The sequence below is a fragment of the Okibacterium fritillariae genome (assembly GCF_052783725.1).
This window is the reverse complement of record NZ_CP199917.1, coordinates 1,877,461-1,935,131: the sequence shown is the minus strand read 5'-3', so window position 1 is coordinate 1,935,131 and position 57,671 is coordinate 1,877,461. Positions and strand designations below refer to the sequence as shown.

Below are 57,671 nucleotides of genomic sequence, written 5' to 3'. Positions count from 1 at the left end.
GACGGGGCGCACGCCCGACGAACTGAGCCAGGATCTCGACGGCGAGACCGCAGCACTCAAAGCCGCGGAAGCCGCCCGGGCAGAGGCGGCGAAACTCGACCGAGACATCGAACGCCTCGACACGGAGTACACCGACGCGGCAGCCGCCTCCGAACAACTGCACCTCGAGCGGGCTGTCGTCGCCGACACGCTGGCCGGCCTGAAGAGCCGCCTCGCCGAGGCACGTGACCGCGTCACCAGCCAACGCGGCAGCTTCGACACGGTGGCCGAGCGCGCCGAGAGCATCCGGCAGACCGTCTCCGTCGCCGCACGCTTTCTCACTACCGCCGAAAGCGCCGAGGGCGCAGAACAGGCACTCGAACAGGCCCGCGCCGCCGTGGCACGGGCCCTCGCCGACAGTGACTTCTCCTCACTCGACGAGCTGCGGGCCGCGCACCTCGAGCCGGGGGAGCAGGCCGCGCACGCGGCGACGGTGCGCCAGCACGACGCCGGCCTCGCCGCCGCCGAAGCGACCCTCGCCGAACCCGAGCTGCAGGGGGTGCCCGCGGAGCCGGTCGATGTCGGCGTCGTCAGCGAGGAACGGGACCGGGCGCGCGAACGCGTGGCTCACGCATCCGATGTGCACGCCGCGATGCGGGAAAGGCAGCGCACGCTCGACGCCATCGTCGCCGAAGCGACCGCCACGCTGCACACCGGGGGCGAGCAGCTCGCCGCCTACAACACCATCAGGGGCCTGGCCAACGCCGTCGAGGGCAAAGAGCCGAACGACAAGCGCATGCACCTCGAGGCGTATGTGCTCGCCGCCGAACTCGAAGAGATCATCGCCGCCGCCAATGCGCGGCTGCACACCATGACGAGCGGGCGGTTCCGGCTGGAACACGACGACTCGCGCGCCTACCGCGGCGCATCGTCCGGGCTCGGGCTCGCCATCCGCGACGAATACACGGGACGGGCGCGGGCCACGGCATCGCTGTCGGGCGGCGAGACGTTCCTCGCCTCACTCGCCCTCGCACTCGGGCTCGCCGAGATCGTGACCAGCCGCGCGGGCGGCATCACCCTCGAAACGCTCTTCGTCGACGAAGGGTTCGGCTCACTCGACCGCGAAACGCTCGACATCACGCTGTCCACCCTCGACAGCCTGCGCACGGGTGGGCGCACCGTCGGCCTCATCTCCCACGTCGACGCCATGAAAGAACAAATCCCCTCGCGCCTGCGCATCACCTCCGGGCCCACGGGCGCCAGCACCGTGCGGCAAGACGCCGTCATCAGCCCCCTCGACAGTGTGGCCGGCCCGACACCCGCCGAGCGCAAGACAGCCGGGGCCTGACCCGCCACGAAACGCAAGAACCGCAGAGGCCGGGGCCCCTGCGGTTCTCGAAAAATGCGGAAGAGACTTAGTCGGACTTGCTCTTCGACGCGGCCTTCGACTTCTTCTCGGTGCGCTTCTCTTTCAGAGTCTTCGCGGCGGCCGTCTTGGCGCCGGTCTTCTTGGGGGACTTGTCGGCCATGGTGGACCTCTCCGTAGCGGAGCCAGAAAGGCTCGTCCCGCCAAGAATACGCGTAAACGCGCCCCTAGGCTGGATCCTGGGCCGGAATGTGCTCGATATCCTCCACACGCGCCCGCGGCATCAACACACCCGCCACGACCGTCGCCACGGCACACACCAGCACCGCGACGAACACGGCACCCGACGCCGACTCCACAACCGACGGCACGTTATCCCCGTTCGGCGTGGCCGCGAAGATCGCGTTCGCGATGGCACCGAAGATCGCCACACCCACGGCACTGCCGATCGAACGGGCGAACATGTTCGTTCCCGTCACCACACCGCGCTCGTTCCACGGCACGCTCGACTGCGCGGCGATCAACGACGGCGTCGCGACGAGCCCGAGACCCAAACCGACGACGAAGCATCCGATCGCCGTGAGGATGAGGTTCGGCGCGCCCGCGAAAGCGACGAGCACCGCGGCTCCCGCGACCGCGAAGACCATGCCGATGAGCACCGTGCGCCGGAACCCGATGCGCAGATACAGCCGACCCGACAGCGACGCCGAGATAGGCCATCCGATCGTCAGGGCGGCGAGCGCCAGCCCCGAGACGAGCGGCGAGACGCCGATCGACCCCTCGAGGTAAGTCGGCACATAGGAGGTGAGGCCGATGAGGATCGCGCCCACCCCGAGCGACACGAACGTGGTCGTCAGCAGCAGACGGCGCGAGAACACCCACAGGGGCAGGATCGGCTCGGCCGCGCGACGCTCGACCAGCACGAAGGCCACCAGCAACACGGCGCCGAGACCGAAAGCGGCGAGGCTCTGCGGCGAGTTCCAGGCCCACGCCTGACCGCCCTCGAGCACCGCGAGGATCACGGCGCTGAGGCCGAACGTCAACAGCACGGCGCCGGCGTAGTCGACGCGGTGGCGACGGCGCTCGATGTTCTCGTGGAAGTGACGCCACAGCATCCACCCGGCGATCAGGCACAGCGGCACGTTGACGAAGAAGATCCAGCGCCACGACACGAACTCGCTGAAAACGCCGCCGAGCGTGGGGCCGACCACCGACGAGATCGCCCAGACGCTGGCGAGGTAACCTTGCGTCTTCGCGCGCTCGGCAACCGTGTAGATGTCGCCCGCGATGGTGATGGCCATGGGCTGCACGGCCCCGGCGCCGAGGCCCTGCACGGCGCGGAAGGCGATGAGGGCGGGCATGCTCCAGGCGAAACCGCACAGGATCGAGCCGAGCAGGAAGAGGCCGACGCCGATGAGGATGAGGGGTTTGCGGCCCACGGTGTCGGCGAGCTTCGCGTAGAGCGGCACGCTGACCGCCTGTGCCAAGAGGTAGATCGAGAACAGCCACGGGAAGAGCGCGAAGCCCCCGAGGTCACCGACGATGGACGGCACCGCGGTCGCGAGGATGGTCGAGTCGATCGCGACGAGACCCGTGCTCAGCATGAGGGCGATGAGGATGGGGCCACGCTCAGACCGGAAGCCCACGCCCGAACGATCAACGGTGTGCGTCATGAAACTCCTCGGGTAGTGGACCGGCGACAACCTTTCTCGCAACATGCCGGGGCATGCGGTTCATTCCCGTTCGGGGAAAACCCGTGCGCTCGAAGCACCGTCACGAGAAGTTAATCCGGATGTCGGCGGAATAGAGCACACTGGAGAGAACGTTGACCATCCCTGACCGGTGTCCCACTGCCCCAGGCGGCGGAACGACGTTCGATTCTCCGCGAAGCTGCGCCCACGCCGGCTTCCCGAGCCGCGTGACGCGGCCCACCCCTCACCGTGAACACTCCGTGACACGCCGTTGACAGGAAAACACACATGACCGAACGCACACTCTCGTCCGAGAGCGGCGCGACGCCCGAAAACGGCCCCGCCTCGAGCGCCCCTGATCTCACCGCCGGCCAGGCCGGTTCGGCACCGGCCCCCGCCGGCCCCACCGACGCCGCCCGCGCCTCGGCCTCCCGCTCGTCGAACACCGACGATGCCGCCACCCAGGCCCGCAACCGCGTGGTCATCGGCGTGCTCATCGTCTCGGCCTTCGTCGTCATCCTGAACGAGACCATCATGGGCGTCGCGCTGCCGACGCTCGACCGCGACCTCGGCATCCCCGTCTCGACCGGCCAGTGGCTCACGACCGGGTTCATGCTCACCATGGCCGTCGTCATCCCGATCACCGGCTTCCTGCTGCAGCGCTTCAACACGCGGCCCGTCTTCATCGCCGCCATGACGCTCTTCAGCATCGGCACGCTCATCGCCGCCATGGCCCCCGGCTTCGAGATCTTGCTCGCCGGCCGCATCGTGCAGGCCACGGGCACGGCGATCATGATGCCGCTGCTCATGACCACCGTCATGACCATCGTGCCGCCCGCGTCGCGCGGCCGCATGATGGGCAACATCTCGATCGTCATCTCGGTGGCCCCCGCCGTCGGTCCCACGATCTCGGGCATCATCCTCAACACGCTCAGCTGGCGGTGGATGTTCATCATCGTGCTGCCCATCGCCGTCGCCGCCCTCATCATCGGTTCGCTGCTCATCAAGAACGTGACCACCCCGCGCAAGATGCCCCTCGACGTGCTCTCGGTCGTCCTGTCGGCCTTCGCGTTCGGTGGGCTCGTCTACGGCCTCAACGCCCTCGGCGAGGGTGCCAACGCCGAGGCCGCAGAGGGCGGTTCCGCCAGCGCCATGCCGTCGTGGCTGCCGCTCGTCGTCGGCATCGTGGCGCTCGGCCTCTTCATCTGGCGCCAGATCGCGCTGCAGAAGAAGGATGACGCGCTGCTCGACCTGCGCACGTTCCGCTCGAAGAACTTCACCATCTCGATCATCCTCATGGCCGTCAGCATGATGGCGATGTTCGGCAGCATCATCGTGCTGCCCATCTACCTGCAGAGCGTTCTGCAGCTCGAGCCGCTCGAGACCGGTCTGCTGCTCCTGCCCGGTGGCCTCGTGATGGGTATCGCGAGCCCGTTCGTCGGTCGCCTGTACGACAAGTTCGGCCCGACGCCGCTCATCGTGCCGGCTTCGGCGCTCGTCAGCCTCGTGTTCTGGGGGCTCAGCATGGCCACCGAGAGCACGCCGTTCTTCCTCATCCTGAGCGCGCACATCGCGTTGAGCATCGGCCTGGCATTCCTCTTCACACCGCTGCTCACGTCGGCGCTCGGCTCGGTGCGTCCGCAGCTCTACTCGCACGCCAGCGCGATCGTCGGCACGGTGCAGCAGCTCGCCGGTGGCGCCGGAACGGTGCTCTTCATCGGCATGATGACGGCGCAGACCATCGCGCTGTCGACCGCCGGGGCCTCCGAGGTCGTCGCCGGGGCCGGCGGAGCGCGTGCCGCGTTCCTCACGGGCGCGATCATCTCGCTGTTCGCCGTCGCCGCCGCGTTCTTCGTGCGCAAGCCCGCCGACGTGATCGGTGACGACAAGCCGGTCATGCACTAAGCGACCAGTCACGAGAAGGGGGTCATCGCCAGAACGGCGGTGGCCCCCTTCTCGTTGCGCGGACGTGAGCCAGAGCGCCTCAGGGCCAGAGCCGCTCCGTGTGGAACGCGTGGGCGCCGGTTGTGCCGGCCGTCTCGCTCGCCGAACGATAGCGCAGGCGCAGGTGCGAGCGGTCCCGCGACGCCTGCCAGAATTCGATCGTCTCGGGCACGACCTTGTAGATCGTCCAGGTGGGCGAGACCAGGTCGGGGTCTTCCTCGATGCGCTGCCGCACCTCGTCGAGGGCGCGGCGCGGCTCGTCGGGGTCGTCGATCACGTCGCTCTGGCGCCCGAGGAATGATTCGGCGCGGCCGCCCGTGCCCCGCGACAGGAAGCTCTGCGCGTTCTCCTCGGCCGAACCCTCGACAATCGGCCCCCGCACGCGCACCTGCCGTCCGCGGGCCGGCCAGTAGAACGTGAGCGCGGCGCGGCCGGCGGCGGCCAGCTGCTGACCCTTGGGGCTCGACGAGCTCGTTCCGAACGACCATCCCTCGGGTGTGGCGTCGCGCAGGATGAGGACGCGAGCGTCGGGGGAGCCCTCGGCATCCACGGTCGACAGCGTCATGGCGTTGGGGTCGGCGACACCGGCGTCCACGGCATCCGCGAGCCACTCGGCGAAGAGCGCGAGGGGATCGGCGGGCGCGGCATCGGGATCGAAGGGGGGCGGCGTCGCGCCGAAAACGGTCGCGCGGCCGAGAATCGAGCGGATGTCGGAGCTGTCCGAAGTCGTCATGACCTCACCCTGCCACACCTGCTCGGCGGACCCCAGGACTGGCGGATCAGAACGACGAGATGCCCTTGCCCACCATCACAACGCCGATGACGAGCAGCAGCACGGCCATGACGGTCGAGTTGTTGTGCACGAGCCAGGCGCGCAGTTTCTCGAGCGGGCCGGCCATGCGGCTGGAGGCGACCAGGTAGCCGATGACCGGCACCGCGACCGTGCAGGCCGCGATCACGGTGAAGATGATGATCGCGACGGTCGTGTCTCCCGCGCCGAGGGTTGCGCCGCCGATGGTGACACCCGCCCCCACGCTCATGAGCAGGTTCTTGGGGTTGAGCGCCGAGAGCGCGAAGCCGAGCAGCAGCCCGCGCACGGGCGTCATCGAGTCGATGGCGGACATCCACTTCGGAAGGGGAGGCTCGCCGTCACCCGTCGGCCGCGAGCGCCATTGTTTGAGTGCGAGCAGCAGGAGCAGCAGGCCGAGGACGATCTTGATCACGCCGGCGATCGGCTTCGAGGCATCGTCGTCGCTCTCGGGCAGGAGCGAGGAGAGCAACGTGAACGCGATGACGGCGATGACGACGCCGAGAACCCAGCCGAGGAAAAAGCCGACGCTCGTGGTGCGCGCCTTCGGCGACAGCAACATGAGGATCGCGGCGATGATCGGCACCGGGCTGATGGCGATGCCGAGCGCCAGTGGCAGTATCTCGCCGATGACAGATGCCATGGATATCCCCTCGGGGCCGGGTTGGACCTGACGTGTTGTGCACCAGTATGTCGCTGTGCGAGCGCGCGCACTAGATCGAATCTCGGTCGGCCGGGTGCAGGCCCGGAACGCCGCGGATGGGACGGGAAACGAGGATGCTGCCCGACGGCGTGTCGGGCAGCATCCTCGGTCGGTGTCGCTGTGAGCGACGGTTAGGAGATCACCTTCCAGGGACCCCATTCCTCGGTGCCGGGGATGTTGTTCTGCGTCCACCACTTGGCCTCGTAGCGCACACCCTTGTAGGTGACGCGGTTGCCGGCGACGTAGACCTTCGCGGCATCCCACGCGTCGGTTGCGGGCGGCGTCGTCGGGGTGGGGGTCGGCGTGGGCGTCGCGGTCGGCGGGACCGTGGGGCTCGGCGTCGGCGTGGGAGTCGGCGTCGGCGTCACCGGGGGATTCGTCGGTGTCGTGCCTCCGACGGGCCCGGCGACCGCCTGGCGCAGCGCGGTCGTGAGCGTCTGGATGAGCGTGCCGTCGCGGTTGCCCGACAACTCCCACCACATGCCGCCGCCGAGCTTGTTCTTGACGATGTAGTCGGCCTTGAGCTTCACGGTCTGCGGGTTGTCGTAGCTCCACCACTGGTTGCCGTCGGATCGCCACGCGGCGCCGATGGTGGCGTCGTAGTGGTCGGTGCCGAGGTTCTTCAGCTTGTCGTAGTCCTCGTTGCCGGCCTCGTAGGTTCCGGGGGCCGCACCCGTCGCGGGGCTCCACGGCTTGCCCGAGGGCACGCCCTGCCAGCCGCGGCCGTAGGTGGCGAGGCCGAGACCCAGCTGAGCGGGTTTGATGCCCTTCGACGTGTAGGCCTTCACGGCCTTGTCCACGCTGTAGCGCTGCGCGGCCGGTCGAGGGTCGGCGGGGTCGTCGTAGAGGTTGCCCTGGTGGCCCGTGAGTGTCGGGTCCCAGGCGCCCCACAGGTCATAGCCCTGGATGTTGCCGTAGTCGAGGTAGGTGAAGTTCTCGGGGTTGTTCCATCCGCCCGCCGTGATGTCGGCCGGATTGGCGGGCAGGAAGGCGCTCAACGTGTAGTGCTTGCCGGTGGTCGAGCCGTAGGCATCCAGCTGGGTGCGGAATTCTTTCAGCAGCAACCGGAAGTTGTTGGCGTCGTTGACGGTGTCGACACCGTTGCCCTCGAGGCCGCTGTACGTTCCCGGCCACTCCCAGTCGATGTCGATGCCGTCGAAGACGCCCGCCGCAGCCCCCGGGCCTCCGCGCCCGTCGATGAGCGGCAGGTTGCCCTTGATGTAGAGGTCGATGCACGAGGACACGAGCTTCTGCCTGGACGCCTGCGTGGCGGCGGCGCGCGAGAAGTTCTTCGACCAGGTCCACCCGCCGAGCGAGATGATGGGTTTGAGCCCCGGGTTCTTGGCCTTCAGCTGTTTGAGCTGGTTGAACGAACCGGCGAGCGGCTGGTCCCACGTGTCGGCCACGCCGGCCACCGAGTTCTGTGCCGTGTAACCCATGCCGAAGTCGGCGTAGGCGTCGCCCGCGCCATCCGAACCGTTGGGGCCGGTGCCCTGCGCCTTATTGGCGATGAAGCAGGTGAGGTTGTTGACGTCGATGTTGCCGAACGAGTAGTTGATCGCGGTGAGGTTGCCGGCGGCGCCCGAGTCTTGCAGCGCCTTGAGCTTGAAGTCGCGGCCGTACACGCCCCACTGGGCGAAATAGCCGACGTTGCGGTATCCGTTGATGGTGCCGTTCGTGGTGGCGGCTTCGGCGGCGGGCGGTGCCGGCAGCGCGAACAGCGTCGAGGTGACGAGGAGGCCGGAGGCGAGCGCCCCCACCGCCCCGAGCACGCGTTTCAGGGTGGAACGTCGAGGTGTCATCGGTAAACCCTTTTCAGGTTGCGGGATGAGGGGTGGATGCGCTGGGGTTCGGCCGCGCATCCGCCCGGGTTGAGATGACGATAGGTGGGCGCGGGCACGGGGCACATGAGGGATTCCCGCACACTCGTCACTAACCGAGATCGAGCGGATGCCTCAGCTACGGGTTTCTACGTAGCCGCCCCGGTGCACGAGCAAACTGAGCTGGGTGCGCGAGTGCACGTCGAGTTTCTGGAAGACGCGGCCGAGGTGTACCTCGACCGTGCGTACCGAGAGGTGCATGCGCCCGGCGATCTCGCGGTTGCTGGCGCCGCCGACGACGAGCCGGGCCACCTCGGCCTCGCGCGCCGTGAGGGCGGCGAGCCAGGCGGGTTCGTCGTCCGGGAAGAGGCGCTGCACGGGGGCGAGCGGGTGCGCGGTCTCGTCGAGTTCCTCGAGCGCCCGAGCGCTCTCAGACTCCCCGCCCCTTTTAGGCGCCCGGCCCCTCTCAGGCGCCCCGCCCCTTTCAGTCGCCCGGTCGCCGGTATGGAACTCCCGAGTCACGGGTGAAGCGTCGGCCTCGCGCACGAACGTGCCGCCGAAGGGCAGGTGGAGCGGGAGTCGCGACAGAAGGGGGTCACCCGGGTCGGAGACCGGACCGCGACGCCGCGGAATGCTCGGGCCGGGTGCATCGACGGTGTTCCCGATGCCGGTGTTTTCGGGGCCGGTGTGCCCGATGCCCGCTTGCCCGATGCCCGCCTGGCCGATGACGGCCCGCTCGGTGCCGGCCTGCCCGGTCCCGGCCTGCTCGACGATCCAGTGGGCGACCCGCAGGTGCGCCTCGACGAGCGGGGTGGCGCTGCCGCGGGTGCCCCCGTCCCGGCCCGCTTCTCGGTCGAGCGGTGACAGAGACAGGATGCTGTCGGCGAGCGCGTGCGACGCATCCCGAGCGCCCGCGGCACCCCGATTCAGCAGCGCCGCGAACGCGTCGACCAGCGAGATGCCCGCCGCGACCGTCGGGTCTGCCGACCCCGTCGCGGATGCGGACCAGGCAGCCTCGTCCGCGGCGACCACACCGCACGCAGCCAGCCAGACGCAGACGCCCGCGACAATGTCGTTGGCCGGGGCGGCGCTCGCCGCATCCACTGCGCTCATGTCGTCGGCCAGCTCGCGGGCGCGCTCGCCGAAGGCCCGGGCCGCCGCCGCATCCCCGCGTTCGGCGTGCAGGGCGGCAGCCGTGGCGAGTCCGAGCACGATGCCGCGGCCAAAACCCGGCGTGCGTCCACGATCAGCGTCGGCCCTCCAGCGCGCCTCGAGGCGGTCGAGGTCGGCGTGCGGCACGTGTCCATCGGCCGCGGCGACCGAGAAGACGAAGGCGGCGAGCGCGGATGCCTCGAGCATGACGTCGCCCGACCGCAGAACCGCGCCCAGCCACTCGCGCGCCTCGCGGGCGTGCCCCGAGTGCAGAGCGGAGAGCCCGGCCCGCAGCTGCGCGACGGTGCGCAGGCGTCCGGGTTCGGATTGGCTGGCGGCCTCGCGGGCGACGCGGTAGGCGAAGACGCTGTCGCCGCGGCGCAGGGCCTGGCGGCTGAGGCCCAGCAGGCGGGGGACGACGTCGGGCAGCCCGCCGAGGGCGGCGAGGGAGCGATGCCAGGCGGCCTCGTGCGGGGAGGAGCCGGCGAGCGCCGCCGAGAGTCGCGTGTGGGCGTCGGTGCGTTCTGCGACGGTCGCGGTGGCGTGGACCACGATCCGCACTCGAGGATCGCTCAGACGGTAGCGGCGGGAGACGAACGAGATCAGGCCGTCGAGGGTTCCGTCGACGAGTTCGTCGAGCGTCAGTCCGCTGGCCGCGGCGAGCACGCCTGTCCGGTCCACGATCGCGACGCCGGCGATGAGCAGGGCCCGGCGGTGGGCGGGCGGGAGGTTGTCGAGACGGGGCGCCAGGCGGTCGATCAGGGTGTGTGCCGCGGGCAGGGGGTCGGGGAGGGGCGCGTGGCCGGCGCGTTGCGCGGGTGTGAGAAGTGGCCAGATTGCGTCGCCGTCATCCGAGGCATCGTCACCGAGCGCATATCGCACACAGGACCGCACCCAGGCCGTTTCGGCATCGCTCGCCATCTGAGCCCCGATCGTGTCGTGAACCCGGTGCCCGCCACCGTTCCCGGTATGTTACCCATCCTTACAAACCCGTGTCACCCATTCGGGGGAAGCGTGTTGCAAACGAAACATCCGGCGCGTTCGACGTCACGAGCCCGCACAGCGATGGCGTGAGCGCCGGCGCCGGCTACGGCTACGGCTACGGCTACGACTACGGCAACGGTGGCGGCGAGGGCACCGGCGACTGCCCTCGGGGTGCGGCGATCAGCGCGCGGTCACCTCGGCGCTGAAATCCCGCTCGACAGTGCGCACCTCGACCTCGCTGAGCACCCCGTCCTCGACGGTCACAATCATCAGGGTGCACCGCGGCTGCCGACGACGATCGGTGGGCGACCCGGGGTTCAACAGCCGCATGCCGCGCGGCGACACGGAGTCCCAGGGGATATGGCTGTGCCCGAAGATGAGCACATCGACATCGGGGAACGCGACATCCGCTCGCTTCTCGCGCCCCGTCGCCGCCCCCGTCTCGTGGATGACCGCGAATTGAAGCTCGTCGAGCTCGAAGCGCGCCACCTCGGGCAACCGTTCGCGCAGCTCGCCGTGGTCGTTGTTGCCATACACGCCGACAAAGCGCGGCGAGAGGTGTTCGAGCACGTCGAGGGTTGCGACATCCACCCAGTCGCCGGCGTGCACGACGAGGTCGACCTCGGCGATCGCCTCGACGACGGCGCGCGGCAACCGCGGGGCCCGGGCCGGAATATGCGTGTCGCTGATGAGCAGGAGCGTGTGGCGCGTCATCCCTTGCGCCCCTGCGTGGCGATGCCCTCGACGAAGTAGCGCTGCCCGAACGAGAAGATGATGAGCATCGGCAGAGTGATGAGCAGAGCCGCAACCATCACGTATTGGTAGTCGCCCTGGCCGCCGTTCGTCGGCGAGTACTTGGTCATGGCATAGGCGAGCCCGAGGGGTGCCGTGAACTGCTCGACCGAGCCCGCGTTGAGGTAGATGAGCGCGGCCTGCAGATTGTTCCACGACGCCTGGAACTCGAAGATGAACACGATGATGAACGACGGGATGCTGAGGGGCATGGCGATGCGTGTGAACAGCTGCCAATTCGACGCCCCGTCGAGCCGGGCGGCCTCGAACAGCTCACGCGGCAGGCCCAAGTAGAACTGCCGCTGCAGGAAGATGTAGAACGCCGACCCGAACAGGTTCATGCCGAAGAGCGGCACCCACGTGCCGATGAGGCCGAGCTCCTTCCAGATGAGGTACTGGGGGATCATCGTGACGGCGCCCGGCAGCATCATGGTGGCGAGCACCAGGCCGAAGAGCAGGCCGCGGCCCGGAAAGCGGAAATAGGCGAAACCGAACGCCACGACCGAGCTCGAGAGGGCGACCAGGCCCGCGGCGAGCAGCGCGATGATGAGCGAGTTGCCGAGCCAGTTGAGCAGCGGCAGCTGGTTCCACACCTCGGCGTAGTTGTCGAACGTGAGGGTTTTGGGAATGAGCGCGTTGTCGAAGACCTCGCCGCGCGGCTTGAGGCTGGCTGCCAGAAGCCACACGAACGGGTAGAGGAACAGCAGCGCGAAGATGACGAGCACGGCTCCGAGCAGCAGGCGGCCGACGAGGGTCTGCGGGCCGCTGCGGCGAGGGCCGGTCAGGCGAGGGCGGCGACGATGACGGTCGTTTCGGGATGTCTCGGGCCCGGCGTTCTGGGCGAGTGCGGGATCGGCGAGCGCACCGGCGGCGAGCTTGGCGGCATCCGAACTGGGCTGGGTGACGCTCATCAGCGGTCATCTCCCTCGTAATAGACGAATCGGTTGCCGAATTTCACCTGCACGAGCGTGATGAGCAGGATGATGACGAACAGCAGCCAGGCCATGGCGGCGGCGAACCCGAAGTTGAACTGACGGAACGCCTGCTGGAACAGATAGACGGCGTAGAAGAGCGACGATTCGGGCGACGAGCTCGACTGGTCGCGCCAGAACAGCAGATACGCCTGGTCGAAGACCTGGAACGCGGCAATCGTCAGCACGATCACGTTGAAGAAGATGGCGCCCGAGATCATGGGCACCGTGATGCGGAAGAACGTGCGGATGGGGCCGGCGCCGTCGAGCGAGGCCACCTCATAGAGTTCGCGCGGCACGTTCTTCAGCGCCGCGAGGAAGATGACCATGGTTCCGGCCACGCCCCACAGCGTCATGATCACGATCGACGGCTTGACCCAGGCGGGGTCGATGAGCCACTGCGGCCCCTCGATGCCGAAGATGCCGAGGAACTGGTTGATCGCTCCCGTGTTGCCGTTCAGCAGGAGGAGGAACACGGCGGCCGTCGCCACGGTGGGCGTCATCTTGGGCAGGTAGTAGAGGGTGCGGAAGAACCCCGCGCCCCGGCCGACCTTGTCGAGCAGCAGGGCGAGCACGAGCGCGAAGGCGATCTCGAGCGGAACCGCCATGACGGCGTAGAAGAGCGTGTTGGCGAGCGAGACACCCACCTTGGGGTCGGAGAAGAGGGCCTGGTAGTTCGCGAAGCCCACGGGCGTGGAGGTGTTGGCCGCCAGGTTGTAGCGGCTGAACGAGATGACCAGGCTGTAGGCCATGGCGCCGACCGTGAAGATGAGGAAGCCGATCACCCAGGGGGCGATGAACAGGTAACCCGAGAGGGCTTCGCGCCGGTCGTAGCGATCGCGATGTGGTTTCGGTTTCTTGGCCGTGCGGCGTCCGCCGGGGCGACCGGGGGTGCTCGGCGAGGTGCTCTCACCATCCGGGCCGGTCGGATCGTCGCCGGTCGGGTTGGTCTTCGGTGTGACGACCGTCATGGGTTCTCCTGGGTGTGCTGTGGCGGCGCACGGGCGCCAATGCCGTTCCACCGAATGTAGAAGCGCTTCATCTCCCCGACAAGGGAGTGATTCTCGCGGGAAGACGATCTACACTGTTGCTCCCCAACGGGGGACACGCCCGCTCCCGAACGGGTGACACGGCCGCACGACCGCTCATATTCCGGACACGTCGCCTTCACCTTTCGGTCGTCTATGCGCAACCTGTGAGCCCGAGAGTGCGAACACGGGCCGAAGCGCAGCCGCTCCGGCCGGTCATCCACCGCGCGCCCGACGCCCGGATTCTCGTTCGTTCCCACTCGCCCCGGGGGAGTCATGGCGCCAGGCGCTCGCATCGTATTCACGTCGTTCGCCGCACGCACGGACCCCATGCTCGCTGCCTGGTCGAGGTTCCAATCAGAACTCGACGGCGTGGATGCTCGGGCCCCGCGTTCCGGCGACGCCCCCGAGTCGCTCGGCACGACGACTGCGCGGGGGATGTCGCAGCCCGACACCCGTGCGCAGCTCGACGCCCGCGCCCCGCTCGACGCCCGCAGTCAGGCCGACGCCCGGACGAAGGCCGCCCGCGCGCTCGCCGAACCCGCGGTCGTCTGGCGCCTCCTCGCCCCCAACAACCGCGAGCTTGCCCGCAGCGCCCACCTCTATCGCACCATCGCCGACGCCGAACGTCACGCGGTGCAGCTGCAGAACACCGCCGATGACCTCGACGTGACGCTCGTGCTCGGCCCGCGTCCCGGCATGCGCGGCTGGGTGGCCGCGTCCCGCGGGGTCGTCGTGCTGACCTGCGGCCGGTGGTACGGGGGAGCGGCCGCCAACAGCGAATCGGCGGCCGCCGCCGTGCAGCTCATCGCCACGGCCGCGATCGCGCGCTCACCCGGCTCCGCCGCGGCCGCCCTCGTCGGATCTGCCTAGTCGTGTTGCTGTCGGGGCGCTGGAAGCTGGGGGAGTTGCTCGGAACGGGCGGCTCGGCATCCGTGTATGCCGCGACCGACCAGGCCGGCACAGACCAGGCCAGCACCGACCAGGCCGGCACCGACCAGGCCAGCCGCACGGAGAACGGCGGCGCTGCGTCACCGAACCCCGCACCCCGCGTAGCGCTCAAGGTGCTGCACCCGCGCTTGTCGGCCGACGAGGCGCTGAGGGAGGCGTTCTTCGCCGAGGCCCGCGCGACCGAGGGGCTCAGCCACCCGGGAGTGGTGTCGGCCATCGCCACGGGCGTGCACCGGTCGGACGACGAGGAGCGCGCCTGGATCGCCTTCCCCTTCCGTGAGGGACGCTCACTCGCCGAGACGGTGAACGACGACGGGCCCCTCACGGTGCCCGACGCGTTGGCGCTCGCCGCCGACCTCGCCCGCGCCACGGCCGCCGTGCACGCCGCCGGACTCGTGCACCGCGACATCTCGCCCGCCAACGTGCTCGTGCACCGCCGCGCCGACGGCACGCTCGACGTGAGCCTGATCGACTTCGGCCTCGCCGACGCACCGGGCAGACCCTCGACCGGCAGCGACGTGCTGCGCTCCAGCGCCGACCCGGATGCCCCGCACGGCGTCCTGGGCAACGCCGAGTACGTCTCGCCCGAACAATCCATCGCCGCCCCCGTCGACGAACGCGGTGACGTCTACCAGCTGTCGGCCGTGCTCTTCTTCGCCCTCCTCGGACACGCCCCCTACGTCAGGCCCACCCCCGAACGCACCATGGCGGCCCATCGGGAGGCGCTCCCGCCCGTGCCGTCGGCTGAGAACTCCCGCATCCCCGGCGAGGTCGACCGCGTCGTCGTGCGCGGCCTGGCCAAACACCCCGACGACCGGTGGCAGAGTGCGGAGGCTTTCGCCGAGGCCCTCGAGCGCATCCGCGTGCGGCGCGGCTGGGCGGGCGCACCGGGTGCACAGAGTGCACAGAGTGCACGAAGTGCACCGGGTGCAGCGGATTCCTCGGTCACGAAGCGATTGCCGGGCTCGGCGGCTGGTCTCGGCGGCGCGGTCGCCGGCGCCGCTGCCACGACGACCGCCTTCCGAACGCCCGCCCGACCCCTCGACGCCCCGACAGCGGCGGCCGAACCCGACGACACGGGCCGCCCGCTCTGGCCGTGGGTGGCCGGTCTCGTGGTGCTCGCCACCGTCACCGCGATCTGGGTGGGCGCGGCAACCGGGGCGCCCTCGTCCTCGGAGGCGGGGGAGACGCCGGCCCCGAGCGCCACGGCAGCCCCCGCACCCGCGCCGAGTGCGTCGACACCCGCGCCCCTGCCATCCGATCTGTCTGCCCCGGCGCCCGCCGCCACCGCGACCGTCCCCGAACTGGCCGGGGTCTCGCTGGCCGCCGCCGAACGCCTGCTGACGGCCGCCGGGCTTCTTCCCGGAGCGATCTCGCGGCAGGATTCGCCGCTCGCCGCCGACGCTGTGCTCTCGTCGGGATCGCCGTCGGGTGCGGCCGTGCCCGAGGGAACGGCCATCGACCTCGTCGTCGCCTCCGGATCGAACGCCGTGCCGCCCGTCACGGGCCTCACCTCGCAGGCCGCCGTGCAGGCGTTGCAGGCCGCGGGTTTCGCCGTGCGCCTCGACAGCCGCGCCGTCACTTCGCCCGCGCAGGCCGACATCGTGCTCGAGGCGTCGCCGGGCGAGGGGATGCGCGAGACGACGGGCTCGGTCATCCGCCTCATCGTGGGTCACAGCGTGCCAGGGGCGGGCACACAGCCCGGCACCCAACCGGGCACGTCCCCGACGACCCCCGCCAACCCGGGCACCCCCAAGCCGGCGAACCCGCCCGCCACGACGGCTCCGACATCCGGCGCCCAGGCACCACCCCAAAGCGGGGGACGAGGCTGATGTTTCCGGGCCTCACGCGCCTGTTCCTCGTCTCGGGGCAATGGCTCCTTCACCTCTGCGACGCCCGCCGTTCACCGAACGACCGGATCGTGTGCATGCGGCGCGATGCCGGAACACCGAACACCCCCCACCGAAAGTGCTCATGAAACGAGACGACGACTTCGTCACCATCGAAGAGGTGCTGCTGGCCGACGCCCGCACCGACGTGCTGGTGGCCGGCACGCCCAGCAAGGCGTCCGGCCGCCGCTCCCTCGCCACGGCCCTCTCCGGCCCCGACCAGGCGCTCCGCATCGTCGGCTACTCGGCCGGCGCCACGACCGTCGGCATCATGCTGCTCGTGGGCCTCTTCCTGGCCGTGCGCGCCGGCGACGCCCTGCGCGTGGCGGGCCCGTCGTTCCTCGTCGAGCAGGCCTGGTCGCCCGAGACGCAGAAGTTCGGCATGGCGGCCATCCTCTTCGGCACGTTCTCGATCGCGCTCGTGGCCATGGTCATCTCGGTGCCGCTCGCACTCGGAACCGCCCTGCTGATCTCCGAGATCGTGCCGCCCAAGGTGCGCCAGTTCCTCGTCACGATGGTCGACCTGATGGCCGCCGTGCCGAGTGTCGTCTTCGGGCTGTGGGGCGCCTTTTTCTTGCAGGCCGCGATCATCCCGGTCTCGCAGTGGATCTCGACCTACCTCGCGTTCATCCCGATCTTCCGCGTGGATGACGCGTCGGGCACCACTCTCACCGAACCGGCCGCGTTCACGGGTTCGGCGTTCATCGCCGGCATCGTGGTGGCGTTCATGGTGGTGCCCACTCAGACGTCGGTGATGCGTGAAGCTTTCTCGCAGGCACCGCCGGGGGAGCGCGAAGGTGCATTCGCGCTCGGTTCCACCCGCTGGGGGATGATCAAGGCCGTCGTCCTGCCCTTCGGGCGGGGCGGCATGATCGGTGGCACGATGCTCGGCCTCGGCCGCGCGCTCGGCGAAACGATCGCGGTGTACATGATCATCTCCCCGGTGTTCACCATCAACTGGGAGGTGTTGAAGACGGGCACCAACTCGGTGTCGGCCCTCATCGCCCTGCGCTACGGCGAGTCGAGCGAGTTCGGACTGTCGGCACTCATGGCTGCGGGTCTCGTGCTGTTCCTCATCACGCTCGTCATCAACTTCACGGCGTCGTCGATCGTCGCCCGGTCGCGCTCCGGCGCAGAGACGAGCTGATCGTGAGCGATCTTCTGACCAGACCCTCGGATGTCGCAGCCGACGACGAGGGCCGCGACCCGGTCGTCGCGCCCGCCCGCACGTTCATCCCCGATGCCACGGGTGTCGAGATCGGCGAGCGCCGCCGCATCCGCCAGTCCACCATCGACGACAAGTTCAACCTGCTGGGCTCGCTCCTCGCGGGCGGGGCCATCGCGAGCCTGCTCTTCGGCTGGTTCACGCCCATGACGGGTGCGATCGGCTGGGGCGTCGTCGCGTTCCTCGCCTTCATCGGCCTCTACGCCCTGCTCGTCTCGCTGCGCGCCGACCGCCAGCAGGTGCGCGACCGCGTCATGACCACGCTGCTCTACAGCGCGGGCATCACGCTCTTCGCGGTGCTGGTGTTCATCGCCGTCTACACGCTGGCGCGCGGCAGCGAGGCCCTGCCCCACCTCAACTTCTTCACGCAGACCATGGAGCTCGCCGGGCCGCTCGATCCGCTGAGCATGGGTGGCATCATCCACGCCATCGTCGGCACGCTCATCCAGATCAGCATCGCGCTGGCCATCACGGTGCCGCTCGGCGTGACCACGGCCGTGTTCCTCAACGAGGTCGGCGGGCCGTTCGCCCGGTTCGTGCGCACCATCGCCGACGCCATGACGGCCCTGCCCTCGATCGTCGCGGGCCTCTTCGTCTATGCCGCCATCATCACCCTGATCACGCACCAGCGCTCGGGTTTCGCCGCGTCGCTCGCCATCACCGTCATGATGCTGCCCATCGTCATCCGCGCCTCGGATGTCGTGCTGCGCCTCGTCGCGGGCAACCTCCGTGAGGCGTCCTACGCTCTTGGCGCGTCGCGCGTGCGCACCATCTGGCACGTCGTGCTGCCGACCGCGAAGTCCGGACTCGTCACGGCCGTCATCCTCGGCACCGCCCGCGGCATCGGCGAGACCTCGCCCGTGCTGCTGACGTCGGGCGTCACGGCCGTCATGAACACGAACCCCTTCGAGGGCCCGATGATCTCGCTGCCGCTGCAGGTGTTCGACTTCGTGCGTTCGCCCGAGCCCAACATGATCGCGCGTGGCTTCGGCACGGCGGCCGTGCTCATCGTGCTCGTGCTGGCGCTGTTCTTCGTGGCCCGCATCATCGGCGGTCGCGGGCCGGGCGTCTTGACCGACCGGCAGCGACGCGCGGCGGCCGCGGCCTCGGTGCGCGACACGCAGCGCATGGCCCACCAGATGGCCGACCGCGAGATCGAGCAGCGCGCGTCGTCTCCCGTGTACACGTTCGTGCCCGAAATGGCCGACGACACCGAGGATGCCGCGACGCACGAGCGCGCCCACGCGCCCCGCACGTTCGTCAACCCGAACTTCCCGGCGGCCACCCCGGCCGCCGCCCCGCAGAACCCCGAGCTCGACTCCGAGCCGAACCCCGAGCAGAACCCCGAGCAGAACCCCGAGCAGAAGGAGTCGTCGCTGTGACGCGCTTCACCCGCACCATCCGCATTCTCGTCGCCGGCCTCGTCGCCGCCTTCCTCCTCATCGGGCTGATCGGCGGGCAGGGCGCCGCCCCGGCTCTCGCCGCCTCCTGGACGCCCATCACGGGTTCGGGGTCGACGTGGTCGCAGAACGCCCTCGACCAGTGGCGCAAGAACGTGGCCTCGAACTACAGCATGACCATCAACTACTCGGGCGTCGGCTCGTCGGCCGGCCGCCAGGACTTCATCAACCAGCGCGTCGACTACGCGGTCTCCGAGATCCCGTTCCAATCGAAGCCCGAGGACGGCTCGGCCCCCGAGAAGCCCACGACCGGGTTCGCCTACATGCCCATCGTGGCCGGCGGAACATCCTTCATGTACAACCTCAAGATCGCGGGCAAGAAGGTCACCAACCTGCGCCTCGGCGGCGAGACCGTCACCAAGATCTTCACGGGCGTCATCACCAACTGGAACGACCCGCAGATCGCGCAGGACAACCCGGGCCTCGCCATGCCCGACAAGAAAATCATCCCCGTGGTGCGTTCCGACGGCTCCGGCTCGACCGCCCAGTTCACGCTCTGGATGTCGAAGCAGTACCCGGGCCTCTGGGATGCCTTCTGCAAGGTCGCCGGTCGCACGACGCCCTGCGGCCTCACGTCGCAGTACCCCGTCACGGGCAACGCCAAGGGCCAGAACGGTTCGCTCGGCGTCTCGGGCTTCGTCAAGCAGGGCTACGGCGAGGGCGCCATCACCTACGTCGAGTACTCCTACGCGATGAAGTCCGGCTTCCCGGTCGCCAAGGTGCTGAACAAGGCCGGCTACTACGTCGAGCCCACGGCATCCTCGGTCGCGGTCGCGCTCCTGCAGGCGCAGATCAACACCAATCAGGGTTCGGCCGATTACCTCACGCAGATCCTCGACGGCGTCTACAACAACGGCGACAAGCGCACCTACCCGCTCTCGAGCTACTCCTACATGATCGTGCCGACGGCCACCACCAACTCGGTCACCGTCGAGAAGGGCAAGACGCTCGGCGCGTTCGCGAACTACATGCTCTGCGAGGGCCAACAGCAGGCCTCGGCGCTCGGCTATTCGCCGCTGCCCATGAACCTCGTGCTCGCCGGTTTCGAGCAGATCAAGCGCATCCCGGGTGCGGATGCTTCGGGCGTCGACATCAACAAGTGCAACAACCCCACCTTCAAGCCCGGTGACTCGCCGGGCAACAACCAGCTCGCGGCCACGGCGGCCCAGCCGGCCGACTGCGACAAGCAGGGCCCGAACCAGTGCACGACGGGCACGGCCGGCGCCAAGGAAGACACCGCGACCACCGGTGGCGGCACGGGCGGCTCGGCGACGGGCGGCAAGGGCGGCACCACGGGTGCGGGCGGCGCGGGTGCGGCCACCGACGGGGGAGCGGGAGCCGGCACGGATGCCGGAACCGCGGGTGGCTCGACGGGTGAAGCCGTCTATGACGCCAACGGTGCCCTGGTTTCGGGCGGCGGCACGGGCGGCTCGGCCGTTGCCACGGCGTTCGACCTGCCCGACGAGGGCTGGGGGTGGGCCCAGAACGGCATGCTGGCCGCCGGCATCCTGCTGCTCGGTGCCATCGTTCTGCCCCCGTTCCTGTCGCGCCGGTTGAAGCGCGCCCGCTAGGCCCCGCGACGCTGTCGCGGGTGTGCCCCCTGGTCGGGGGAGGCACCCGCGGCAAGCGTCAGCCTGCGGAGATGGCTCGTTCCGCACGCGTTCATCTGGCGGACACGAACCGCCCATAATTTCGTTCTCATCGGCCCCGTTCTGGCCACAGCATCTGGAGTACACCCCGTGACACACACCCGCTCAGCCGCCGCCCGGCGCCTCGTCTTGCGTCGCAACAGCGCCGCTCAGACATCCCCGCGCACCGGTCTGTTCACCCGAGGTTCGCTCGGTTTCGGAGCGGTCGTCGGCCTCGCGGTCACGGGTGTGCTGCTGCTGTCGAACACCATCGCGCCCGTCTCGAGCGCCCACGCCGACGCCAAGGGGCCCGTCACCATCGCGGCCGCCGAGCAGGACATCGACATCGCCAACGCGCCGTTCCCCGACCTGAAGGTCACGGTTTCGCAGACCGACGAGCTCGTGGCGCAGGGCGTGACCGTCAGCTGGACCGGCGGCAAGCAGTCCACGGTGCCCTCGGGCGACACGGGCGGCGAGAACTTCTTGCAGATCATGCAGTGCTGGGGCGACGACCCCGCGTCGAGCATCCCGGTGCCCGACCGCACGACGTGCCAGTACGGCGCCTTCAACGCCCCGGGTGCCACGCGCGACAACGCCATGGACGACAAGAACGTCGACGCGGCCGATAAGCAGTACACGGTTCCCGGCCAGGGCGTCCTCCGCCCCGCCTACTCGTCGATCCCGTTCCGCTCGGTCGACGGCAAGGTCGTGTCGAGCATCGTCGACGGCAAACAGGTCGACGTCAACGTGAACCAGAACGAGTTCTTCGGCCCCTACACCTCCAACGAGGTCAAGTGGGCCGGCTCGGGTTCCGGCGGCAACGGCTCGGCCAAGTTCGAGGTGCAGACCGCGCTGCAATCATCCGGTCTGGGCTGCGGCAACCCCGTCGCGCAGGCCGACGGCTCGAAGAAGGGCAAGGCCTGCTGGCTCGTCGTCGTGCCGCGAGGAACCCACGACGCCGGCGAACAGCACGTCACCAAATCGGGCCTCTTCGCCGACAACTGGAAGCACCGCATCGCGTTCCGCATGGACTTCAAACCCCTCGGCATCTCGTGCGAGCTCGGCCAGGCCGAACGTCAGCTCTCGGGCTCGGAGCTCGTCGCGGGCGCCGTGGCCTCGTGGCAGCCCACCCTCTGCGGCGCGCAAAGTGGCGCGACCTACACGATGAGCGCGGGCACCGAGTCCGACGCCCTGCAATCGGCCAGCCTGTCACCGGATGCTTCGGCCCTCGCCCTGACCTCCCGCCCGCTGGCCGGCCCCGACGGGGAGAAGGTCGAGGATTCGCTCGCCTATGCGCCCGTCGCCCTCGCCGGCGTCTCGGTGTCGTTCGCCATCGACCGCCAGCCCGTCGACAACGGCACCACGCCGCCCGCCATCCTGGCCAAGACGGGTCTGCCCTACGACAGCATGAAGCTCACGCCGCGCCTCGTCGCCAAGCTGCTCACCAACTCCTACCTCGACGCCCTGCCGACCCTCGCCGACAAGAAGCACCTCGGTTTCGAGAGCACCGCGAAGCCCGGCAAGAACGCCCGCAACCTCACGTTCGACCCCGACTTCCTGGCGATCAACGACGCCGACTGGAAATCCGAGTCGCTCGTCAGCCCGTCGCTCTCCGACCTGCTCGTGCCCCAGGGCCGATCGGATGCCCTCTACCAGCTGTGGCGTTACGTGATGGCGGATGCCGACGCCCGGGCCTTCCTCGACGGCACCCCCGACCCCTACGGCATGGTCGTCAACCCCTACAGCTCGACCTCCAGCACGAAGAACCCCACGGGCACGGGCCTCAGCTACCCGCGCGACGACGCGCCGAAGGCCGACCCCGTCGAGCAGCCCGAATCGCCGACCACAGGTGGCGTGGTCAACCTCGTCACGTGGCGGCCCTACACGAACGACCTCGACACGGGCGCCTACCTCACGCTCCGCGGCGACGGTCAGACGCTCGGGGCCTGGGACCCGCAGTCCGCTCCGCCGAAGTACGGCAAGAGCATCCGCAACCTCACGGGCTACCAGCGTGTGCTCGGGCTGACCGACACGGCGTCGGCCGCCAAGTACCAGGTGGTGCAGGCCTCCCTGCTGAACCCCGCCGGCCAGTTCGTGTCGCCCACGAGCGAGTCGCTGACCGCCGCCGCCGCGGCCATGACGCCGACGGCCACGCAGGCGCAGGTCTACGAATACGACCCCGCCGGCGAGCAGGCGAAGGGTGCGCCGACGGCCTACCCGCTGGCCATGCCGGTCTACGCCGCCGCCTCCCCGTCGATCGCCGACGAGGCCCAGCGCGCCGACTACGCCGCGTTCATTCGCTATGCCGCCACCACGGGGCAGAACCCCGGCACCGACAACGGAACGCTGCCCGCTGGCTACGCGCCCATCCCGGCCGGGTGGCAGGACCAGGCCGTGCGCGCCGCCGCCGCCATCCAGTCGGGTGGGTGGCCGCCCGCCGAGGCCCCGACGGGTGCCGGTTCGGACGGCAGCCCGACCCTCGACGGCTCGGGCCTCGGGGATGGCGCGCCCACGGGCTCGTTCGCCAACACCGGCTCGACGGGCGGCTCGGTCGATGCGGCCTCCGCGAGCACCGACCCCTCCGCCACGGGCGACCTGGCCGCCGACCTCCGCGGCCCCATCACGCCCGACGACCCCGCCCTCGGCTCGATCGGCTTCGCCGTGCCCGTCGGCGTGCTCACGGGGCTGGCCTCCGCCCTCGCGGTGCCGCTCCTCTCCCGCCTCAGACGCCGCTTCTGAGGCCCACACTCTTGGACCCCGTCGAACAACCCGCCGCCGGCGGAATCGACGCCGAGTCGGCCCTGCTTCTCCGAGCATCGGTCGAAAAACCCTCCCGAAAGGAAACGCAGTGAAGACGAAGAAGGCTGTTGCGCTTTGCGCAGCCCTGGGCGTGGCCGTCGCTGGTCTCGCGCTCGCTACACCCGCCAACGCCGACCCGGTGTCGAACAGCTACGTGCTGGTCGGCTCGGACACCCTGCAGGATGCCGGTAACGCCCTCGCCAACGGCACCACGATCACGGGCTCCAACGTGCGCGTGACCGCCAACGGCAACACCATCGGATCGTTCGACGCATTCGGTTCCTCCGCCATCCAGGCCAAGTCGGGTGGAGCCTACTTCGCTCGTCCCGCCGGCTCCGGCGACGGCGTCAAGGCGCTCAGCCGTTCCATCGACGGTGGAAACTTCAGCGTCTCGGGCAACACCACGCCCGCCGTCGCCATCCCCGGCCAGGTCGACATCGCCCGTTCCTCCTCGGGCCCCGGCGCGCTGGCGAACAACAACGGCGCCCTCGCCTACATCCCGTTCGGCCGCGACGCCGTCTCCTACGCCTACCAGGGTGCGGGCCTCGACCAGCTGAGCGCCGCGACGCTCAAGCAGGTCTACGAGTGCACCGTCACGTCGGTCGGCGGCGTGCCCGTCACGCCCGTCCTTCCGCAGGCCGCCTCCGGCACGCGCAAGTTCTTCCTGACCGCCATCGGCAACCCGACGCTCGGCTCCTGCGTGCAGCAGCCCGGTTTCGCCGAGAACGACGGCACCGTGCTGACCGGCGACGGCCAGATCATCCCCTTCTCGGTCGCCAGCTGGGTGGCCCAGAAGTCGGGTGCCGGCCAGAACCGCACCGGCAACGCCGTCCTCGGTTCGACGCAGGGCTCGGTCGCACCGACCACCGGCACCGGTGCCGCAATCGCCCCGAACGCGCCGTTCTACGCCAACACCACGTGGGGTCGCGACACCTACGTCGTCGTCGAGCAGGCCCGCATCGACTCGACCAACCCCAAGTACGACCCCGCCCTCGCGGCCCTCGTCGACAGCACCAAGACGAAGAGCCTCACCAACTTCAACTCCGGCGCAGCCACCTCGGGTGCCGTCAAGAAGAAGTTCGGTTTCCTCGCTCCCTCCAGCACCGTCCCCCTGCGCGCCAACCTCTCCTAACCCGCTCCACCTCTGCCCAGAAAGGCAATCATGTTGAACAAAACCGCCATCCGCGTCGCCGCGGTGGGCGTCATGGCCGCATCGCTCATCGGAGCTTCGGTCACGGCAGCTTCGGCTGCACCCGGACTCAACGGCTCCGATGCCGAGGTCTACATCTACGACGCCGGTGAAGAGACGCGTTTCCCCGCCGGCACCGTCCACGACTGGGATGCCGAGCTCATCGGTGTCGGTTCCGCCACCGACGCCTACGGCCGCTTCCAGTGCTCGCCCGACACCGAGTCCACCCGCACGTTCATCGCGCCGCGTGGCCAGGAGCGCACCATCAGCGCCTGGACCGCCTACGCCGACGGTGGCTTCATCCCCGGCAGCAACAAGGAAGTCCAGCAGTTCCCGGCGAAGCTGAGCGGCCAGATCCTCGGATCGGCCAGCCAGGTCAAGGCCAACGGTGGCGAGTACTCGCTCGGCATGGCGTGCCTCATCTACAACGGTGTCGCCCTCGCCAAGTCGGGTGTGTTCTACGCTCCCATCACGGTCGAAAAGGGAACCGGCAACTGGACGGTCCAGGAGCCCACGGGCACCACGACCCCCACCGAGCCGCCGGCCGGCGCCCAGACCGGTGACATCGACCTCGAGGCCGTCGTTCCGGCCCCGACCGATGGCGCCCTCAGCCTGAACGTTCCCGCCGGCGCCAAGGCGACCATCGGCAACGCGACGGTCGTCGACGGTGTCTCGACCGCCACGGGCACCCTGCCCGCCTTCACGGTGGCCGACGCCCGCGCGGCGTCGAAGCCCGGCTGGGACCTCACGGCCACGGTCGCGGACTTCACCAACGCCGCCGCCAACGCCACGATCGACAAGAAGCAGCTCGGCCTCAAGCCGTCCGCGTCGGTCGCAGCCCCCGCCGGCATCTCGCTGGGCGCCGAGCAGAAGGCCGGTTCGTCGGTCTACCCCGCCGCCTTCGCGACGAGCGCAGCCGGCACCGCCGTGGCCAACCTCACGCTGGGAGGCGAGCTCACGTTCGTCGCCCCGAGTGACAAGCCCGCGGGAACCTACACCTCGAAGATGACGCTCACGCTCGTCTCGAAGTAGCCCCACCGGGGTGCGGGGGCGGTTCTTCGGAGCCGCCCCCGCACCTGCGTTCCCTGCACCTCCGCCCCCGCACTGGGGGCACCCTGTAGCCTCCGGCCCGTGGCCGTTAACGTCTGGTTCAACATTTGGCCAGACCGGGGCCAACTCCGTTTGGACGAATGTACTGTGCCCATTTTTGCCCGTAGCCGACGCACGTCACGCGCCGCCTCCACGATCGTTTTGCTGCTCGCGCTGCTGGGCGGTTCGCTGTCGACGGGGGCCGTCTCAGCTCACGCCGACGACACCGACGGCATTTCCGGAACGCCCTCCGACGGGCAGGGTCAAGACGACCGCTCACGTTTCAGCTACCAGGCATCCCCGGGTCAGCACCTCGAAGACTCCTACCTCGTGCGCAACACCGGCACGACGCCGCAGACCATGCAGGTGTTCGCGACCGACGCCTACAACACCGAGGACGGCTCCTACGGCCTGCTCGACACGGATGCCGCGGTCACCGACGCCGGCAACTGGGTCACCTTCGAGGGCGGCCAGAAGAACATGAGCATCCCGCTCGACCCCGGTGCGTCTCAGGTCGTCCCGTTCACGGTCGACGTCCCCGCCGACGCCCGCCCCGGAGACCACGCTGCCGGCATCGTCATCTCGGTGCAATCCGCCGAGGGCCAGGTGCTCGTCGACCGCCGCGTCGCCACCCGCGTCTACGTGCGCGTGCCCGGTGACCTGCAGCCCGCGCTGACGATCTCGTCGCTCGAGGCGCACTACAACCCCTCGATCAACCCCTTCGACGGCAGCACCACCCTCACCTTCACGCTCAAGAACGCGGGCAACGTGGCCCTCGGGGCGAACCTCGTCATAGGAGTCAACGGCCTCTTCGGCATGACCCTCGGCGAGGTGAAGCGACAGGAACTCACCGAGATGCTGCCGGGTTCGACCCGCACGGTCACGGTCGACGTGACGGGTGTCGGGCAGTACGCCTATCTCAACCCTTACGTGAAGCTCGCGGCCGTCATCGATGCGGATGCTTTGAACCCCGGCCCCCTGCCCGCGACCAGTCGTGACACCGTCACCATCGCCTGGCCCATCTGGCTGCTGGTGCTCGCTGCGATCGCGCTGCTCGTGTGGCTGTGGCTGCGCTGGCGCCGACGCAGTGACGCAAAGAATGCCGCCGCGTGGATCGCCTACACCGAAGAAGAGGCGCGTCGGAAGGCCGAGGCCGAGCGCGGCGACGTGCCCGCTTCAGCCTCGGCTACTCCGCCCGCCGCCTCGACCACCGCGGGTCCGCCCGCCAGCCCGCTCCACCCGGAAGGACGCCGCTGAGATGCGCACGCCCCTGACCTCGACCTCTCGTCGTCTCTCTCGCACCCGCACCCGCACGAGCGGCGCGCTGACGCGGCGCCTGACCGTGTCGCTCTCGGCCGCCGGGCTGGCGACGGCGCTGCTCGTCGCTCCGGCGGTGTCGGCGACCGCCGCGACCGCAGCGTCCGCGACGGCAGTGTCCGCGACGGCAGCATCCTCGGTAACGCCGTCGATCACGAGCCTGCGCGCGCTGTCGGCACCGACCCCGACGCCCAGCCCGGGCAGCGGCATCGGCCTGCAGATCGACCTGCCCGCGCCCACGCAGCCCCCCGCGACCAACGCTCCCGGCAACACGGGAGGCGAGGGCACCTCGGGTGACGGCGGCCTCGGCACGGGAACGGGCGACGGCGCCGGTGGCTTCGGCGGCGGCTCGTCAGGCTCGGGCTCGGGCGGAACGGGCGGTGCGACATCCGATCTGCCCGGATCGACCGCCCCCACCAGCACCGACCCCGTGACCGCGGCCGACGAGGTCGACCTCGGCGGCGGCCTGTTCGCGGGCGGCATCTCGACGTCGTATATCCCGTCGCTCAACCCCTTCACGGGCGAGGTCGACGTGAAGGTCGGCGTGCGCAACGCCTCGAAGAGCACCATCGACCTGTCGGCCGACTTCTGGCTGGGCGGGCCGTTCGGCAACCGCCTGGGCGGAAGCGGCACGGTCACCGTCACGGGCCTGAAGCCGGGGGAGAAGCGCATCGTCTCGGCCGTCGTGCCCGGCGCCGGTCAGTGGGGCATCGTCAACGCGCACGCGACCATCACGCCGCCCGCGCAGATCGACGGTGTCGACACCAAGAAGGTGCAGCGCGACGCCATGGTCGTCATCCCGCCGCTCTACCTCATGGGCCTCGTGCTGTTCGCCCTGCTCGGCCTCGCCGCCTGGCGCATCGTCGGCTACGTCACCACCACCGTCGCGGAGAAGAAGTTCGCATGACCATCGCCGAAGAGCGCCCCGACGCCATCGAAGCCCCGCGCACCGATCTGCTGATCGGCCCGGGCGGACCGCTGGGCGCCGGTGACGACATCCACGAGCGATCGGGAGCCGCTGCCGGTCGTGCGCCGAAGCCTCCCCGCTCGGCGCGTCCGCCCCGCCCGCCGAAGCCCCCGCGTCGCGCCCCGCGCCCGCCGCGCCAGCTCGCGCCGCTCAGCCGCAACCAGGCGATCGCCCGCGGGGCCCTGTCGATGCTCGCGGCGCTGCTCCTCGGCTTCGCGATCAACCTCATGATCCTGAGTCACCTGCAGCACCAGGTGAACCAGCAGAAGCTACAGGATGCCTTCCGCGTGCAACTCTCGACGTCGGTCGCGCCCGTCTCCGAGGGCGACTCCGATGGCGCCCTGCTCGCCGACGGGGCGCCCGTCGCCCGCATCGACATCCCGGCGCTCGGCCTGAGCGAGGTCATCGCCGAGGGTTCCTCGTCGGGTGTGCTGCAGTCGGGGCCCGGCCACCGCCGCGACACCGTGTTGCCCGGTCAGCAGGGCATCAGCGTCGTCATGGGCCGCGCCAGCTCCTATGGCGGCCCGTTCGGCGGCATCCAGCGGCTCGCGCCGGGCGACCGCATCACGGTCGTGACCGGCCAGGGCGCCAACGTCTTCGAGGTCATCGGCACCCGTTACGCGGGCGACCCCGCCCCCGCGCCGCCCGCCGCCGGCCAGAGCCGACTCATCCTCGAGACCGCGCGCGGGGCGGCCTTCGTCCCGTCGGGTGTCGTCCGCGTCGACGCGCAGCTCGTGGGCGATGCGCAGCCCGCCGGAAAACGCCAGACCACGGCGATCTCACTGCCGCCCAGTCACAAAGAACTGGCCACCGACACGTCCACCGTGTGGGCCCTCGTCTTCGCGGGCCAGTTCTTCCTGGCGATCTCGCTGGGCGCCGTGTGGTCGTTCCGCCGCCTGGGCGCCCGCAAGACCTGGGTGGTGGCCGCGCCGCTCTTCGTGCTCGGTGGCCTCCTCGTCGCCGACCAGGTGACCCGCCTTCTTCCCAACCTCCTCTGACGAGTTCGACCCGAGAGAGAAACGCATGACAGACAACACGCCCGACCAGCAGCGCACCGAGATCCTCCCCACCCGCACGAGCCGTTCGCGGCGAGCACGGTCGGCGGATGTCGCAGCTCCCGTCGCCCCGCATCCCGTCGCCCCGCAGAGCACCGCCCACCAGCCCGGCGCTCAGCAGTCCGTGCCCGTGGCGCCTGCCGCCGCAGCCTCCGCCGAATCCTTCGGGTCAGCCTCCGCGGCACAGCCCGGGACGCAGTCCGGTTCGCCCTTCGCTCCTCAGCCCACGGGTTCGGCGCCCTACGCCTCCGGTGTGGACTCGGTCACGACCGTGCATCCGGCCTCCTACGACGCGTCCAACCCGTTCCTCACCAACACGCCGTTCGGGGGTCCGTCGGCCACGCTGACGGCGCCCCACGCTGCGGCCCCGGCATCCGCTCCGGGCTTCACACCTGCCTACGCTCCGGCCTCCGCGACGCCCGGCGCCCCGCCCATCCCGGCCGGTTTCGAGCAGGTGGCCCTGCACCCCTTCGCGGGTCTCGACCCCGCCCGGGCACCCCTCGCCGAACTCGACGCCCGCAACATCTCGGCCTGGTTCGGCGACCACCAGGTGCTCGACCGGGTGTCCCTCACGATGCCCGCGGGTGTCGTGACGGCACTCATCGGCCCGTCCGGATGCGGCAAGTCCACGTTCCTGCGCATCCTCAACCGCATGCACGAGCTCATCCCGTCGGCCAGCCTCGCGGGCGAGGTGCTCATCGACGGCGAGGACATCTACGACACCGGACGGCGCCTCGTCGATGCCCGCAAGAGCATCGGCATGGTCTTCCAGAAGCCCAACCCGTTCCCGGCCATGTCGATCTACGACAACGTCATCGCGGGCCTCACGCTCACGGGCACGCGGTCGAGCCGTGACGAACGCGACTATCTGGTCGAAAGCTGCCTCACGAAGGCGGGTCTCTGGAAGGAGGTTCGCGATCGTCTGCGCGCGCCCGGCGGCGGCCTCTCGGGTGGCCAGCAGCAGCGTCTCTGTATCGCGCGTTCCCTCGCCGTGAAGCCCCGCGTGCTGCTCATGGACGAGCCCTGTTCGGCTCTCGACCCCACGTCGACGCGCGTCATCGAAGAGACCATGCTCGAGCTCGTCAACGACGTCACCATCGTCATCGTCACGCACAACATGCAGCAGGCGCAGCGCGTGTCGGGCCAGTGCGCGTTCTTCCTCGCGACGCAGGGCCAGCCGGGCGCCATCGTCGAACACGGCGACACCGAGGCCATGTTCGACAGCCCGCTCGACTCCCGCACGTTTGACTACGTCAACGGTCGCTTCGGATAAACCCGGATGCGTGGCCGCGGTTTGCGTCCAGGCGCGGGGGACAGGGCGGGTGCGGGCGCGGTCACGACTGAAGATCGCATCCGGCCGGCCCCTGCGCCCGACACCGCGCCGGCCCCTGCGCCGGACGCCGCGCCGGTCAGGCGGCGTTCTTGTCGCCGGGATCCCGCCGTCGCGGCCAGACGACGTCCGCGATGAGCGCCACGAGAAGCAGACCTTGAATCCACGCGGTGTCCGTGCTGCTCGTCGCGACTTTCGTCACGAGCACGGCAGTGAGCGCCACGAAGATGAGGGCGGCGACGGCCAGGTAGGCCCCGGATCGCCGTTGTCGGTGCCCCACCCATCCGGTGGGCGGTTGCGGGGCCGCGGGCGACGAGCGATCACCCGAGAGTTCCTCGCTCATGGCGCGGCGAATGGTGGACCAGGTCGAGGATGGCTGGGCGACCGTCGCGTCGGGTAGCTCGTCGATGGTGACCCGCCCGTCGGCCACGTCGGCGAGGGTCGGCGGAGCCTGAAGGATCTCCGCCAGGCGCGCGAAGGTGCGCTCGTCGCTCTCGTCCCGACGGAACAGGATGCGCAACTGCTGGGCGCGGTCGGCATCGAGGCGCAGCGCGTCCGACCAGTCGGCGGCGTCGAGGTCGGTGTCGTCGAGCCGGTCGAGGTAGTCCGAGACGGTGAGCCCGTCGGCGTCGCGCAGATGTGGCACCGGGTCGAGGCGGCGCCAGTTCTGATCCCACGTGTGCAGCAGGACATCCCGCTTCACGCCGATGGCGGCCACACGGCTGCCACCCTGATGCCACATCGCCACGGAGCCGGCGGCCGCCCAGACGCCCGACTCGAAGACGTCGTCGGCCGAGCCGGTGGGCGCGAAAAGCCCCGTGTCGCCGTCGCGCACGAGATGCAGCGGCTGCCCGGCGCGACGGGCGAGAATGCCGCCGATCTCGCCGAACTCGGGCGTCCACCAGGCGAAGTTCTCGAGCACGCCTGTGGCGGGTGGGCAGGTCCGCTCGTCGCTGTCGTCGCTGTCGTCGCCCAGGTGGTACTCCACCTCGTCGAAGGAGACGGTGCCGCTCAGCGCCGTGGCGAGCGCGATCTTGACGGTCGTCGCCGAGACCGGGCGCCACGACAGCGTCACGCCGTCGGCCACGGCCTGCAACGGCTCGTCGTCCTCGGACACGAGGATGGTGCCGTGCACGAATCCGGTGCCGTTGCCGTTCACCTCGTCGGTCACGCGGGCGGGCAGTCGCAGCTCGGTGAGAGCCGCGACGAAGCGGTCGAAATCGGATGCCTGCTCGGTCGGCGCGCGCAGCGTGAGGGGTCGAGCGGGGGCGACGTTCGATGCTGAGGCCGGCTCGTCGTTCATGCGGGCCCCCTCCGTCGTCGTGCCGCCGCACCCTCGTGGTGCCCGCCTCCCAGCCTAGGTTGGACGCTCCGCCGAGGCCTGCCGCGGCCTACCCCCAGTAGACGGGCTACGCGCCGACCGTGCCCCCGTGCACCGACTGCGGGCGCCCTCCTCTGAGTGCCACCCGGGAATCTTCGACCCCGGCTTGACCTGGAGTGCACTCCAGGGAGCAAGCTGGACCGGTGAGCACAACTGAACTGGCCCCACCCGCGGCCGACCTCGACGCCGACATCCCCGCCGACGGTTTGACGATCGGCCAGGTCGCCGCCCGCACGGGGCTCAGCATCGACACCCTCCGCTATTACGAGAAGGAGGGTTTGACGCTCGCGTCGCCCGAGCGATCGGTGTCGGGCCAGCGCCGTTATTTCGCGGCCGACCTGCGCTGGATCGGGAGCCTCGTGATGTTGCGGCGCACGGGCATGCCGATTCGCGACATCCGGCGTTTCGTCGCGCTGTCGCGGGTGGCCGCCAACGAGTCCGAGCGGCTCGAGATGTTAGAGGGCCACCGCCTGCGGGTGCTCCACGAACTGCGGGAGGTTCAGAATCACCTCGCCGCCATCGAACGCAAGATCGCGTTCTATCGAGAGAAAGTAGATCACGCATGAAGACTGTTGCACTGGGAAGCCAGGGGCTCATCGTTCCCGTCGAGGGTTTCGGCGCCATGGGGATGAGCGCGTTCTATGGGCCGCGCGACGACGTCGAGTCGGTCGCCACCCTGAACCGCGCCGTCGACCTGGGCGTCACGTTCATCGATACGGCCGAGATCTATGGCCCGTTCCTCAACGAGCAGCTCATCGCCAATGCGTTGGGTTCGCGCCGCGACGAGATCCAGATCGCCACGAAGTTCGGCAGCGAGGTGGTGGTGGGGGAGAACGGCCCCGAGCGCCGCGCCCTCAACGGTTCGCCCGAGTATGCGCGCACGGCTCTCGAGCGTTCGCTGAAGCACCTGAACACGGATGTCATCGACCTCTACTACCTGCACCGTGTCGACCCCAACGTTCCCATCGAGGACACGGTGGGTGCCATGGCGGAGTTCGTGGCCGAGGGCAAGGTGCGTTACATCGGCCTGTCCGAGGCGGCGCCCGACACGATCCGTCGCGCCCACGCGGTGCACCCCATCACGGCGATTCAGACCGAGTATTCGTTGTTCGAGCGTGAGCCCGAGGCGAATGGCGTGCTCGACACGGTGCGCGAGCTGGGCATCGGTTTCGTCGCCTATTCGCCGCTCGGCCGCGGTTTCCTGTCGGGCCAGATCCGCAGTGTCGCCGACTTCCCCGACGACGACTTCCGCAAGAACCTGCCGCGTTTCAGCGAGGAGAACATCCAGGGCAACCTGCGGGTGGTCGACCGCTTGACCGAGCTGGCCGAGTCGAAGGATGTAACGCCGTCGCAGTTGGCTCTGGCGTGGTTGTTCGCGCAGAACGTGGTGCCGATTCCGGGCACGAAGCGTCGCACGTTCCTCGAGGAGAACGCCGAGGCCGCGGAGATCGTGTTGTCGCCGGAGGAGCTGCAGTCCATCGAGGATGTCGCGCCGCGCGGTGCGGCGGTCGGCACCCGTTACGACGCCGCGGGTATGGCTTCGACCTACCGCTAGCCCGGCGCGGGGTGGAGGCGTGGGCCTAGCGCCCGCCTCCGCCTCCGCCGCCCCCGCCACCTCCGGCGAAGCCTCCGCCCATGGAGCCGCCGGATGAGCTGCTGCCTCCCGATGAGGACCAGGGCGTCGATGCGGCGACGGACGTGGCGCTCATGCTGGCGATGTTGGCGTGGAACAGGGCGGCGTTGAATCCGGCGTTCGAGGCGTACCAATCGGGTGCGTAGCCGGCCTGGGCGTAGTAGGCGCTGAGCGCGTCGGCCCAGTCCTCTTCGACGTCCCACAGCACGGCATAGGGCAACAGCTTCTCGTAGACCTTGAGCACCTGCCGGTTGTCGCCCACGTCGACGCGCTCGGCGCCCTGCGGGCTCTGCAGCACGCGGAACCGGTCGGCCTCGGCAAGTGTCAGGTACTCCTTCATGCCGAGCAGGTAGTCGCGCCGTTCGGCACCCTCGGCCGTGAGCGCTTCGCGCGGGGAGGTGAGCACGCAGGTCAGGATGAAGAGGGCGACACCGCCGAACCCGCCGATGACGGTCCACGCGTTGCTGCCGTAGCTCGGGATGGCGGCGATCATGATGACGACGCCCGCGACGGCGACCAGTCCGGCGATGATGCGCAGGAACGCTGCCCCCGCTACGTTGGCGCGGCGACGATAGCCGGCGGCCTTCGCCTTCGAGCCGGCCTTCGACTGCTGCGTGTTGAGCGCGGCCGTGAGCGTTTCGCTCTTGGCGCCGAGGTCACGGATCGCCCCGGGCACGAGCTCGTGCCCGAACAAGATGCGCAGCGTCGCGAGATCGGTCTCGGTCGCCCCTTTTGGACCGATGTATTCGACGAGGAAGCCGTCGCCCTTGCCGTGTTCGTTCTGCGCGCCCTCGTCTTGGATGATCCGCAGGTTGCGCCGCACGGCCAGGCGGATGATCTGGGCCGATGTGGCCTTCGATTCTTTGCCGATCAGGTTGCTGGCGGTGTAGAGGTCGAGGTCTTCGGGCTCGCTGTACTGCGGGATGATCGTGCCGCGCCCCGGGTGGTCGCGCGTGCTGCGTCGGCGCAGAAGACCGGCGATGCCCGTCGCCACGAGGCCGAGCCCGCCGACGACGCCGGGCACGACCGTGAACGCGGGCAGCGTGGCCGGGCGAACGGGCTGCGTGAACGTGCCCTTGTCGAAGCCGATTGCCACCGTGAAGGTGTTCGACGGCTGAAGCTCCTGGGGTGCGATCGTGAAGCTCGTGCCGCTGCCCGTCGCCTGTTCGGTGAGCGCGCAGTCGTCGGTCGAACCTTGGCGGCCGACGTAGCAGGCGCTGTTGCCCGTGAGGCTGTCGACGAGCCCGGGAGCGATCTCGACGGTCGCGGATGCCTCGGCGAACGGTTGCGCGAACCCGGTGCCCGGCATATCCCAGTAGAACTCGTCGGCGTCGGTGTCTTCGAACGTGCCGACCACGTTCTTCTGCGTGTAGTGGATCACGTAGGTCTGCTCGCCGCGCACATAGTCGTCGGTGCCGAGCGCGAGGGTGATGAAGCCGTCGTCGTTGTCGAGCTCGTAGGGCACGTCCTGCCCGCTCTCGTCGACGACGGACTCGACGGTCGTGTCGAGCGGCACGCCCTCGTAGGTCTCGGGGATTGCTCGGATGATGCCTTTGTTTTGATCGAAGTCGGGGAATTCGGCGACGAAGGTCTCGGTGGCATCGAGGGTGGAATAGCCGTCGGAGTCGCGGTTGACGAGGTACCGGGCGTCGAACTGCGAGAACGTGAAGTTCGAGACGTTGTCGTCGTCGTCGGACGCGTGGAGGCTGCCGGCCATGGCCGACGTCGCGCCCGCCAGAGCGAGCACACCTCCGGCGGTCACGGCGATGAGGGCCGTCAGGCGGGCACGGAAACCGGTTTCACGTCGTCGTCTCACGGTGTCAGCCTAGGTCGCGATGCCGTTGGTGTCCCGGGTTGCCGCGCTCTCATGCCGAGATTTCCCCCTCGCGGGGGAGCCAGACGCCGGGAGCCAGACACCGGAGCTCCCTCGACGGTGGGAGTCGACCAGGTGGGTGTCGACGATGCCGACAGCCTCCATGAGCGCGTGCATGGTGGTGGGGCCGACGAACGCGAACCCTTTCTTCTTGAGCGCCTTCGACAGGGCGATCGACTCGGCCGACGTCGTGGGCACCTCGGCCATGGTGGCCGGGCGGGGAGTCTCGGCAGGCTGGAACGACCAGACGAAGTCGACGAGCCCGCCCTCCTCGCGCAATGCGATGGTGGCCCGGGCATTGGTGATCGCCGCCAGGATCTTCAGGCGGTTGCGCACGATGGCTGCGTCGTGCATGAGGCGCTCGACATCCCGCTCGTCATAACGCGCGACCACGTCGGGGTCGAAATCGTCGAACGCCGCCCGAAAGCCCGGCCGTTTGCGCAGGATCGTCGCCCACGACAGGCCGGACTGGAACGCCTCGAGCGTCAACCGCTCGTAGAGCCCGCGCTCGTCACGCACCGGCATGCCCCACTCGGTGTCGTAGTACTCGCGCATGAGCGGATCGACCGACGCCCAGTAGGGCCGGAGCAGGCCGTCTTCACCCGCAACGACACCGGCTCGCGCGGAGCTGGCGGGAGGGGTGGACGGGGCGGGGGAGGATTCGGCGGAAGGCATGTTTCGAGCCTAGGGCGAACCCTCGACATCCCCACCGGTGAGTGCCAATCTGTGGATAACCAGGAACAACCCGAGCGAGGGAGAACCCATGTTCACAACGGAGGCGGCCTTCAGCGGCTTCAGCGTCGACGACATCGAAGCCGCCGAGACGTTCTATCGAGACATCCTCGGCCTCACGGTCGAACGCACCGAGATGCGCACACTCATGGTGACGCTGCCGGGTGGGGGCGAGCACGTCATCTATCCCAAACCCACGCATGTGCCCGCCGACTTCACGGTGTTGAACTTCGCCGTCAGCGATGTCGATCGCGCGGTCACCGAGCTCAACGACCTCGGGGTCGTGACGAAGATCTATGCCGACGACGAATTGTCCGGCGTCCGCACCGACGAGCGCGGCGTGGCAAAAGGTTTCGGGCCCGACATCGCCTGGTTCCGCGACCCCGCCGGCAACGTGCTCTCGGTCATCAAAGCCGACCGGTAAGCGCCGCCCCACCACCACGACTGCCACCACGACCGCCACCGCCACCACGGGCGACGACCGCCGGCCCAGGACATTCGAGGGACCACGTGCCCGGGCCCCCCGCCGACCGAGGTCGACGAGAGGCCCGAACACCGACCGCTCCGAGAGCTAGCGGTCCATCCGAGACTGCGGCGCAGCGAGGCTCCGGCGTCGGCGCGCGATCGTCACGATCAGGGCGGCACTGAGCAGCAGGGTTCCGGCAAGCGCGGCCGAAGCGACATCCGAACCGGTCGTCGACAATTCGGCCGTGCCCTGACTGGCGCGCTCCGAGGTCGGCGGCAGGAGAACCGCGCCCCCGCCCGCAACAACGGCGCCGTCGGGGGTCGAGGGCTCATCGGTCCCGGGTGTCCCCGTCCCGGGCTCCCCGGTCTCCCCGCCCTCCGGGTCACCGGTTGCGGGCTCATCCGTCCCAGGCTCCCCGGTCCCAGGTTCCCCGGTCCCAGGTTCCCCGGTCCCAGGTTCCCCGGTCCCAGGTTCCCCGGTCCCAGGATCGCCGGGCTCACCCCGTCCCCGGCGTCTCGACCTCGGGACCCGCCGCATCCGTCGTCACCGCAAAACCGATGCGCACCGGGTTCGGGGCCTTCCGGGCGTCACCGCCGGCGCCGCTCGCGATCCACCAGCCGCGCAGGCCGTCCGTCATGTAGTCGACGAACTCGGCCGGGAAGCTGTCCGGGTAGACGCGGCCGGGCTGCGCGGGCTTCAGATAGGCGCGACCCGCATAGTCGGGAGAGACCACGAGGGTGCGCGCCGCATCCACGGCGCTACGGTCCCCGGCGGGGAAGGTCGCCACGACCACGCGCCGATAACCGGGGGACACGCTCGTCGCCGACTCGCCCCACGCCACATCGAACGACAGGGTTCCGGTGCCCGTCGCATCCACGCGCAATACCGGGTTCGCGAACGTCGTGAACACATCCGGGGCCAGCGTCTTGTACTGCCGGTACTCGACCGCACCGGGCCACACGATCTCGCTTTCACCCGAGCTGTCGACGGTCCACCCGCGCCCGCCCGCAAACGTGAACACGTTGTCCGCGGCGAGGCTCACCCCGTCGCCGAACACCGTGGCGGGCCAATCGGTCGCATAGTTCGACACATTCCACGACAGGGTGTTGTCGCGGGTGAAAACGGCACCGGATGCCGCGGCCCCCAGCTCGGGCGCCGCGGGCCCGCCGAACACCTGGTTGGTCACCGGGCCGCCCGGTTCGGGTGTCGGATCGGTGTCGGCGCCCTGACCGGGGGCGGGCGACAGCGCGGTCACGACGGGGATGGCGCCCGAGCGGGTCACCTGCGACACGGCGCTCGTCGTCGCACTCACGCTCGAACCGCTGTAGGGGTGAGACACATAGGCCGCGCCGGTCGACGCGTTGAGGGCCAGGCCCCACACATTCGCCGCACCGACGCCCGTGCCCGAGGTGACACCCTCGGCCGTGAAGTCGAGCGTGGCACCGACGGTCCACGTGGCCGGGTCGACGACGCTCAGGGTGTTGTCGTAGCCGTTGACGGCCGAGACCTCGTGCGTCGTCGCGTTGACCGCGATCTCGCGCACGGTCGTGCCGAGTTCGACGGGGGAGCCGAGGATCTTCCCCGTGCGGGTATCCACGGTCAGCATCTTCGCGCGGGAGAACGCGTCGCCGATCTTCGGCTCGACCGTCACATAGAGGTGCACGAGCGCCTCGTCGACGGCGAGCTGGGTGGGGCGGCCCGACACGGCCGTGCCGTCGAAGGTGAACGCGCTGATGGGGATCTGCACGTCACTTTTCCAGGCCCCGGTCGCGAGGTCGAGGGCGGTGACGACGCCCGCGCGGCCCTCGGCGATCCAGAGCACGCCCGTCGCGGCATCCAGCTGCATGTCCTTCAGCAGCGGGTACTTCTCGGCCGAGATGGCGGTGGTTGTCACGGCTTTGGTGTCGAGATCCACCACGGTCACGGTGCTCGTGGCGATATAGGCCTTGCGCGCGGCACTGTCGATGGTCAGCACCGACGGCGTGGAGGGAAGACCCGTGATCCGGTCGACCACGGTGGCGCTCGCCGGGTCCACGATGTCGAGGATGCCTCCGCGATACGTGGCGCTGTAGATCAGGCCCGTGCGCTCGTCGACGTCGACCAGCGACGGCTCGGGCGAGACCTCCACGCTCGTCGGGGCGCTCGCGAAAGCCCCCTCCGTGGTCCATTGCACGAGTCCGGGCGTGCCGGCGCCGCGGTCGCTCGGAGCGATGACCCGCCCGCGCACGCTGTCGATGGCGATGTCGCGAGCCTGTTGACCGAGCGCGATGCTCGCGGTGCGGGTCAACGATGCCGAGGTCACGGCCGCGGGAGAGGTGGTCTCGGCGGTGGCCGCCGCCGGGGTGAGAAGCGGGACGAGCAGGAGCGCTCCCGCGAGGGGTGCTGCGAGCCACCCTCGATGTGCTGTGTTCACAAAGGATCTTTCGTTTCGGGCGCGACGAATACCGCCTGGGCAGGCGGGGGGATGTCGCGGGAGAGGTTGTTAGGCATACCTACATTAGGGCAGCCTTACCTAATTAACCAAGCGCGAGCGAGGGTGATGAAACCCCTATTTGTGAAGCATCCTCACCAGTAACATGAGACGTCGCGAGCGCGACGATCCATATTCCGAGGGGAAATCCAGCCGTGTTCGAACTCATGACGACCTACGACTCCGACCAGGTCGGAGCGATCTCCACCTTCTACAGCGCCAGCGGCCTCATCAGCTACGTGCTCATGGTGGTGGCGTTGTGGCCGGTGTTCGTGAAAGCCGGTCGGCCCGGATGGGCCGCCCTCATCCCGATCTTCAACATCTACACGTTGGTGAAGGTGGCCAACCGCCCCGGATGGTGGACGATCCTCTACTTCATCCCGATCGTCAACATCGTCATCCACATCCTCGTGGCTCTCGACATCGCCGCGGCTTTCCGTCGTTCGGCCGTGTTCGGCGTCGTCGGCCTGTGGTTGTTCTTCATCATCGGCTTCCTGATCCTCGGATACGGCAAGTCGCAGTACCAGGGTGTGCCGCGCGGCAACCAGCGCCCCGCGGTGGCGTAACCGCCCTGCGGTCGCTCAACCGCCCGCGGGCATGAAGCCGCCCGCCGCGAGAGGCCCGTCATCCACGGATGGCGGGCCTTTTCTGTGCCCGTCAATGTTGGTTTATGTGTGACTATCTGTGTTTGTGTTGCATTGGAGGAATCTTCGTGCCTACAATCATCCCCAACACCGCACACGACATACCGTCAAGGACGACACATGTATCAAGCAGAGCGACACGCACTCATCACCGACGTGCTGCACACCGCGGGCCGCGTGTCGGTCTCCGATCTTTCCCGCCGCTTCGACGTCACCGCCGAGACCGTGCGCCGTGACCTCGACCAGCTCGAAGCCGCCGGCCTGCTGCGCCGCGTGCACGGGGGAGCCGTCACGGCCGATCGCACGAGCGTGGCCGAATCGAGCATCGCCGTGCGGCAGGAGCAGCGCAGCGAAGCCAAGGACGCCATCGCCCACGCCGCCTTTCGCATGCTGCCGCCCACCTTCTCGGGCTCGATCGTGCTCGACGCGGGAACCACCACGGGCCGCCTGGCCGAACTGCTCGCCGAGTGGACCCCGGTCTCCGAGTCGCAGACCCTCACGGTCATCACCAACTCGGTGCCGATTGCCGCCGTGCTGCACCAGAGCCCGCACCTCGAACTGCACCTCGTCGGCGGTCGCGTGCGGGGCATCACGAGCGCCGCGGTCGGCACCTCGACGGTCGATGAGCTCTCGCGCATCCGCCCCGACATCGCCTTCATCGGCGCCAACGGCCTGAGCGCCGACTTCGGCCTCTCCACGCCCGACGAACTCGAGGGCGCCGTCAAGGCGGCCATCGTGCGCGGCGCCCGGCGCGTCGTCGCCCTCGTCGACTCGACGAAGGTGGGCGAAGAGGCCCTCTTCCGGTTCGCCGACCTCGACCACCTCGACACCCTCATCACGGATGCCGCGCTCCCCGCCGATCTCGACGACGCGCTGGGCCTCGCCGATGTCGAAACGGTGCTCGCATGATCGTCACGCTCACGGCCAATCCGTCCCTCGACCGCACGGTCGAGCTGGGCGCCCCGCTTGCCCGCGGCGACGTGCAGCGCGCGCTGACCTCTCACCAGGAGCCGGGCGGCAAGGGCGTCAACGTGTCCCGTGCCGTGCGAGCCTCGGGCCTCGATACCGTCGCGGTGCTGCCGGGCGACGACGACGATGCGCTCGTCGTGGCCGTGCGGGCCCTCGGCATCGAGGTGGCGAACGTGCCGGTCGGCGCGTCGCTCCGCTCCAACCTCACGCTCACCGAACCCGACGGCACGACGACGAAGATCAACGAACCCGGGCCGCGGCTGAGCACCCCGGCGCGCGCCGAGCTCGTGACCCTCGTGGCCGGGCACGCCGCATCCGCTCGCTGGCTGGTTCTGGCCGGCTCGGTGCCCCCCGGCGCGGGCGACGACTTCTATGTCGACGTGCTGACCGCCGTGGATGCCGCGCCCACCCGCCCCTTCGTCGCGGTCGACGGCTCGGGCGCCCCGTTCGAGGCGCTCGTCTCCTCGGGTCACCGCATCGACCTCATCAAACCGAACGCCGCCGAACTGGCCGAGGTCACGGGGGAGGGCGACGAGGACTCCTTCGAGGCCGATCCCGCAGCCGCCGCCGCCGCGGCCGCCCGCTTGATCGAAGCGTCGTCGCTGGCGCCCTCGCGCGACAGCCACGTGCACACCCCCGGTTTCTCACCCGACGGCACCCCGCGCTGCGACGACCACGGCGGCGTGCGAGCGGTCCTCTGCACGCTCGGCTCGCGCGGCGCCGTGCTCGTCACGCGCGACGGCGCCTGGTTCGCCCCCGCCCCGCGCATCACGGCCCGCTCCACGGTCGGCGCCGGCGACTCGTCGCTGGCCGGTTTCCTCTACGCCCTCACGAACGGCGCCTCGGCCCCCGACGCGCTCGCCCAGGCGGTCGCGCACGGCGCGGCGGCCGCATCCCTGCCCGGTTCGACCGTGCCCTCACCCGAACAGACCCACCCCGGCGACATCGTCGTCAGCCCGATTCCGCGCATCGCCGCCGGACTCCAGTAAGGAGATTGTCCCCATGTCCGATCTGATCACACCGTCCCTGGTGCTGCTCGACGTGAACCTCGGCGCCGAGCGTTCCGAGGTCATCCGCGCCCTCGCCGGGCTCGTCGTCGACGCCGGTCGCGCGTCCGATGTCGACGCCCTCTACGCCGATGCGTGGGAGCGCGAGGGCAAGACCGACACCGGCATCCCGGGCGGCATCGCCATCCCGCACTGCCGTTCGACCGCCGTCAACACGCCGACGCTCGCCATGGCCCGCCCGAACCCCGCCGTCGACTTCGGCGCCAAGGACGGCCCCGCCGACCTCATCTTCTTCATCGCGGCCCCGGATGGCGCCGACCAGACCCACCTCGCGCTGCTGTCGAAGCTCGCCCGGTCGCTCATCAAGAAGGACTTCACGGCGGCCCTGCGCCAGGCGAAGACGCCCGCCGAGATCGTGTCGCTCGTCGAGGGCGCCGTGGCCGACAAGCCCGCAGCGAGCCCGGATGCCGCAGCCGCAGCATCCGCGTCACCCGCCGGCGAATCCTCCGCCGCATCGACCTCCGGCCCGGCGCACGCGGCCCCCGCCGTTCAGTCCGCAGCCCAGCCGACCGCCGCGGCCGCCACCTCGACCGACCAGGCCGCGCCCGCCTCGGCCCCCGCCGAGAAGCCCCTCCTCGTCGGCGTCACCGCCTGCCCCACGGGCATCGCCCACACCTATATGGCCGCCGATTCCCTCGTCGCCGCGGCCGAACGCGCGGGTGTCGAGCTGCACATCGAGACGCAGGGCTCGTCGGCCGCCACGCCGCTCGACCCGAAACTCATCGAGCGCGCCTCGGCCGTCGTCTTCGCGGTCGACGTCGACGTGCGCGACCGCGCCCGCTTCGCCGGCAAACCCGTCATCCAGGCGCCCGTCAAGCGCGGCATCGACGAACCCGACGAGATGGTCGCCGAGGCCCTCGCGGCCGCCACCGACCCGAACGCGCGACGCGTTCCGGGCGCGGGTGCCGGTGTCGCCGGCGCCGACGCCTCCGCCGATCAGGGTGGCATCGACGAGCACTTCGGCCAGAAGCTCAAGCGCTGGCTGCTCACGGGCGTCAGCTACATGATCCCGTTCGTCGCCGGCGGTGGCCTCTTGATGGCCCTCGGTTTCCTCTTCGGCGGCTACCAGATCAGCGATGTCGCGAAAGACATCATCGTGCAGAACAGCGTGTTCAACCTGCCCGAGCAGGGGCTGCTCTACTACCTGGGCGCGGTCTTCTTCGCCATCGGTAACGCGTCGATCGCGTTCCTCGTGCCGGCCCTCGCGGGCTACATCGCCTACGCCATCGCCGACCGGCCGGGCATCGCGCCCGGTTTCACGGCCGGTGCCGTGTCGCTCCTCATGGGTGCCGGTTTCATCGGCGGTCTCGCGGGTGGTCTGCTGGCCGGTGGCATCGCCTACGCCCTCGGTCGCCTGAAGGTGGCGCGCTGGTTGCGCGGTCTCATGCCCGTCGTCATCATCCCGCTCGTCGGCTCGATCGTCGCCTCCGGACTCATGGTCGTGGTGTTGGGCGGCCCGATCGCCGCGCTCACTACGGGCCTGAACACGTGGCTCAGCTCGCTGACCGGCGCATCGGCCGTCGTGCTCGGAATCATCCTCGGTGCCATGATGGCCGTCGACCTCGGTGGACCGATCAACAAGGTCGCCTACTCGTTCGCCGTCGCGGGTCTCGGTGCCGGCAGCCTCTCGAACGAAGCCCCCTGGCAGATCATGGCCACCGTCATGGCCGCCGGGATGGTGCCGCCGCTCGCTCTCGCCCTCGCCACCGTGCTCGACCGCAAGCTCTTCACGGCCGTCGAGCGCGAGAACGGCAAGGCGGCCTGGGCGCTCGGCCTGGCCTTCATCTCGGAGGGAGCGATCCCGTTCGCGGCCGTCGACCCTCTGCGCGTCATCCCCGCCTCCATCCTCGGCGCGTCCACCACGGGTGCCATCATCATGGCCTCGGGCGTCACGTCGCAGGCTCCCCACGGCGGTGTGTTCGTGTTCTTCGCCATCGGCAACTTCGGCATGTTCCTGGTCGCCATCCTGGTGGGCATGATCGTCTCGGCGCTGGCCGTCATCGCGTTGAAGCGGTGGGTGCGCAAGCGTCCCACGGTGGCAGCGGATGGCACGGGCGCTGGTTCCTCGGTCACCTCCGGCTCCGTGCGCGAACCGGCCCCCGCGGCCTAAACTCCTAGGGCGGATGCCGCGAGCCGCTGCATCCGCCCGCACCACTCTTGCGAGGACCCGACTATGAGCAACACGTCCATCCCGTCCACGGCATCGGCGCCCGACGCCCCCGCCGCTTCTTCCGACATCACGGGTGTGGGCGTCAGCCCCGGCCGGGTCATCGGTCGGGTCGCCCGCATGGCCCCACCCGTCGAGGCCCCCGATCCGGCCGAGAAGGCCGCGCCGGGTCGCAGCATCGACGACGAATACGCCCGCATCACGGATGCCGCAGCCGTCGTCCAGGCCGAACTCACGGCCCGCGCCGAGACCGTCTCCGGTGACGCGCGCGACGTGCTCGAGGCGACCGCGCTCATGGCCTCCGATCCCACGCTCGCGAAGGCCGCGAAGAAGCTGCTCGACGACGGCCGCAGCGCCGAACGCGCCGTCTGGGAGGCGGGAACGTCGATCGCCGAACAGTTCGCGGCCCTCGGCGGCTACATGGGGGAGCGCGCGCAAGACGTCTACGACGTGCGCGCCCGCCTTGTGGCCGCCCTCCGCGGTGTCTCGGCACCCGGCCTGCCGAACCCCGGCCACCCCTACGTGCTTGTCGCCGTCGACCTCGCGCCGGCCGACACGGCAACGCTCGACCCGGCCCAGGTCATCGCGCTCGTCACGAGCGACGGCGGCCCCCAGTCGCACACGGCCATCCTCGCGCGCGCCCTCGGCATCCCCGCCGTCGTGGCGGCGCCGCAGGCCACGACGCTGGTCGACGGGGTCGAGGTCTATGTCGACGGAACCCGCGGCCGCGTCATCCCCGACCCGTCGGACGCCGAACGCGCCGACGCCGACCTCGCCGCCCGTCAGTCCGAGGCCCTCGTGCCCTTCGACGGCACCGGTCGCCTGTCCGACGGCCACGAGGTCGCCCTGCTCGCCAACATCGGCGGCGTCAAAGATGCTGCGGCAGCCGTCGACGCGAACGCGCAGGGTGTCGGCCTCTTCCGCACCGAATTCCTCTTCCTCGGCCGCGACACCGAACCCTCCGTCGAGGAGCAGGTGTCCGACTACCGCGCCGTCTTCGCGGCGTTCCCCGGCAAGAAGGTCGTGTTGCGCACGCTCGACGCGGGCGCCGACAAACCCCTCGCGTTCCTCACCAACGACGACGAGCCCAACCCGGCTCTCGGCATCCGTGGCTATCGCACGTCGCTCGAGAAGCGTCAGGTGCTCGTCAACCAGCTGCGCGCCATCCAGACCGCACGCGAGGCCGAGAACGCGGATGTCTGGGTCATGGCCCCCATGATCGCCACCGCCGACGAGGCCGCCGACTTCGTGGGTCTCTGCCGCGAGGCGGGGCTGCCCACCAACGGCGTCATGATCGAGGTGCCGTCGGCCGCCCTGACGGCCGCGCACATCTTCGCCACGGCCGATTTCGTGAGCCTCGGCACCAACGACCTCACGCAGTACACGATGGCCGCCGACCGCCAGCTCGGCTCGCTCTCGGCGCTCAACGACCCGTGGCAGCCCGCTGTGCTCCAGCTCGTGCAGCACGTCGGCCAGGCGGGTCGAGCAGCGGTCAGCACCGGAGCGAGTGCGGGCTCGGCGTCGGGAGTCGACGCCGGCACAGGCGCGGCCTCCGCCTCGGCCACGACGGGCAAACCGGTCGGCGTGTGCGGCGAGGCCGCAGCCGATCCGGCCCTCGCGGTCGTGCTCGTGGGCCTCGGCGTCACGACGCTCTCGATGACATCACGCGCCATCCAGGCCGTCTCCACCGTGCTGCGCTCGGTCACGCTCGACGAGGCGCAGACCATCGCCGCCGCGGTCGTCGCCGCCCCGACAGCCGCCGACGCCCGTCGCATCGCGCGCGAACACCTCCCCATCCTCGAGACGCTCGGTCTCTGACCGCTCCGTCTCTGACCGCTCGGTCTCTTACCGCTCATCCGCACCATCCGATCCATCCGCACCTGAGGAGAACACCATGGCCGAACGCCAAGCCACCATCGCCAGCCGCGTGGGACTGCACGCCCGCCCCGCGTCGCTCTTCATCGACGCCGTCAACCGCCAGCCGGTCGAGGTCACGATCGCCGCGAAGGGCAGCGACGACCTCGACGCGTCGAGCATCCTGTCGATCATGAGCCTGGGTGCCGCCAACGGCGACGTCGTCACGCTGAAGGCCGAGGGCGAGGGTGCCGAAGCAGCCCTCGAAGAACTCGCGCAGCTGCTCGAGACCGACCTCGACGCCGAATAACCCGCCCGCCCCGGGCTGTGCGCTGCCCGGGGCGCCCCGATCGACCCGACCTCACCCGTCCTCCCTGCGACGTGCCCCGTCCGCCTCGCGAGACGGAGCGGAAGCCCCGCGTGACGCGCCCCGGCATCGCCCTCGATGTGACGCGCGCCGCCCCGATTGTTAGGCTCCTCTGATGCCCTCGACTCCGACGACTCCTGACCAGAAGACGCCGCCCTCGATCCATCGGTGGGTGTTCTGGCCCGCGGCCGCCATCGTCATCGTGTTCGTGGCCTTCGCCATGATCGCGCCGACCGCCGCCGAATCGGCGTTCGGAGCCATCCAGTCGAGCATCGTCGCCAACTTCGGTTGGTACTACGTGCTAATCGCCACGATCTTCGTGATCTTCAGCCTCTGGGTCGGTTTCTCGCGCTACGGCGATATCAAGCTGGGCCAGGATGACGACAAACCCGAGTTCTCGCTCGGCTCCTGGTTCTCTCTCCTCTTCGCCGCGGGCATGGGCATCGGCCTCGTCTTCTACGGCGTCAGCGAGCCGCTCAGCCACTTCGCGAACCCCCGCCCCGGAGTCACGGGCACCGAGACGCAGCTCGCCCAGTCGGCGATGTCCCAGACGTTCCTGCACTGGGGTGTGCACGCGTGGTCGATCTACGTCGTGATCGGCTTGGCGCTGGCTTACGCCATCCACCGCCGCAAGCGTCCCATGTCGATCCGGTGGACCCTCGAGCCGTTGCTCGGCAAACGCGTGCGCGGTGGCTGGGGCAACGCCATCGACGTCGTCGCGCTCGTCGGCACGCTCTTCGGTGTCGCCACGTCGCTCGGACTCGGCGTGTTGCAGATCGCGGCGGGTCTCGAGAGCACGGGCGTCGTCGAGCCCTCGAAGTTGCTCGAGATCGGCCTCATCGTCGTCATCACGTGCGTGGTGCTGTTCTCGGTGCTGTCCGGCGTGAACAAGGGCATGAAGTGGCTCTCCAACTTCAACCTCATCCTGGCCGCCCTGCTCGTGCTGTTCCTCCTGATCGTCGGGCCGACGCAGTTCCTGCTGCGTGACTTCGTGCAGTCGATGGGTGGATACATCCAGAACTTCGTGGCGCTGTCGTTCAACACGAGTGCCTACTCGGGTGCCGAGGGTGAGGCCTGGCAGGCCGCGTGGACCACGTTCTACTGGGGCTGGTGGATCTCGTGGGCGCCCTTCGTCGGCATCTTCATCGCGCGCATCTCGCGCGGCCGCACGGTGCGCCAGTTCGTCGCGGGCGTCATCCTCGTGCCCACGATCATCACGTGCCTGTGGTTCAGCGTCTTGGGCGGCACGGCCATCTACTCCGAGCTGCAGGGTCCCGGCGGTCTCGTCGGTGCCGACGGCCAGGTGGATGTCGAGGGTTCCCTCTTCGAGATGCTCGGCCAGTTGCCCGCGGGCTCCGTCCTGACGGTCGGCGCCATCATCCTCATCGGAATCTTCTTCGTCACGTCCGCCGACTCCGGCTCCCTCGTCATGGGCATGATCGCCTCGGGCGGCCAGGTCGAGCCGAAGCGCTGGGTGCGCGTATTCTTCACGCTCACGACGGCCTTGCTGGCCATCGCCCTGCTGCTCTCGGGCGGGCTCAATGCGCTCAAGACGGCGGCCATCATCATTGCGCTGCCGTTCAGCGTGATCATGCTGCTGATGTGCTGGTCGACCGCTCTGGCCTTCGGCCGGGAACAGCGCGCCTACGAGCGTGCGCGCCGCGCCCAGTTCGTCGACCACATCGGCGAGTACTACGGGCTCGAGGTCGAGGCGCCCGCCGAGCGCGAACCGGCCGGTTTCTTCAGCAATCTGCTGCGGCGGCTACCGATTCCCGCGCGTGATGTCTCGCACGGTGCCGCGGCGGCTCGCGCGGACGCGTCGGCGATCCCGGAGGCCACGGATGACGCCCCGCACACGGCCGGGGAGGCCGGTCACGACGGCGATGAGGCGGCGCACGCCCAGTCATCCGCGACCGTCGGCTCTGATCCCGCCCCCGCTGACGGCTCGTCGCGACGGGACCAGACGTCCTCTGGCTCAACGGACTAGGTTCCTGACGCTGACGCTGACGCTGACGCTGACGCTGACGCTGACGCTGACGCTGTGATGTCGCCGATTGAGTCGGCCCGGCCCGCGCCAAGCGGCCGGGCCGAACGTCGGTTCCTGGGCCTCGCTCGACTCGCACCCGCAACCGCACGTTCGCTGCAAGCATCCTGAGAACCGGATGCCGGGAGCCCTCCTGTCACCGGGCCGCCAGCTTCGCCCGGTATCGTTTTTCGCGAGCGCCGCGGCGGCCGAGCGGCTCTCACGGCTTCCGTCTGTGTGGCACGCACCGCGCGCATCCCGACGACGCCCCTCCCGCAAGCCAGCCGCGCACCCACCCCCGGAGGACGACCCGATGCCCGAGTCACCCGCTCAGGTCACGCCCTACCAGGTGCTCGGTGTCGCGCCCACGGTCGACCACGACGAGCTGCGCCGCGCCTACCGCCGCAAGCTGCGCGAGACGCATCCCGACACCGGGGGAGACGCCGTGCGCTTCGCGGCCGTCCAACGCGCCTGGCAGAAGGTCGGCGACCCGGCCGATCGCGCCGCCTACGACCGCGGCGCCTCGTCGCCGAGTGGGTCGGCCGCCTGGCCCACCGACGGTTCGTCGTCCACCTGGGCGTCGGGATCGGGCAGCACCAGCCGCCAGCAGCACACGCGTCCCCGGGCCCGCCTCTACGGCCACCCCGGTGGTGCCGCGCGCGAGACCTATCTGCGCCTCATCCGCGAGTGGGCGGGCCGCGGTCCCGACCTGCCCGACCCCTACGACCCGGCGCTCGTGCGCTCGGCGCCGCTCGAGATCCGTCTCACGCTGGCCAAGGCCATCGCCGAGGAGGAGACGTCGGTCGTGCTCGCCGACCTCGGCATCGGCTTCACGGTGTGGAACGACGTCGATCCGGGCCGCGACGAAGACAAGATCGACCACGTGGTGCTCGGCCCGACGGGCCTCTACGCGCTCCGCTCGGAAGACCGCGGCGGCAGCGTGTCCGTGTCGCGCGGCGAGGTGACGGGCGAGAACTTCGGCGACCGCGAGCAGCCCATCCGCTCTCTCGTGCGCTCGGCGCGGGCGCTCGGGCGGTCCGCCCGGGTCAAGTTCACGGGCGTCGCCATCATCGTGCCCGACGGCTCGCTCGACAGCGAATTCGAAGAAGTCGGCCGTGCGCGTTCGCCCGAGGCCTTCGTGCTCGGCCGGTCGCGCCTCCCGCACTTCCTCCGAGCGGGTTCGGCCGACACCCCCATCGTGGGCGGCACCGAATCGTTCGAGGTGCGCACGCGTCTGCAGGCGGCCGTCCGCTTCGTCTGAGTCGCGACGAGGTCGCCGCAGCCCGCGCGTCGGGTCGCGTTCGGAGGCGTTCCGTGCCGGCATCCGCGATCCCGTCTGGGGCTCGTCTGAGCGGGATTCATCGACCTGAAGCCGCAAACGAGCATCATTCCGATATGACACCCAACCGGGGGTGAACATTCATCTCGTCTCGTGAAGAATTCGCAACACATCCGTAACACGATGACCCCTATTGTGGGGGGATGCCGCGCACGGTGTGCGGCTCTTCCGAGGGGAACATCAGTGAAGATTGAACGAAAATCTCGGCTCGCCTCCGGCGCGCTGACTTTTGCGGTGGCGGGGGCCCTGTGCCTGGCACCGGCAACGGGCGCCTTCGCCGGCACGGCGACCACCGGCGCGCAACTGACCACCACCGCAGCCGCCGCCCCGACCGCCGTCGCGGTCAAGGATGGCGAACTCATGAACTACGTCGTCAACACCGCAACGGGGGCTGAGGGCATCGCCGCCGCAACGGCCGCCGTCACGGCAGCGGGCGGCACGGTCGTCATGACCTATCCCGAGATCGGTGTCACGGTCGCGCAGTCGACGAGCGCCGCCTTCCAGAGCACGGTGCAGGCCGCGGCCGGCATCGAGTCCGCCGGACCCACGCGCACGGCCGCCGTCACCGAGGGGGCTGCATCCGGCACGCCCGGCACGCTGTCGATCCACCAGCCGTCGGCCGAAGCCGCCATCCCCGGCATCCCCACCGAGGGCAACCAGTGGGACCAGGTCACCATCGGCTCCATCAGCGCCCACGGCACCGAGACAGGCGACGGTGTTCTCGTCGGCGTCGTCGACTCGGGCATCGATATCACCAACCCCGATCTCGCCGGCCAGGTGGATGCCGCGGCCTCCGTCGGCTGCACCACCAACGGTGTGCCCAACACGGCGCAGTCCGCCTGGGTGCCCACCACCAGCGACCACGGAACGCACGTCGCCGGCACCATCGCGGCCGCCGACAACGGTGCGGGTGTCGTGGGCGTCGCCCCCGGCGCCAAGCTCGCCTCGGTGAAAGTCGTCAGCGACGACGGCTTCATCTACCCCGAATACGCCATCTGCGGCTTCATGTGGTCCGCCACCCACGGCATCGACGTGGCCAACCACAGCTACTACGTCGACCCGTGGCAGTTCTGGTGCACCGACGCCGCCGACCAGAAGGCCGGCCTCGAAGCCGTCCGTCGCGCGGTCGAGTACTCCACCGACCAGGGCGTTCTCAACGTCGCCGCCGCCGGCAACTCGGACTACGATCTCGCCAACAAGACGATCGACACCGACAGCCCCAACGACACCACGCCGGTGCCGACGCGCCCGATCAACGCCGGGTGCCTCGACATCCCGACCGAGGTCGAGGGTGTCGTCTCGGTCGCATCGCTCGCGCTGACGCCGTCCACCGGCGCCATCTCGAAGTCCTCCTTCTCGAACTACGGCCGCGACAAGATCGACGTCGCCGCTCCCGGTTCGGGCATCTGGTCGACCATCACGAAGAACGCGGCGGGTGACATCTTCGGCAGCAAGAACGGCACGTCGATGGCATCCCCGCACGTGGCCGGTGTCGCCGCTCTCCTCGCGGCCACCAACCCCTCCGCGACGCCCGCCCAGCTCGAGCAGCTGCTGAAGAGCCAGGCCACGCCGCTCCCGTGCCCCGAGGGTGACACGCGCTGCAAGCTGCCCAGCGACTTCTACGGTGCGGGCATGGTCAACGCGTCCGCCGCCGCCGGTGTCGCACCGGGTGCGGCCACCGAGGCGAGCATCGGCGTCCAGTCGAAGCGCGTCAAGCCCGGCACGCTGTTCGGCGTCGTCACCGACGGCTTCCAGCCCAACGAGCAGGTCACGTTCACGGTCGGCACGCAGGTCGCCAAGACCGTCGCCGCCGATGCGCTCGGTCGCGTCAACACGTCCGTCAACCTGCCCGCGGGTGCGGCCGACGGCGACTACCCGCTGACCGCCACGGGCACTTCGGGCAAGACCGCCACCGTCACCATGACGGCGTTCACGCTCGCGGCTCCCACGCTGGCCGCCCCGACGGTCGACCAGGTCGTCACGGCCGACTCCGTCACCGTGACCGGAAAGGGCGCCCCCGGCGCCACGGTCCAGGTCGAGCTGTACGATTCGGTGAAGTTCCCCGAGGGACCCGTCACGCGCAAGGCCCAGGCCACCCCGGCCGCCGCCAAGAGCTCGTCGTCGACCTCGGCCGACCAGTCCGCCGCCGACGTCCCCTTCGACCCGGCAGCCGGCTGGGTCTTCGGTCAGACGACCGCGGGTGCCGACGGCTCCTTCTCGGTGACCTTCACGGGTCTGCCCGACGGTGACTTCCTGGCCTACGCCCTGCAGACCGACGGTTCGCAGGTCTCGGCCTACTCCGCCGGTGTCGCGTTCTCGGTCGACACGGCCGTGGTCGCCCCCGAGCCCACCCCGGTGCCCACCGACGGTGCCACGCCGCTGCCGACCGCCCCGGGTGTCGACCCGGCGCCGGCAGCCGGCACCCCGGTGGCCTCGAACGGCTCGGGTTCCCTCCCGGCCACGGGTGCGGATGTCTCGCTGCTCGTCGGGGGAGCGAGCCTGCTCGCCGTCCTCGGCCTGCTGTTCGCGGGCTTCGCGCGTCGTCGCTCCGAGGCTCGCACGAAGGCCTGATCGCGAACCACCCCAGGGGCTGTGGTCGCGGAGACCTTCACGTCTCGCTGACTCCGCGATCGCAAGCCTCTCGAAGCTGATCACCGAAGGGGTGTTCCGGATTCTTTCCGGAACACCCCTTCGTCGCGCAACCCTCGCCAGCGCACAGGGTTCGGCCAGCCGACACCCAGATAATTGTCGAAGCGCATCCCCTGGCGCGACCCGACCCGCAAGGAGGCCCGTCCGTGTCCGATTGGTTGAGCGAAAAGCCCTGGCTCTCGTCTTACGCACCCGACGTCCCGCATCTCATCGACGAACCCGACGGTTCGCTCGTCGACATGGTGTTCCGCAGCGTGCACCGCTACGACCAGGCCACCGCGCTCGAGTTCTTCGGCCGCACCACGAGCTATCGTGAGCTCGGCCGCCAGATCGATCACGCCGCCGAGGGCCTGCGTCGACTCGGCGTGCAGAAGGGCGATCGGGTGGCCATCATCCTGCCCAACTGCCCGCAGCACGTCGTCGCCTTCTATGCCGTCCTGCGGCTCGGCGCCATCGTCATCGAGCACAACCCGCTCTACACGGCGCGCGAGCTGCGCCACCAGTTCGAAGACCACAATGCCCGCGTCGTGATCGCCTGGCAGCAGGTCGTCGACACGCTCGCCACGTTCCCCTCCGACCTCGCACTCGACGCCGTCATCTCGGTCGACATCACCACCGAGATGCCGCAGTCGCAGCGTCTGGCGCTCAAGCTGCCCATCAAGAAGGCCCGCGAGGCGCGCGCCAAGCTCGGCACGGCCCCCACCACGAAGAACCACATCGCGTGGGATCGTCTGCTGTCGAAGGGGTCGTTGAAGCGCAAGCATCCGAAGCCCGCCGTCGACGACCTCGCGGTGCTGCAATACACGTCGGGCACGACGGGCCGCCCCAAGGGCGCCATGCTCACGCACCGCAACCTCTACTCGAACGCCATGCAGGGTCGCGCCTGGGTGCCCGGCCTCACCGAGGGCGGCGAGGTCTTCTACGCCGTGCTGCCCATGTTCCACGCCTATGGCCTCACGCTGTGCCTCACGTTCGCCATGAGCATCGGCGCGCGGCTCGTGCTGCTGCCCACGTTCACGACCGATCTGGTGCTTGAGGCGGCCAAGAAGAACCCGCCCACGTTCCTCCCGGCGGTCCCGCCCATCTACGACCAGCTGGCTCGCACGGCCGAGCACCGGGGCATCGACCTCTCGAGCGTGCGTTTCGCGATCTCGGGCGCCATGAGCCTGCCCGTGCAGACCGTCGAGCGCTGGGAGAGTGTCACGGGCGGCCTGCTCGTCGAGGGCTACGGCATGACCGAGACCTCGCCCGTCGCGCTCGGCAACCCGATCGGCCCGAGCCGCCGCCCCGGCACCGTCGGCGTGCCTTTTCCGAGCACCGAGATCCGTGTCGTCGACCCGGCCGATCCGACCGCGGACCGGCCGCAGGGCGAGGAGGGCGAGCTGTTGCTGCGCGGCCCCCAAGTCTTCCAGGGCTACTGGAACCGTCCCGACGAGACCGCCGAGACGCTCCTGGCCGACGGCTGGCTGCGCACGGGCGACATCGTGCACGTCTCCGACGACGGTTTCGTCACCATCGTCGACCGGGTCAAAGAGCTCATCGTCACGGGCGGCTTCAATGTGTCGCCCTCCGAGGTCGAAGAGGTGCTCATGCAGCATCCCGACGTGGTCAAGGTGGCCGTCGTGGGCCTGCCGCGCGCCAGCGGTGGCGAGGATGTCTCGGCCGCCGTCGTGCTGAAGCCCGGCGCCGTGCTCGACACGGGTGGCCTGCGCGACTTCGCCCGCCGCACGCTCGTCTCCTACAAGGTGCCGAAGCGCATCGTGCAGGTCGAGGAGTTGCCCACATCGCTCATCGGCAAGGTGCTGCGCCGCAAGGTGCGAGAAGATCTCATCTCGGCGGGTAAGCGCTCGAAGGCGTCGCGCGACTCCTGACCCCGTTTGATCCCCGGCGCTGGTCGGGGCGGCACCGACACGCCGCCCCGACCAGCGCTTTTTTGAATCATTCAAAATAACTGTTAGCGTCGTCTCATGACCGATTCGGAGCGACTGCAACAGGCTGGCCTGCGTGTCACCGCCCCGCGGCTCGCCACCCTCGAGGTGCTTCGCGAGCCGGGCCACCTCACGGCCGAAGAGGTCTACCAGCGCGTCGCCGAGACACTTCCGGGCACGAGCCTGCAGGCCGTCTACAACGTGCTCGCGGCCTTCACCGAGGCCGAGCTGGTGCGGCGCGTCGAATTCCCAGGTTCGCCGTGGCGCTACGAATCCCGCGTCGGAGACAACCACCACCACGTGGTTTGTTCGGGCTGCGGAGCCGTGGCCGACATCGATTGCGTCGTCGGGCATGCGCCGTGTCTGACGCCCTCCGATGCGAGTGGTTTCGTGCTGACGCGAGCCGAGGTCACCTTTGAGGGCCTGTGTGCCGCGTGTGCCGCCGCCGCCGATCGAGAGTCGCTCGCCTCGGCGTGACGCGAAGCATCCTCACCTCATGGGGTCTTCACCGCAACCCATCAGCTTGCAGTTACCGGCCGCTGACACCCTGAAAACACCCGAAACCTTCCACGCCGCCATCTGGTCGCGCGTGCCACCCCACACACAAGGAGAATCCGTGACCGAGAAGTTCACCACCACGAATTCCGGAGCCCCCGTCGCCAGCGACCAGCACTCGCAGGCTGTCGGTACCGACGGCGTCATTCCGCTGCACGACCACTACCTCGTCGAGAAGCTCGCCCAGTTCAACCGCGAGCGCATCCCCGAGCGCGTCGTGCACGCCAAGGGCGGCGGCGCCTTCGGTGTCTTCGAGACCACGCACGATGTGAGCGCCTACACGCGTGCCGGCCTGTTCCAGCCCGGTGCCCGCACCGAGATGCTCGCGCGTTTCTCGACCGTCGCCGGCGAGCAGGGCAGCCCCGACACGTGGCGCGACCCCCGCGGTTTCGCCCTCAAGTTCTACACCGATGAGGGCAACTACGACCTCGTCGGCAACAACACGCCCACGTTCTTCCTGCGCGACGGCATCAAGTTCCCCGACTTCATCCGTTCGCAGAAGCGCCTGCCGGGCTCGCACCTGCGCGACCACAACATGCAGTGGGACTTCTGGACCCTCTCGCCCGAGACCGCCCACCAGGTGACCTGGCTCATGGGCGACCGCGGCCTGCCCGCCTCGTGGCGCAACATGGATGGCTTCGGCTCGCACACCTACCAGTGGATCAACGCCGCGGGCGAGAAGTTCTGGGTCAAGTACCACTTCCGCACCAACCAGGGCCACAAGGTGCTGTCGCAGGCCGACGCCGACCAGATCGCGGGCGAGGACGCCGACTTCCACATCCGCGACCTGCACACGGCCATCGAGGCCGGCGACTTCCCGAGCTGGACGCTGTCGGTGCAGATCATGCCCTACGCCGATGCCGCGACCTACCGGTTCAACCCGTTCGACCTCACCAAGGTGTGGCCGAAGGGCGACTACCCGCTGATCGAGGTCGGCACCATGACGCTCAACCGCAACCCCGAGAACTACTTCGCGCAGATCGAGCAGGCCACCTTCGCGCCCTCGAACTTCGTGCCCGGAATCGCGGCGAGCCCCGACAAGATGCTCCTCGCGCGCATCTTCAGCTACGCCGACGCGCACCGCTACCGCGTGGGCACCAACCACGCGCAGCTGCCCGTGAACGCGCCCAAGTCGCCCGTGCACACCTACTCGAAGGAAGGGGCGATGCGCTACGACTTCGCCTCGGCCGACACCCCGGTCTACGCGCCGAACTCCTTCGGCGGCGCCCACGCCGACCCGGCCCGCGCGGCCGAGAGCGACGGTTGGCAGAACGACGGCGTGCTCATGCGTTCGGCTGCCCAGCTGCACGCCGAGGACGACGACTTCGGCCAGGCCGGAACGCTCGTGCGCGACGTGATGGATGACGAGCAGCGCGAGCGCCTGGCGGGCAACATCGCCGGTCACGTGTCGAAGGTCACCATGCCGGGTCTGCGCGAGCGTGTGCTGCAGTACTGGATGAACGTCGACCAGAACCTCGCCCGCCGCGTGGCCACCCTGCTCGAGCCGAGCGCACCCGGCGCCGACGAGACGCCCGAGAGCGCCGGCATCCCGAACTAGCGGTGCCGTGGCGCGCCCGCCGCGCCGCACCCCGATCTCCTGTGCAGGAGCGAAGCCCGGGCCGACCTCGTCGGCTCGGGCTTCTGTCATCGCGCTGCGCGGCCTAGTGCCCGCGCAGCCGCTCGATCTCGCGCCGATCGCGCTTCGTCGGCCGCCCGGCCCCGCGGTCGCGCTCACCCACGCTCGCGCGCTCTTCGCGCGGCACCGGGGGAGGCGTGCGATCGATCATGGCCTCCTGCGCGACGGGTGCCCCCACGCGCTTCACGAGCAGGCGCTGCACGATCACGGTGCGATCACCCTCGCCCGTGCGCACGCGGATTTCGTCTCCCGGCCGCACGAGCGCCGCAGCCTTGGCCCGGTCACCGTTCAATCGCACGTGTCCGGCCCGGCACGCCGTCGTCGCGGCCGATCGCGTCTTGAACACGCGCACGGCCCACAGCCACGCGTCGATGCGGGCACTCGTGAGCTCAGCCATCCGCTCAGCCCTCGGACGGGTCTTTGATGGCGTTCAGCACGGTCGCCGCGGTCAGTGCCGAACCCTCGAGCGAGGGATGCAGGTGGTCGGGCAGCAGCAGTCCGATCGCGTTGCCCGTCGCCTCGTAGGCGCTGTGCACATCGATCGCGAGCACGGTGGGGTTGGCGCGCAGCCACCCGGTCACCGTGTCGATCACCTGAGCGTGCGCCGCAGCCCACTCGTCGAAGCGCGGGTTCTCGAGAATGGCTGCATAGCCGACGCTCGCGGGCCACTGCCGGTTTATGGTGCCGAGCAGCGCGGACAGTTGCGGGCCCACATCAGCCGGATTGCGCACGTTGTTGAGCCCGTGATTCACGATGACCACATCGGGTTTCTCGGGCGCCATGACGGCGAGGTGCGCGAGCGAGTAGGCGGGCGTCTTGCCGCGTGCCGAACCGTTCCACACGATGAGGGGAGCACCCGGCGCGCCGGCGTTGTGCAGCACTTCGGGCAGGTAGCCGACGAGCTGGTTGTCCCAGGGGTGCACGATGAGCGGGCGATTCTGTTCGGTCGCGATCTGGCGCATGGCGACATCCACCCATTCGCCCGGTTCGTCGCCCGTCGAGTCGCCCAGCACGGTCACCACGAAGGGGCGATCGGTCTCGGCGATGCGGTTCCAGGCCTGGCCGAAGCCGATGGTCTGCAGACTGCTTTCGGATGCCGCCACCACCGCATCGGGCCCGCCCGCCGCCGTCGTTGCCGCCGGCCCCTTCGCCGCCACGCCCACGAGCACGCTCGCCACGAGCCCCGCACCCAGGATGCCGAGTGCCATGGCCTTGAAGACGGGCGTGCGCGTCGCCCAGCGCGACGTCAGGCGAGGAAGCACCCGTCGGGTCGGGCGCTCGGGAGTGCGGGTCATTGTCACAGAGTACGTCTCGTCTGGTGCGTTCGCGACCTGAGCACACACGCCTCAAGGCTCTACAATCGAGGGATGGCTGAGGGCGAGAAGTTCGAGCAGGGGGCGACCGAGGTGGGGGACCGCATCCTCACTCTCCCCAACCTCCTGAGCTTCCTTCGTTTAGCGCTCGTTCCCGTCTTCCTTCTGCTGCTCGTCGAGGGTGAGGACATCTGGGCCCTCGTCGTGCTCGCGGTGTCGGGCATCACCGACTTCCTCGACGGCTTCCTGGCCCGCAAGCTCAACCAGGTGTCGCGTCTCGGGCAGTTGCTCGACCCCGCGGCCGACCGCCTCTACATCTTCGCTGCGCTGCTCGGCCTGGCCATCCGCTCGCTCATTCCGTGGTGGCTCGTCGCGGTCATCTTGGCTCGGGATGTCATGCTCATTGTCGTCGCCATCTTGCTCGCCCGGCGGGGTCACGGCGCGTTCCCTGTGAACTGGGTAGGAAAG

45 protein-coding genes (2 of these 45 only partly in view) are annotated in these 57,671 nt (G+C 69.6%); 31 read left to right on the top strand and 14 right to left on the bottom strand.

What is annotated here, in order from left to right; all coding sequences use genetic code 11:
• Positions 1 to 1,327, top strand: the 3' end of a protein-coding gene (locus ACUWEX_RS08975) for an AAA family ATPase (protein WP_445996009.1). Its footprint begins 1,916 nt before the window's first position; only the last 1,327 of its 3,243 coding nucleotides appear in the window; the start codon falls outside the window, past its left edge; the stop codon is at positions 1,325 to 1,327.
• Positions 1,328 to 1,572: 245 nt separating this feature from the next.
• On the opposite strand, the gene ACUWEX_RS08970 is transcribed toward ACUWEX_RS08975, so the two are convergent.
• Positions 1,573 to 3,018 (bottom strand): MDR family MFS transporter, encoded by a 1,446-nt coding sequence (locus ACUWEX_RS08970; RefSeq protein WP_445996008.1) that lies wholly within the window; start codon positions 3,016 to 3,018, stop codon positions 1,573 to 1,575.
• 306 nt (positions 3,019 to 3,324) lie between these two features.
• Between ACUWEX_RS08970 and ACUWEX_RS08965 the strand changes: the two genes are divergently transcribed.
• Entirely contained in the window at positions 3,325 to 4,941 is a 1,617-nt protein-coding gene (locus tag ACUWEX_RS08965) for an MDR family MFS transporter (protein WP_445996007.1), read from the top strand.
• 79 nt (positions 4,942 to 5,020) lie between these two features.
• Here the strand turns inward: ACUWEX_RS08965 and ACUWEX_RS08960 are convergent, their stop codons facing one another.
• The 4 genes from ACUWEX_RS08960 to ACUWEX_RS08945 all read right to left on the bottom strand — a co-directional run bounded on the left by ACUWEX_RS08960 (position 5,021) and on the right by ACUWEX_RS08945 (position 10,384).
• Positions 5,021 to 5,713, bottom strand: coding sequence for a pyridoxine/pyridoxamine 5'-phosphate oxidase (locus ACUWEX_RS08960; RefSeq protein ID WP_445996006.1), 693 nt, complete (start codon positions 5,711 to 5,713; stop codon positions 5,021 to 5,023).
• Between the two features lie 46 nt (positions 5,714 to 5,759).
• Positions 5,760 to 6,431, bottom strand: coding sequence for a GAP family protein (locus ACUWEX_RS08955; protein ID WP_445996005.1), 672 nt, complete (start codon positions 6,429 to 6,431; stop codon positions 5,760 to 5,762).
• A gap of 191 nt (positions 6,432 to 6,622) precedes the next feature.
• Positions 6,623 to 8,293, bottom strand: coding sequence for a glycosyl hydrolase family 18 protein (locus ACUWEX_RS08950; protein ID WP_445996004.1), 1,671 nt, complete (start codon positions 8,291 to 8,293; stop codon positions 6,623 to 6,625).
• Between the two features lie 153 nt (positions 8,294 to 8,446).
• Positions 8,447 to 10,384 (bottom strand): LuxR C-terminal-related transcriptional regulator, encoded by a 1,938-nt coding sequence (locus ACUWEX_RS08945; RefSeq protein ID WP_445996003.1) that lies wholly within the window; start codon positions 10,382 to 10,384, stop codon positions 8,447 to 8,449.
• A 71-nt stretch (positions 10,385 to 10,455) separates the two neighbouring features.
• Here ACUWEX_RS08945 and ACUWEX_RS08940 point away from each other — a divergent pair, with 71 nt between their 5' ends.
• Positions 10,456 to 10,653 (top strand): hypothetical protein, encoded by a 198-nt coding sequence (locus ACUWEX_RS08940; RefSeq protein ID WP_143785367.1) that lies wholly within the window; start codon positions 10,456 to 10,458, stop codon positions 10,651 to 10,653.
• Here the strand turns inward: ACUWEX_RS08940 and ACUWEX_RS08935 are convergent.
• From ACUWEX_RS08935 to ACUWEX_RS08925, 3 genes are read right to left on the bottom strand one after another with little or no spacing between them, the layout of a single operon-like run.
• Positions 10,628 to 11,161 (bottom strand): metallophosphoesterase family protein, encoded by a 534-nt coding sequence (locus ACUWEX_RS08935; RefSeq protein WP_445996002.1) that lies wholly within the window; start codon positions 11,159 to 11,161, stop codon positions 10,628 to 10,630. The genes ACUWEX_RS08940 and ACUWEX_RS08935 overlap by 26 nt on opposite strands.
• The gene (locus tag ACUWEX_RS08930) at positions 11,158 to 12,153 is read right to left on the bottom strand and encodes a carbohydrate ABC transporter permease (RefSeq protein ID WP_407668758.1); all 996 of its coding nucleotides are present in this window, start codon (positions 12,151 to 12,153) and stop codon (positions 11,158 to 11,160) included. The genes ACUWEX_RS08935 and ACUWEX_RS08930 overlap by 4 nt, the downstream gene beginning before the upstream one ends.
• Entirely contained in the window at positions 12,150 to 13,181 is a 1,032-nt protein-coding gene (locus tag ACUWEX_RS08925) for a carbohydrate ABC transporter permease (protein WP_445996001.1), read from the bottom strand. Before ACUWEX_RS08925 ends, ACUWEX_RS08930 begins: the two co-directional genes overlap by 4 nt.
• Before the next feature lie 333 nt (positions 13,182 to 13,514).
• Here ACUWEX_RS08925 and ACUWEX_RS08920 point away from each other — a divergent pair, with 333 nt between their 5' ends.
• The 12 genes from ACUWEX_RS08920 (at position 13,515) to ACUWEX_RS08865 (ending at position 30,080) form a co-directional block, all read left to right on the top strand.
• Complete coding sequence (locus tag ACUWEX_RS08920) at positions 13,515 to 14,111, top strand: hypothetical protein (RefSeq protein ID WP_445996000.1); 597 nt, start codon at positions 13,515 to 13,517, stop codon at positions 14,109 to 14,111.
• Between the two features lie 2 nt (positions 14,112 to 14,113).
• Positions 14,114 to 16,021, top strand: coding sequence for a protein kinase domain-containing protein (locus tag ACUWEX_RS08915; RefSeq protein ID WP_445995999.1), 1,908 nt, complete (start codon positions 14,114 to 14,116; stop codon positions 16,019 to 16,021).
• A 142-nt stretch (positions 16,022 to 16,163) separates the two neighbouring features.
• Complete coding sequence (gene pstC, locus ACUWEX_RS08910; RefSeq protein ID WP_079727743.1) at positions 16,164 to 17,225, top strand: phosphate ABC transporter permease subunit PstC; 1,062 nt, start codon at positions 16,164 to 16,166, stop codon at positions 17,223 to 17,225.
• 2 nt (positions 17,226 to 17,227) lie between these two features.
• Complete coding sequence (gene pstA, locus ACUWEX_RS08905; RefSeq protein WP_445995998.1) at positions 17,228 to 18,685, top strand: phosphate ABC transporter permease PstA; 1,458 nt, start codon at positions 17,228 to 17,230, stop codon at positions 18,683 to 18,685.
• The gene (gene pstS / locus ACUWEX_RS08900) at positions 18,682 to 20,334 is read left to right on the top strand and encodes a phosphate ABC transporter substrate-binding protein PstS (protein WP_445995997.1); all 1,653 of its coding nucleotides are present in this window, start codon (positions 18,682 to 18,684) and stop codon (positions 20,332 to 20,334) included. The genes pstA and pstS overlap by 4 nt, the downstream gene beginning before the upstream one ends.
• A 168-nt stretch (positions 20,335 to 20,502) precedes the next feature.
• Positions 20,503 to 23,130, top strand: coding sequence for a hypothetical protein (locus ACUWEX_RS08895; protein ID WP_445995996.1), 2,628 nt, complete (start codon positions 20,503 to 20,505; stop codon positions 23,128 to 23,130).
• Positions 23,131 to 23,239: 109 nt separating this feature from the next.
• Entirely contained in the window at positions 23,240 to 24,322 is a 1,083-nt protein-coding gene (locus ACUWEX_RS08890) for a hypothetical protein (RefSeq protein ID WP_143785363.1), read from the top strand.
• 30 nt (positions 24,323 to 24,352) lie between these two features.
• Positions 24,353 to 25,411, top strand: coding sequence for a hypothetical protein (locus ACUWEX_RS08885; protein ID WP_445995995.1), 1,059 nt, complete (start codon positions 24,353 to 24,355; stop codon positions 25,409 to 25,411).
• Positions 25,412 to 25,576: 165 nt separating this feature from the next.
• Positions 25,577 to 26,725, top strand: a complete 1,149-nt coding sequence (locus tag ACUWEX_RS08880; protein ID WP_445995994.1) for a hypothetical protein — start codon at positions 25,577 to 25,579, stop codon at positions 26,723 to 26,725.
• A gap of 1 nt (position 26,726) precedes the next feature.
• Entirely contained in the window at positions 26,727 to 27,692 is a 966-nt protein-coding gene (locus tag ACUWEX_RS08875; RefSeq protein ID WP_445995993.1) for a hypothetical protein, read from the top strand.
• The gene (locus ACUWEX_RS08870) at positions 27,689 to 28,750 is read left to right on the top strand and encodes a sortase (protein ID WP_445995992.1); all 1,062 of its coding nucleotides are present in this window, start codon (positions 27,689 to 27,691) and stop codon (positions 28,748 to 28,750) included. Before ACUWEX_RS08875 ends, ACUWEX_RS08870 begins: the two co-directional genes overlap by 4 nt.
• A gap of 517 nt (positions 28,751 to 29,267) precedes the next feature.
• Positions 29,268 to 30,080: a phosphate ABC transporter ATP-binding protein gene (locus tag ACUWEX_RS08865; protein WP_077053894.1), complete on the top strand. Its 813-nt coding sequence runs from the start codon at positions 29,268 to 29,270 to the stop codon at positions 30,078 to 30,080.
• A gap of 136 nt (positions 30,081 to 30,216) precedes the next feature.
• Here ACUWEX_RS08865 and ACUWEX_RS08860 read toward each other — a convergent pair whose 3' ends face one another.
• On the bottom strand, positions 30,217 to 31,440 hold the full coding sequence (locus tag ACUWEX_RS08860) for a hypothetical protein (RefSeq protein WP_445995991.1): 1,224 nt from the start codon (positions 31,438 to 31,440) through the stop codon (positions 30,217 to 30,219).
• A gap of 221 nt (positions 31,441 to 31,661) precedes the next feature.
• Between ACUWEX_RS08860 and ACUWEX_RS08855 the strand changes: the two genes are divergently transcribed.
• Together ACUWEX_RS08855 and ACUWEX_RS08850 are read left to right on the top strand one after the other, a co-directional pair.
• On the top strand, positions 31,662 to 32,084 hold the full coding sequence (locus tag ACUWEX_RS08855; RefSeq protein WP_445995990.1) for a MerR family transcriptional regulator: 423 nt from the start codon (positions 31,662 to 31,664) through the stop codon (positions 32,082 to 32,084).
• The gene (locus ACUWEX_RS08850; RefSeq protein WP_445995989.1) at positions 32,081 to 33,073 is read left to right on the top strand and encodes an aldo/keto reductase; all 993 of its coding nucleotides are present in this window, start codon (positions 32,081 to 32,083) and stop codon (positions 33,071 to 33,073) included. Before ACUWEX_RS08855 ends, ACUWEX_RS08850 begins: the two co-directional genes overlap by 4 nt.
• 25 nt (positions 33,074 to 33,098) lie before the next feature.
• On the opposite strand, the gene ACUWEX_RS08845 is transcribed toward ACUWEX_RS08850, so the two are convergent.
• Both ACUWEX_RS08845 and ACUWEX_RS08840 read right to left on the bottom strand, forming a co-directional pair.
• Positions 33,099 to 34,967, bottom strand: a complete 1,869-nt coding sequence (locus ACUWEX_RS08845) for a DUF2207 domain-containing protein (protein WP_445995988.1) — start codon at positions 34,965 to 34,967, stop codon at positions 33,099 to 33,101.
• Positions 34,968 to 34,976: 9 nt separating this feature from the next.
• On the bottom strand, positions 34,977 to 35,699 hold the full coding sequence (locus ACUWEX_RS08840) for a DNA-3-methyladenine glycosylase I (protein WP_445995987.1): 723 nt from the start codon (positions 35,697 to 35,699) through the stop codon (positions 34,977 to 34,979).
• Between the two features lie 88 nt (positions 35,700 to 35,787).
• Between ACUWEX_RS08840 and ACUWEX_RS08835 the strand changes: the two genes are divergently transcribed.
• Entirely contained in the window at positions 35,788 to 36,180 is a 393-nt protein-coding gene (locus ACUWEX_RS08835) for a VOC family protein (RefSeq protein ID WP_445995986.1), read from the top strand.
• Between the two features lie 538 nt (positions 36,181 to 36,718).
• Here the strand turns inward: ACUWEX_RS08835 and ACUWEX_RS08830 are convergent.
• Positions 36,719 to 38,635 carry a hypothetical protein gene (locus tag ACUWEX_RS08830; protein ID WP_445995985.1) on the bottom strand — a complete coding sequence of 639 codons (1,917 nt, stop codon included), beginning with the start codon at positions 38,633 to 38,635 and terminating at the stop codon, positions 36,719 to 36,721.
• A 212-nt stretch (positions 38,636 to 38,847) separates the two neighbouring features.
• Here ACUWEX_RS08830 and ACUWEX_RS08825 point away from each other — a divergent pair, with 212 nt between their 5' ends.
• The 12 genes from ACUWEX_RS08825 to ACUWEX_RS08770 all read left to right on the top strand — a co-directional run bounded on the left by ACUWEX_RS08825 (position 38,848) and on the right by ACUWEX_RS08770 (position 55,812).
• Positions 38,848 to 39,258, top strand: coding sequence for a DUF5684 domain-containing protein (locus tag ACUWEX_RS08825; RefSeq protein WP_445995984.1), 411 nt, complete (start codon positions 38,848 to 38,850; stop codon positions 39,256 to 39,258).
• A gap of 198 nt (positions 39,259 to 39,456) precedes the next feature.
• Positions 39,457 to 40,245 carry a DeoR/GlpR family DNA-binding transcription regulator gene (locus tag ACUWEX_RS08820; RefSeq protein WP_079727722.1) on the top strand — a complete coding sequence of 263 codons (789 nt, stop codon included), beginning with the start codon at positions 39,457 to 39,459 and terminating at the stop codon, positions 40,243 to 40,245.
• Positions 40,242 to 41,294 (top strand): 1-phosphofructokinase family hexose kinase, encoded by a 1,053-nt coding sequence (locus tag ACUWEX_RS08815; RefSeq protein WP_445995983.1) that lies wholly within the window; start codon positions 40,242 to 40,244, stop codon positions 41,292 to 41,294. Before ACUWEX_RS08820 ends, ACUWEX_RS08815 begins: the two co-directional genes overlap by 4 nt.
• Before the next feature lie 13 nt (positions 41,295 to 41,307).
• Positions 41,308 to 43,482 carry a PTS fructose transporter subunit IIABC gene (locus ACUWEX_RS08810; protein ID WP_445995982.1) on the top strand — a complete coding sequence of 725 codons (2,175 nt, stop codon included), beginning with the start codon at positions 41,308 to 41,310 and terminating at the stop codon, positions 43,480 to 43,482.
• Positions 43,483 to 43,545: 63 nt separating this feature from the next.
• Positions 43,546 to 45,357, top strand: coding sequence for a phosphoenolpyruvate--protein phosphotransferase (locus ACUWEX_RS08805; RefSeq protein ID WP_445995981.1), 1,812 nt, complete (start codon positions 43,546 to 43,548; stop codon positions 45,355 to 45,357).
• A gap of 76 nt (positions 45,358 to 45,433) precedes the next feature.
• The gene (locus tag ACUWEX_RS08800) at positions 45,434 to 45,703 is read left to right on the top strand and encodes an HPr family phosphocarrier protein (protein ID WP_079727718.1); all 270 of its coding nucleotides are present in this window, start codon (positions 45,434 to 45,436) and stop codon (positions 45,701 to 45,703) included.
• 172 nt (positions 45,704 to 45,875) lie between these two features.
• Positions 45,876 to 47,747: a BCCT family transporter gene (locus ACUWEX_RS08795; RefSeq protein WP_445995980.1), complete on the top strand. Its 1,872-nt coding sequence runs from the start codon at positions 45,876 to 45,878 to the stop codon at positions 47,745 to 47,747.
• A gap of 349 nt (positions 47,748 to 48,096) precedes the next feature.
• Positions 48,097 to 49,044 carry a J domain-containing protein gene (locus ACUWEX_RS08790; protein ID WP_079727716.1) on the top strand — a complete coding sequence of 316 codons (948 nt, stop codon included), beginning with the start codon at positions 48,097 to 48,099 and terminating at the stop codon, positions 49,042 to 49,044.
• Positions 49,045 to 49,305: 261 nt separating this feature from the next.
• The gene (locus ACUWEX_RS08785) at positions 49,306 to 51,693 is read left to right on the top strand and encodes a S8 family peptidase (RefSeq protein ID WP_445995979.1); all 2,388 of its coding nucleotides are present in this window, start codon (positions 49,306 to 49,308) and stop codon (positions 51,691 to 51,693) included.
• 224 nt (positions 51,694 to 51,917) lie between these two features.
• Positions 51,918 to 53,642, top strand: coding sequence for a long-chain-fatty-acid--CoA ligase (locus ACUWEX_RS08780; RefSeq protein WP_445995978.1), 1,725 nt, complete (start codon positions 51,918 to 51,920; stop codon positions 53,640 to 53,642).
• 96 nt (positions 53,643 to 53,738) lie between these two features.
• Entirely contained in the window at positions 53,739 to 54,176 is a 438-nt protein-coding gene (locus ACUWEX_RS08775) for a Fur family transcriptional regulator (RefSeq protein WP_079727714.1), read from the top strand.
• A 139-nt stretch (positions 54,177 to 54,315) separates the two neighbouring features.
• Complete coding sequence (locus ACUWEX_RS08770) at positions 54,316 to 55,812, top strand: catalase (protein WP_445995977.1); 1,497 nt, start codon at positions 54,316 to 54,318, stop codon at positions 55,810 to 55,812.
• Between the two features lie 103 nt (positions 55,813 to 55,915).
• Here the strand turns inward: ACUWEX_RS08770 and ACUWEX_RS08765 are convergent, their stop codons facing one another.
• Positions 55,916 to 56,287: an RNA-binding S4 domain-containing protein gene (locus tag ACUWEX_RS08765; protein WP_079727712.1), complete on the bottom strand. Its 372-nt coding sequence runs from the start codon at positions 56,285 to 56,287 to the stop codon at positions 55,916 to 55,918.
• A gap of 4 nt (positions 56,288 to 56,291) precedes the next feature.
• A complete protein-coding gene (locus ACUWEX_RS08760; protein WP_445995976.1) occupies positions 56,292 to 57,185 on the bottom strand; it encodes an SGNH/GDSL hydrolase family protein in 894 nt (297 codons plus the stop codon).
• A 72-nt stretch (positions 57,186 to 57,257) separates the two neighbouring features.
• Between ACUWEX_RS08760 and pgsA the strand changes: the two genes are divergently transcribed.
• Positions 57,258 to 57,671, top strand: the 5' portion of a protein-coding gene (gene pgsA / locus ACUWEX_RS08755; RefSeq protein WP_445995975.1) for a CDP-diacylglycerol--glycerol-3-phosphate 3-phosphatidyltransferase. The gene runs 198 nt beyond the window's last position; only the first 414 of its 612 coding nucleotides appear in the window; the start codon lies at positions 57,258 to 57,260; its stop codon lies off the right edge, out of view.

What these genes read in the sequence shown, in the direction of transcription:
- ACUWEX_RS08970 (WP_445996008.1), bottom strand. Translation starts at nt 3,018, where the DNA reads ATGACGCACACCGTTGATCGTTCGGGCGTGGGCTTCCGGTCTGAGCGT.
- ACUWEX_RS08965 (WP_445996007.1), top strand. Translation starts at nt 3,325, where the DNA reads ATGACCGAACGCACACTCTCGTCCGAGAGCGGCGCGACGCCCGAAAAC.
- ACUWEX_RS08960 (WP_445996006.1), bottom strand. Translation starts at nt 5,713, where the DNA reads ATGACGACTTCGGACAGCTCCGACATCCGCTCGATTCTCGGCCGCGCG.
- ACUWEX_RS08955 (WP_445996005.1), bottom strand. Translation starts at nt 6,431, where the DNA reads ATGGCATCTGTCATCGGCGAGATACTGCCACTGGCGCTCGGCATCGCC.
- ACUWEX_RS08950 (WP_445996004.1), bottom strand. Translation starts at nt 8,293, where the DNA reads ATGACACCTCGACGTTCCACCCTGAAACGCGTGCTCGGGGCGGTGGGG.
- ACUWEX_RS08945 (WP_445996003.1), bottom strand. Translation starts at nt 10,384, where the DNA reads ATGGCGAGCGATGCCGAAACGGCCTGGGTGCGGTCCTGTGTGCGATAT.
- ACUWEX_RS08935 (WP_445996002.1), bottom strand. Translation starts at nt 11,161, where the DNA reads ATGACGCGCCACACGCTCCTGCTCATCAGCGACACGCATATTCCGGCC.
- ACUWEX_RS08925 (WP_445996001.1), bottom strand. Translation starts at nt 13,181, where the DNA reads ATGACGGTCGTCACACCGAAGACCAACCCGACCGGCGACGATCCGACC.
- ACUWEX_RS08920 (WP_445996000.1), top strand. Translation starts at nt 13,515, where the DNA reads ATGGCGCCAGGCGCTCGCATCGTATTCACGTCGTTCGCCGCACGCACG.
- pstC (WP_079727743.1), top strand. Translation starts at nt 16,164, where the DNA reads ATGAAACGAGACGACGACTTCGTCACCATCGAAGAGGTGCTGCTGGCC.
- ACUWEX_RS08885 (WP_445995995.1), top strand. Translation starts at nt 24,353, where the DNA reads ATGTTGAACAAAACCGCCATCCGCGTCGCCGCGGTGGGCGTCATGGCC.
- ACUWEX_RS08875 (WP_445995993.1), top strand. Translation starts at nt 26,727, where the DNA reads ATGCGCACGCCCCTGACCTCGACCTCTCGTCGTCTCTCTCGCACCCGC.
- ACUWEX_RS08870 (WP_445995992.1), top strand. Translation starts at nt 27,689, where the DNA reads ATGACCATCGCCGAAGAGCGCCCCGACGCCATCGAAGCCCCGCGCACC.
- ACUWEX_RS08860 (WP_445995991.1), bottom strand. Translation starts at nt 31,440, where the DNA reads ATGAACGACGAGCCGGCCTCAGCATCGAACGTCGCCCCCGCTCGACCC.
- ACUWEX_RS08850 (WP_445995989.1), top strand. Translation starts at nt 32,081, where the DNA reads ATGAAGACTGTTGCACTGGGAAGCCAGGGGCTCATCGTTCCCGTCGAG.
- ACUWEX_RS08840 (WP_445995987.1), bottom strand. Translation starts at nt 35,699, where the DNA reads ATGCCTTCCGCCGAATCCTCCCCCGCCCCGTCCACCCCTCCCGCCAGC.
- ACUWEX_RS08835 (WP_445995986.1), top strand. Translation starts at nt 35,788, where the DNA reads ATGTTCACAACGGAGGCGGCCTTCAGCGGCTTCAGCGTCGACGACATC.
- ACUWEX_RS08820 (WP_079727722.1), top strand. Translation starts at nt 39,457, where the DNA reads ATGTATCAAGCAGAGCGACACGCACTCATCACCGACGTGCTGCACACC.
- ACUWEX_RS08815 (WP_445995983.1), top strand. Translation starts at nt 40,242, where the DNA reads ATGATCGTCACGCTCACGGCCAATCCGTCCCTCGACCGCACGGTCGAG.
- ACUWEX_RS08810 (WP_445995982.1), top strand. Translation starts at nt 41,308, where the DNA reads ATGTCCGATCTGATCACACCGTCCCTGGTGCTGCTCGACGTGAACCTC.
- ACUWEX_RS08805 (WP_445995981.1), top strand. Translation starts at nt 43,546, where the DNA reads ATGAGCAACACGTCCATCCCGTCCACGGCATCGGCGCCCGACGCCCCC.
- ACUWEX_RS08800 (WP_079727718.1), top strand. Translation starts at nt 45,434, where the DNA reads ATGGCCGAACGCCAAGCCACCATCGCCAGCCGCGTGGGACTGCACGCC.
- ACUWEX_RS08795 (WP_445995980.1), top strand. Translation starts at nt 45,876, where the DNA reads ATGCCCTCGACTCCGACGACTCCTGACCAGAAGACGCCGCCCTCGATC.
- ACUWEX_RS08790 (WP_079727716.1), top strand. Translation starts at nt 48,097, where the DNA reads ATGCCCGAGTCACCCGCTCAGGTCACGCCCTACCAGGTGCTCGGTGTC.
- ACUWEX_RS08775 (WP_079727714.1), top strand. Translation starts at nt 53,739, where the DNA reads ATGACCGATTCGGAGCGACTGCAACAGGCTGGCCTGCGTGTCACCGCC.
- ACUWEX_RS08765 (WP_079727712.1), bottom strand. Translation starts at nt 56,287, where the DNA reads ATGGCTGAGCTCACGAGTGCCCGCATCGACGCGTGGCTGTGGGCCGTG.
- ACUWEX_RS08760 (WP_445995976.1), bottom strand. Translation starts at nt 57,185, where the DNA reads ATGACCCGCACTCCCGAGCGCCCGACCCGACGGGTGCTTCCTCGCCTG.